Origin of the sequence: Rhodococcus sp. NPDC058521, from assembly GCF_042719695.1 — a bacterium.
Lineage (GTDB): Bacteria > Actinomycetota > Actinomycetes > Mycobacteriales > Mycobacteriaceae > Rhodococcus_F.
In genome coordinates this window covers 1-57,000 of sequence record NZ_JBHXNL010000016.1, presented here as the reverse complement: position 1 = coordinate 57,000, position 57,000 = coordinate 1, and the positions used below count along the sequence as shown (strand labels likewise).

At 64.1% G+C, this 57,000-nt stretch carries 54 protein-coding genes, 2 tRNA genes and 2 pseudogenes (1 of these 58 only partly in view); 41 read left to right on the top strand and 17 right to left on the bottom strand.

From position 1 onward, the window contains the following. From ACFWO3_RS19830 to ACFWO3_RS19820, 3 genes are all read right to left on the bottom strand, one after another. On the bottom strand, positions 1 to 154 hold the beginning of the coding sequence (locus ACFWO3_RS19830; RefSeq protein WP_378580965.1) for a MarR family winged helix-turn-helix transcriptional regulator. Its footprint begins 323 nt before the window's first position; the window shows 154 of its 477 coding nt (coding positions 1-154); the start codon lies at positions 152 to 154; its stop codon lies off the left edge, out of view. A 53-nt stretch (positions 155 to 207) separates the two neighbouring features. After that, on the bottom strand, positions 208 to 927 hold the full coding sequence (locus ACFWO3_RS19825) for an HNH endonuclease family protein (RefSeq protein ID WP_378580963.1): 720 nt from the start codon (positions 925 to 927) through the stop codon (positions 208 to 210). 71 nt (positions 928 to 998) lie between these two features. Continuing rightward, on the bottom strand, positions 999 to 1,916 hold the full coding sequence (locus ACFWO3_RS19820; RefSeq protein WP_378580961.1) for an NADP-dependent oxidoreductase: 918 nt from the start codon (positions 1,914 to 1,916) through the stop codon (positions 999 to 1,001). A 71-nt stretch (positions 1,917 to 1,987) separates the two neighbouring features. Here ACFWO3_RS19820 and ACFWO3_RS19815 point away from each other — a divergent pair, with 71 nt between their 5' ends. The 7 genes from ACFWO3_RS19815 to ACFWO3_RS19785 all read left to right on the top strand — a co-directional run bounded on the left by ACFWO3_RS19815 (position 1,988) and on the right by ACFWO3_RS19785 (position 11,172). Then, positions 1,988 to 4,801, top strand: coding sequence for a DEAD/DEAH box helicase (locus ACFWO3_RS19815; protein ID WP_378580959.1), 2,814 nt, complete (start codon positions 1,988 to 1,990; stop codon positions 4,799 to 4,801). After that, complete coding sequence (locus ACFWO3_RS19810; protein ID WP_378580957.1) at positions 4,798 to 5,586, top strand: SWIM zinc finger family protein; 789 nt, start codon at positions 4,798 to 4,800, stop codon at positions 5,584 to 5,586. The genes ACFWO3_RS19815 and ACFWO3_RS19810 overlap by 4 nt, the downstream gene beginning before the upstream one ends. 136 nt (positions 5,587 to 5,722) lie before the next feature. Beyond that, positions 5,723 to 7,225, top strand: a complete 1,503-nt coding sequence (locus ACFWO3_RS19805; protein ID WP_378580955.1) for a CoA-acylating methylmalonate-semialdehyde dehydrogenase — start codon at positions 5,723 to 5,725, stop codon at positions 7,223 to 7,225. Positions 7,226 to 7,236: 11 nt separating this feature from the next. Then, the gene (locus tag ACFWO3_RS19800; protein ID WP_378580953.1) at positions 7,237 to 8,406 is read left to right on the top strand and encodes an acyl-CoA dehydrogenase family protein; all 1,170 of its coding nucleotides are present in this window, start codon (positions 7,237 to 7,239) and stop codon (positions 8,404 to 8,406) included. Then, positions 8,403 to 9,491, top strand: a complete 1,089-nt coding sequence (locus tag ACFWO3_RS19795; RefSeq protein WP_378580951.1) for an enoyl-CoA hydratase/isomerase family protein — start codon at positions 8,403 to 8,405, stop codon at positions 9,489 to 9,491. Before ACFWO3_RS19800 ends, ACFWO3_RS19795 begins: the two co-directional genes overlap by 4 nt. Then, entirely contained in the window at positions 9,488 to 10,399 is a 912-nt protein-coding gene (mmsB, locus tag ACFWO3_RS19790) for a 3-hydroxyisobutyrate dehydrogenase (protein ID WP_378580949.1), read from the top strand. The genes ACFWO3_RS19795 and mmsB overlap by 4 nt, the downstream gene beginning before the upstream one ends. Then, the gene (locus tag ACFWO3_RS19785; protein WP_378580947.1) at positions 10,396 to 11,172 is read left to right on the top strand and encodes an enoyl-CoA hydratase; all 777 of its coding nucleotides are present in this window, start codon (positions 10,396 to 10,398) and stop codon (positions 11,170 to 11,172) included. The genes mmsB and ACFWO3_RS19785 overlap by 4 nt, the downstream gene beginning before the upstream one ends. Before the next feature lie 36 nt (positions 11,173 to 11,208). Here ACFWO3_RS19785 and ACFWO3_RS19780 read toward each other — a convergent pair whose 3' ends face one another. After that, positions 11,209 to 11,739 carry a MarR family winged helix-turn-helix transcriptional regulator gene (locus tag ACFWO3_RS19780; RefSeq protein ID WP_378580945.1) on the bottom strand — a complete coding sequence of 177 codons (531 nt, stop codon included), beginning with the start codon at positions 11,737 to 11,739 and terminating at the stop codon, positions 11,209 to 11,211. Positions 11,740 to 11,892: 153 nt separating this feature from the next. On the opposite strand from ACFWO3_RS19780, the gene ACFWO3_RS19775 reads away from it, so the two are divergent. The 3 genes and pseudogenes from ACFWO3_RS19775 (at position 11,893) to ACFWO3_RS19765 (ending at position 13,089) form a co-directional block, all read left to right on the top strand. Next, positions 11,893 to 11,963, top strand: a tRNA-Cys gene (locus ACFWO3_RS19775). Positions 11,964 to 12,014: 51 nt separating this feature from the next. Continuing rightward, positions 12,015 to 12,454 (top strand): annotated as a pseudogene (locus tag ACFWO3_RS19770) (hypothetical protein). Positions 12,455 to 12,744: 290 nt separating this feature from the next. Then, entirely contained in the window at positions 12,745 to 13,089 is a 345-nt protein-coding gene (locus ACFWO3_RS19765; RefSeq protein WP_378580943.1) for a helix-turn-helix domain-containing protein, read from the top strand. A gap of 55 nt (positions 13,090 to 13,144) precedes the next feature. On the opposite strand, the gene ACFWO3_RS19760 is transcribed toward ACFWO3_RS19765, so the two are convergent. Next, complete coding sequence (locus ACFWO3_RS19760) at positions 13,145 to 13,420, bottom strand: hypothetical protein (protein ID WP_378580937.1); 276 nt, start codon at positions 13,418 to 13,420, stop codon at positions 13,145 to 13,147. Between the two features lie 28 nt (positions 13,421 to 13,448). Next, complete coding sequence (locus ACFWO3_RS19755) at positions 13,449 to 15,155, bottom strand: sodium:solute symporter family protein (protein ID WP_378580936.1); 1,707 nt, start codon at positions 15,153 to 15,155, stop codon at positions 13,449 to 13,451. A gap of 171 nt (positions 15,156 to 15,326) precedes the next feature. Here ACFWO3_RS19755 and ACFWO3_RS19750 point away from each other — a divergent pair, with 171 nt between their 5' ends. From ACFWO3_RS19750 to galK, 3 genes are read left to right on the top strand one after another with little or no spacing between them, the layout of a single operon-like run. Next, complete coding sequence (locus tag ACFWO3_RS19750) at positions 15,327 to 16,109, top strand: DeoR/GlpR family DNA-binding transcription regulator (protein WP_378581031.1); 783 nt, start codon at positions 15,327 to 15,329, stop codon at positions 16,107 to 16,109. Continuing rightward, positions 16,106 to 17,248, top strand: a complete 1,143-nt coding sequence (gene galT / locus ACFWO3_RS19745; RefSeq protein WP_378580934.1) for a galactose-1-phosphate uridylyltransferase — start codon at positions 16,106 to 16,108, stop codon at positions 17,246 to 17,248. Before ACFWO3_RS19750 ends, galT begins: the two co-directional genes overlap by 4 nt. After that, positions 17,245 to 18,351 (top strand): galactokinase, encoded by a 1,107-nt coding sequence (gene galK, locus ACFWO3_RS19740; RefSeq protein WP_378580932.1) that lies wholly within the window; start codon positions 17,245 to 17,247, stop codon positions 18,349 to 18,351. The genes galT and galK overlap by 4 nt, the downstream gene beginning before the upstream one ends. A gap of 24 nt (positions 18,352 to 18,375) precedes the next feature. Here the strand turns inward: galK and ACFWO3_RS19735 are convergent, their stop codons facing one another. From ACFWO3_RS19735 to ACFWO3_RS19710, 6 genes are all read right to left on the bottom strand, one after another. After that, entirely contained in the window at positions 18,376 to 18,969 is a 594-nt protein-coding gene (locus ACFWO3_RS19735) for an ATP-dependent Clp protease proteolytic subunit (RefSeq protein WP_378580930.1), read from the bottom strand. Between the two features lie 2 nt (positions 18,970 to 18,971). After that, complete coding sequence (locus tag ACFWO3_RS19730; RefSeq protein ID WP_378580928.1) at positions 18,972 to 19,580, bottom strand: ClpP family protease; 609 nt, start codon at positions 19,578 to 19,580, stop codon at positions 18,972 to 18,974. Between the two features lie 59 nt (positions 19,581 to 19,639). Beyond that, entirely contained in the window at positions 19,640 to 20,077 is a 438-nt protein-coding gene (locus ACFWO3_RS19725) for an HIT family protein (RefSeq protein WP_378580926.1), read from the bottom strand. A gap of 636 nt (positions 20,078 to 20,713) precedes the next feature. After that, positions 20,714 to 21,871 (bottom strand): sulfotransferase family protein, encoded by a 1,158-nt coding sequence (locus tag ACFWO3_RS19720; RefSeq protein ID WP_378580924.1) that lies wholly within the window; start codon positions 21,869 to 21,871, stop codon positions 20,714 to 20,716. A gap of 13 nt (positions 21,872 to 21,884) precedes the next feature. Next, entirely contained in the window at positions 21,885 to 22,667 is a 783-nt protein-coding gene (locus tag ACFWO3_RS19715) for an SDR family oxidoreductase (protein WP_378581029.1), read from the bottom strand. A gap of 5 nt (positions 22,668 to 22,672) precedes the next feature. After that, complete coding sequence (locus ACFWO3_RS19710; protein ID WP_378580922.1) at positions 22,673 to 23,839, bottom strand: hypothetical protein; 1,167 nt, start codon at positions 23,837 to 23,839, stop codon at positions 22,673 to 22,675. A 96-nt stretch (positions 23,840 to 23,935) separates the two neighbouring features. Between ACFWO3_RS19710 and ACFWO3_RS19705 the strand changes: the two genes are divergently transcribed. From ACFWO3_RS19705 to ACFWO3_RS19680, 6 genes and pseudogenes are all read left to right on the top strand, one after another. Next, complete coding sequence (locus ACFWO3_RS19705; RefSeq protein WP_378580921.1) at positions 23,936 to 24,850, top strand: IclR family transcriptional regulator; 915 nt, start codon at positions 23,936 to 23,938, stop codon at positions 24,848 to 24,850. An 84-nt stretch (positions 24,851 to 24,934) separates the two neighbouring features. Further along, on the top strand, positions 24,935 to 25,852 hold the full coding sequence (gene cysD / locus ACFWO3_RS19700) for a sulfate adenylyltransferase subunit CysD (protein ID WP_378580919.1): 918 nt from the start codon (positions 24,935 to 24,937) through the stop codon (positions 25,850 to 25,852). Continuing rightward, positions 25,852 to 27,696 carry an adenylyl-sulfate kinase gene (gene cysC, locus ACFWO3_RS19695; protein WP_378580918.1) on the top strand — a complete coding sequence of 615 codons (1,845 nt, stop codon included), beginning with the start codon at positions 25,852 to 25,854 and terminating at the stop codon, positions 27,694 to 27,696. Before cysD ends, cysC begins: the two co-directional genes overlap by 1 nt. Continuing rightward, the gene (locus ACFWO3_RS19690) at positions 27,693 to 28,817 is read left to right on the top strand and encodes a 3'(2'),5'-bisphosphate nucleotidase CysQ (RefSeq protein WP_378580916.1); all 1,125 of its coding nucleotides are present in this window, start codon (positions 27,693 to 27,695) and stop codon (positions 28,815 to 28,817) included. The genes cysC and ACFWO3_RS19690 overlap by 4 nt, the downstream gene beginning before the upstream one ends. Continuing rightward, complete coding sequence (locus ACFWO3_RS19685) at positions 28,814 to 29,188, top strand: nuclear transport factor 2 family protein (protein ID WP_378580914.1); 375 nt, start codon at positions 28,814 to 28,816, stop codon at positions 29,186 to 29,188. Before ACFWO3_RS19690 ends, ACFWO3_RS19685 begins: the two co-directional genes overlap by 4 nt. A 16-nt stretch (positions 29,189 to 29,204) precedes the next feature. After that, positions 29,205 to 30,194: pseudogene (locus ACFWO3_RS19680) on the top strand (phosphotriesterase). 2 nt (positions 30,195 to 30,196) lie between these two features. Here ACFWO3_RS19680 and ACFWO3_RS19675 read toward each other — a convergent pair. The 3 genes from ACFWO3_RS19675 to ACFWO3_RS19665 form a co-directional block, all read right to left on the bottom strand. Further along, positions 30,197 to 30,269 (bottom strand) — tRNA-Arg (locus tag ACFWO3_RS19675). Positions 30,270 to 30,376: 107 nt separating this feature from the next. Continuing rightward, complete coding sequence (locus ACFWO3_RS19670) at positions 30,377 to 31,117, bottom strand: DUF305 domain-containing protein (RefSeq protein WP_378580912.1); 741 nt, start codon at positions 31,115 to 31,117, stop codon at positions 30,377 to 30,379. After that, positions 31,117 to 32,079, bottom strand: a complete 963-nt coding sequence (locus tag ACFWO3_RS19665) for a DUF3105 domain-containing protein (protein WP_378580910.1) — start codon at positions 32,077 to 32,079, stop codon at positions 31,117 to 31,119. Before ACFWO3_RS19665 ends, ACFWO3_RS19670 begins: the two co-directional genes overlap by 1 nt. Before the next feature lie 203 nt (positions 32,080 to 32,282). Between ACFWO3_RS19665 and argS the strand changes: the two genes are divergently transcribed. The 8 genes from argS to prfA all read left to right on the top strand — a co-directional run bounded on the left by argS (position 32,283) and on the right by prfA (position 42,687). Beyond that, positions 32,283 to 33,935, top strand: a complete 1,653-nt coding sequence (argS, locus tag ACFWO3_RS19660) for an arginine--tRNA ligase (protein ID WP_378580908.1) — start codon at positions 32,283 to 32,285, stop codon at positions 33,933 to 33,935. Beyond that, a complete protein-coding gene (lysA, locus tag ACFWO3_RS19655) occupies positions 33,935 to 35,356 on the top strand; it encodes a diaminopimelate decarboxylase (protein WP_378580906.1) in 1,422 nt (473 codons plus the stop codon). Before argS ends, lysA begins: the two co-directional genes overlap by 1 nt. Then, a complete protein-coding gene (locus tag ACFWO3_RS19650) occupies positions 35,353 to 36,666 on the top strand; it encodes a homoserine dehydrogenase (protein ID WP_378580905.1) in 1,314 nt (437 codons plus the stop codon). The genes lysA and ACFWO3_RS19650 overlap by 4 nt, the downstream gene beginning before the upstream one ends. Further along, on the top strand, positions 36,663 to 37,760 hold the full coding sequence (gene thrC, locus ACFWO3_RS19645) for a threonine synthase (protein WP_378580903.1): 1,098 nt from the start codon (positions 36,663 to 36,665) through the stop codon (positions 37,758 to 37,760). The genes ACFWO3_RS19650 and thrC overlap by 4 nt, the downstream gene beginning before the upstream one ends. A 44-nt stretch (positions 37,761 to 37,804) precedes the next feature. Then, a complete protein-coding gene (thrB, locus tag ACFWO3_RS19640) occupies positions 37,805 to 38,737 on the top strand; it encodes a homoserine kinase (protein WP_378580901.1) in 933 nt (310 codons plus the stop codon). 338 nt (positions 38,738 to 39,075) lie between these two features. Continuing rightward, positions 39,076 to 41,118 (top strand): transcription termination factor Rho, encoded by a 2,043-nt coding sequence (rho, locus tag ACFWO3_RS19635; RefSeq protein WP_378580899.1) that lies wholly within the window; start codon positions 39,076 to 39,078, stop codon positions 41,116 to 41,118. 166 nt (positions 41,119 to 41,284) lie between these two features. Then, positions 41,285 to 41,515, top strand: a complete 231-nt coding sequence (gene rpmE, locus ACFWO3_RS19630) for a 50S ribosomal protein L31 (RefSeq protein ID WP_378580897.1) — start codon at positions 41,285 to 41,287, stop codon at positions 41,513 to 41,515. A 92-nt stretch (positions 41,516 to 41,607) separates the two neighbouring features. Then, positions 41,608 to 42,687, top strand: a complete 1,080-nt coding sequence (gene prfA, locus ACFWO3_RS19625) for a peptide chain release factor 1 (protein WP_378580896.1) — start codon at positions 41,608 to 41,610, stop codon at positions 42,685 to 42,687. Positions 42,688 to 42,694: 7 nt separating this feature from the next. Here the strand turns inward: prfA and ACFWO3_RS19620 are convergent, their stop codons facing one another. Next, positions 42,695 to 43,171, bottom strand: coding sequence for a hypothetical protein (locus ACFWO3_RS19620; RefSeq protein WP_378580895.1), 477 nt, complete (start codon positions 43,169 to 43,171; stop codon positions 42,695 to 42,697). A gap of 177 nt (positions 43,172 to 43,348) precedes the next feature. On the opposite strand from ACFWO3_RS19620, the gene prmC reads away from it, so the two are divergent. From prmC to ACFWO3_RS19555, 13 genes are all read left to right on the top strand, one after another. Then, positions 43,349 to 44,293: a peptide chain release factor N(5)-glutamine methyltransferase gene (gene prmC, locus ACFWO3_RS19615; protein ID WP_378580893.1), complete on the top strand. Its 945-nt coding sequence runs from the start codon at positions 43,349 to 43,351 to the stop codon at positions 44,291 to 44,293. After that, the gene (locus ACFWO3_RS19610) at positions 44,290 to 44,958 is read left to right on the top strand and encodes an L-threonylcarbamoyladenylate synthase (protein WP_378580891.1); all 669 of its coding nucleotides are present in this window, start codon (positions 44,290 to 44,292) and stop codon (positions 44,956 to 44,958) included. Before prmC ends, ACFWO3_RS19610 begins: the two co-directional genes overlap by 4 nt. 63 nt (positions 44,959 to 45,021) lie before the next feature. Beyond that, the gene (locus ACFWO3_RS19605) at positions 45,022 to 46,194 is read left to right on the top strand and encodes a glycosyltransferase family 4 protein (RefSeq protein WP_378580890.1); all 1,173 of its coding nucleotides are present in this window, start codon (positions 45,022 to 45,024) and stop codon (positions 46,192 to 46,194) included. Positions 46,195 to 46,250: 56 nt separating this feature from the next. After that, the gene (locus ACFWO3_RS19600; protein ID WP_378580889.1) at positions 46,251 to 46,706 is read left to right on the top strand and encodes a hypothetical protein; all 456 of its coding nucleotides are present in this window, start codon (positions 46,251 to 46,253) and stop codon (positions 46,704 to 46,706) included. A gap of 275 nt (positions 46,707 to 46,981) precedes the next feature. Continuing rightward, the gene (gene atpB, locus ACFWO3_RS19595) at positions 46,982 to 47,806 is read left to right on the top strand and encodes a F0F1 ATP synthase subunit A (RefSeq protein WP_378580888.1); all 825 of its coding nucleotides are present in this window, start codon (positions 46,982 to 46,984) and stop codon (positions 47,804 to 47,806) included. A 79-nt stretch (positions 47,807 to 47,885) separates the two neighbouring features. Further along, positions 47,886 to 48,128, top strand: a complete 243-nt coding sequence (locus ACFWO3_RS19590) for an ATP synthase F0 subunit C (protein WP_378580886.1) — start codon at positions 47,886 to 47,888, stop codon at positions 48,126 to 48,128. A 9-nt stretch (positions 48,129 to 48,137) separates the two neighbouring features. Continuing rightward, entirely contained in the window at positions 48,138 to 48,695 is a 558-nt protein-coding gene (locus tag ACFWO3_RS19585) for a F0F1 ATP synthase subunit B (RefSeq protein ID WP_378580885.1), read from the top strand. A gap of 5 nt (positions 48,696 to 48,700) precedes the next feature. Continuing rightward, a complete protein-coding gene (locus tag ACFWO3_RS19580; RefSeq protein WP_378581027.1) occupies positions 48,701 to 49,519 on the top strand; it encodes a F0F1 ATP synthase subunit delta in 819 nt (272 codons plus the stop codon). A gap of 60 nt (positions 49,520 to 49,579) precedes the next feature. Beyond that, positions 49,580 to 51,223, top strand: coding sequence for a F0F1 ATP synthase subunit alpha (gene atpA, locus ACFWO3_RS19575; protein ID WP_378580884.1), 1,644 nt, complete (start codon positions 49,580 to 49,582; stop codon positions 51,221 to 51,223). A gap of 48 nt (positions 51,224 to 51,271) precedes the next feature. Further along, complete coding sequence (locus ACFWO3_RS19570) at positions 51,272 to 52,252, top strand: F0F1 ATP synthase subunit gamma (protein WP_378580883.1); 981 nt, start codon at positions 51,272 to 51,274, stop codon at positions 52,250 to 52,252. A gap of 3 nt (positions 52,253 to 52,255) precedes the next feature. Further along, positions 52,256 to 53,707, top strand: a complete 1,452-nt coding sequence (gene atpD / locus ACFWO3_RS19565) for a F0F1 ATP synthase subunit beta (RefSeq protein ID WP_378580882.1) — start codon at positions 52,256 to 52,258, stop codon at positions 53,705 to 53,707. A 6-nt stretch (positions 53,708 to 53,713) separates the two neighbouring features. After that, entirely contained in the window at positions 53,714 to 54,082 is a 369-nt protein-coding gene (locus tag ACFWO3_RS19560) for a F0F1 ATP synthase subunit epsilon (RefSeq protein ID WP_378580881.1), read from the top strand. A 46-nt stretch (positions 54,083 to 54,128) separates the two neighbouring features. Beyond that, positions 54,129 to 54,551, top strand: coding sequence for a DUF2550 domain-containing protein (locus ACFWO3_RS19555; protein WP_378581025.1), 423 nt, complete (start codon positions 54,129 to 54,131; stop codon positions 54,549 to 54,551). 3 nt (positions 54,552 to 54,554) lie between these two features. On the opposite strand, the gene ACFWO3_RS19550 is transcribed toward ACFWO3_RS19555, so the two are convergent. Continuing rightward, positions 54,555 to 55,130, bottom strand: coding sequence for a cob(I)yrinic acid a,c-diamide adenosyltransferase (locus ACFWO3_RS19550; protein WP_378580879.1), 576 nt, complete (start codon positions 55,128 to 55,130; stop codon positions 54,555 to 54,557). A 54-nt stretch (positions 55,131 to 55,184) separates the two neighbouring features. On the opposite strand from ACFWO3_RS19550, the gene murA reads away from it, so the two are divergent. After that, positions 55,185 to 56,450, top strand: a complete 1,266-nt coding sequence (murA, locus tag ACFWO3_RS19545) for a UDP-N-acetylglucosamine 1-carboxyvinyltransferase (RefSeq protein ID WP_378580877.1) — start codon at positions 55,185 to 55,187, stop codon at positions 56,448 to 56,450. Positions 56,451 to 57,000: the final 550 nt, after the last annotated feature.

The following is a 57,000-nucleotide window of genomic DNA, read 5'->3' as shown; positions in this document are numbered from 1 at the left end:
ACAGGGCGAGCATCACCAGGTATTGCGGATGAGTGAGACCCATCGGTTCGAGGATCGGCCGATAGACACCGAGTACCGCTCTGTTCGCGACCGCGAGCGCGAAGCACACCTGTCGATCGAGCGCGAGGGGATCGACGTCGTGGGAATCCGGCATGCCACCGACGGTAGCAGATTCTTAATGCACAAACTATTCGTGCACTAATCGGATTACCGACAGGTTCGGGAGACCGTGGTGAATGCGTCCGCATCGGCACGAGTGATCGGCAGGCCGTAGTGCACGGCCACGGTCAGGTACTTGCCCGCATAGAAGCAGTGATACGCGGGGTTCGGTGGCAACCACTGGGAAGGAGTGCCGTCACTCTTTCGGAGGTTGTCGGGTCCGTTGACCGCAAGAAGGTTGAACTCGATGTCGTTGGCGAAACGCGTTCGCGCTTCGCGTGACCACTGGTGTGCTCCCATGTCCCAGGCCGCGGCAAGGGGATACACGTGATCGATCTGGACGGCCTTCGCGTCCGACCGGTCGAACGCGAGGGACGCGCCGGAATACGGGTCGGGAAGGATTCCGGTGAGCACGACGCACTCTCCGGTGCCTTCCCGGAACGTCGTGGCATGGAGGCTGAGTGCCAGCATGTTGTTTCGGGTGTCGCATCCGTCTCTGCCGCCCTGGGCATCCTGATCGTCCGACCACGCAGGGCCGTAGACGCAGCCTTTGCCGGAAGTGCAGGCCCGCTCGTAACCCACCGCGTGAGGTCGACTGTCCACGATGTGTACGGACGCGAGAAGTGTCTCGATATCCGCGCGAGACGGGCTTCCTGGTGCGGGTGCGACCGTGGTGAACTCGCCGAACACCGTGCCGCAACCGCCCAGCACCGCAGTGGACACCATCGCCGTGGCTACCCCCGCCACGATCAGACGACGAACATTCATGCGTCCCCCCGGGCGCCGAAAGATCGACCGAACATCGGTCGACGAGAACCCTAGCCCGAAGGCCCGACAGCTCAGGTGACTTCGACGACCACCTTGCCAGTCGAATGCCCCGATTCGACGCGAGCCAGCGCGTCACCCGCCTCCGCCAACGGCACCGCCATCCGCACGTGGGGGTCGACGGCGCCCGACGCGACGAGGGACGCGACCTCTGTGAACACCTCGGTCGTCCGACGGCGAACCACGCCCGAGCCGCCGAGTTCCTGCGCGGACAGGCTGTTGCCGATGCTGATCAATCGTGACGGGTCGGCGACCAGACCCGACAACTCGACGAGATCGGCACCGATCACGTCGAACACCGCGTCGATGTCGAGTGGTCCGGTGTCGCGCATCCGCGATGCCAGGCCGGGCCCGGATGCGATCCAGGTTGCACCGAGCGACGTCACCAGATCCTTCTTGGCGTCCCCGGCCGCGGCGATCACGCGCACACCGCTGCGCCGTGCCAGTTGGAGTGCTGCGAGCCCGACACCACCACCTGCGCCCACGACCAGCAGGGTTGCACCCTCGGCGAGGATCAGTTGCGCGAGCGCGTCGTATGCGGTTCCGACGGCGACGGGGATCACGGCCGCAGCGGTGAACGGCAACGTCTCGGGTTTGTGCGCGGTCGATGCCGCATTCGTGACCGTGTACTCGGCATACCCACCGAAACCCGTAGCCGTCGAACCGAACACGTGATCGCCCACGGCGAAACCTTCCACACGCTCGCCGACCGCCGTCACCACGCCTGCCACCTCGCGTCCCAGCACAGCGGGCAGCGTCACCGGGACCGAGTCCTTCCGAGTACCTTCGCGAACCTTCCAGTCGGCCGGGTTGACACCGGCCGCGTGCACAGCGACCTGGAGTTGACCGGGACCGGCTTCGGGCATCGGGACCTCGAGCAGCTGTTGCGTCTCCGGCCCGCCGTATTCGGTGAAGCAGTATGCGAGGGGCATGGCACCTACTGTGCCACCGGTCCGAAGTTCGCCCGATCGGGATGGTCGGAACCACCTGATTGGATGGACGGATGCTGCACGGTCTGTGGACGCCCGGTTCGGGGCTACTGCTGTGGGCGGACGGGCTCGCGACGCAGGGACCGGGCGCCGCCGACGACGAAGAGCCGGGCAACGCGGTGGACCGCATTCTGCGCCGCAAGTTCAGGCATCGGGCGACGGTCCCCATGCCGGCTCCACACACGGTCGACATGGTCGAATGGCCGGCAGTAGCGCTGGCCCCGCTCGATGCCGCGGACTTTCTCCTCGAGATGCCCCCGCGCGATCCTCGTGTTTCCGGTGATTTGAAGTACCTCGCGCATGTTGCCCGAGGGATCGACAGATGGGCGATGGCCGGTCGCGTGGTTCCGGGACTGCGTCGCGCCGACGGCGACTGGTGGCCCCGGTGGGAACTGGTCGGTGGCGAGCAGCAACGCGCGTGGCGGACCGAACTTGCGTTGGCCATGCCGACGGTGCAGCGGTACGGCGGCGACGTGCGGACGATCCTCGACGACATGCTCGCCGAACTGACCGATCCGATCGTGCGTCGGCACCTCGACGTGTCGGAACCGGGCGATCGGATGTTGGCCGCCCTGGTTCGGGGAGACACGTTCGACGAGGGAACGGCGAAGCTGTCGGGTGATCTCGACCGGTGGCGGGCCAGCCTGAAGGTCGACGAGCCCGAACTGGTCCTGCGGCTGCTCGAGCCGGAAGGAGACGAGGTGCCGGACGAGGCGTTGTGGCGCCTGCAGGTGTGCCTGAGGCTCGAGGGCGAGGCTCCGGAGCCGGTCCCGCTGCACCGGACGGATCGGGCTCGTCTGCAGTTGGGGGTCGCGAAGCTGACCGAGGCAGTCGCCGCGTATCCGCGCCTCGAGGACGTACCGAGTGCGCCGGACAGTCTCGACCTGATGTTGCCGACCGCCGTCGTGATCGATCTGATCACGCACGGGGCAACCGCCTTGCAGGAGAAGGGGATACATCTCCTGCTGCCGCGGGCATGGAAGACGGCGTCGCCGTCGATGCGGCTGAAGGTCACCGCTCCCGCGTCCCCGATATCGGCCGAGGATCGGTCGGTCGGAAAGGACCAGCTGCTCGAATACGAGTGGGAACTCGCGATCGGCGACGAGGTGCTGACCGCGGACGAGATGGCCCGACTGGTGAACGCCAAGAGTGGCCTCGTCCGCGTGCGCGGTGAGTGGGTGCGTGCCGACCCGGACGTGCTGTCCCGGGCGGCACGCTATGTGGCCGAGCGGAGCGGCGGTGGTGAACGGGGAATCCTCGACCTGCTGCAGGAGCTGATCGACGACGACCTGCGGGATCTGCCTGTCGAGGACATCGACGCATCCGGTTGGGTGCGTGCCCTGCTCGACGAGAACGCCCGGCCCGAGAGCGTCGGCGTTCCAGCGGGACTGAATGCCACGCTGCGGCCGTACCAGCAACGAGGGCTCGATTGGCTGGCGTTCATGAGCGATGCGGGCCTGGGTGCGGTTCTGGCCGACGACATGGGGTTGGGCAAGACAGTTCAACTTCTTGCCCTGCTGGCGCACGAACGATCGGATACTCCGACCTTGCTCGTCTGCCCGATGTCGGTCGTCGGTAACTGGCAGCGGGAGGCGGCGCGTTTCGTCCCGTCGTTGCGCGTTCTGGTGCACCACGGTTCGGGCCGTTCGTCCGGTGCGGAGTTCGCGGCGGCAGTCGCCGGGAGTGACCTGGTCATCACGACGTACGCGTTACTCGCCCGCGATTTGGGGCATCTGAAGGAACAGCCGTGGCGTCGGATCGTTCTCGACGAGGCGCAACATGTCAAGAACCCCAAGACCTCTCAGGCGAGGGCTGCTCGCAGCATCGTCGCCGATCATCGGGTGGCCCTGACCGGTACGCCGGTCGAGAATCGTCTCGACGAGTTGCGGGCCGTTCTCGATTTCGTGAACCGCGGCATCCTCGGATCCGAGTCGATGTTCCGTAAACGATTCGTCGTTCCCATCGAGCGGGACAAGGACGAGAACGCGGTCGCGCGCCTGCGTGCCATCACCTCGCCGTTCGTGCTTCGACGGGTGAAGACCGACCCCACCGTGATCGGTGACCTGCCCGACAAGGTCGAGATGACGATGCGCGCCAACCTCACTGCCGAGCAGGCTGCTCTGTACCGGGCGGTGGTCGACGACATGCTCGAGCAGATCAAGGACAAGGAGGGCATCAAGCGCAAGGGTGCCGTGCTGGCAGCCCTCACGAAACTCAAGCAGGTGTGCAATCACCCGGCCCATTTTCTGCACGACGGGTCCACGGTGCTCAAACGTGGTAGACATCGGTCGGGCAAGCTCGGGTTGATCGAGGACATCGTCGACTCGGTTATTGCCGAGGGCGAGAAAGTGTTGCTGTTCACGCAGTTCCGGGAGTTCGGCGACCTCGTCGTGCCGTACCTCGCGGAGCGTTTCGACACCCGGGTTCCCTTTCTGCACGGGGGAGTGTCGAAGAGCGGGCGGGACGCGATGGTCGCGGACTTCCAGTCGGTCGAAGGTCCGCCGGTGATGGTGCTGTCCCTCAAGGCGGGCGGTACGGGCCTGAATCTGACGGCAGCGAATCACGTTGTGCACATGGACCGTTGGTGGAATCCGGCCGTCGAGAACCAGGCAACTGATCGCGCATTTCGGATCGGGCAACGCCGCGACGTCCAGGTGCGCAAGCTCGTGTGTGTCGGCACTCTGGAGGAGAAGATCGACCTGATGATCGCCACCAAACAGGAGTTGGCGGACCTGGCCGTGGGTAACGGGGAGAACTGGGTGACCGAGATGAGCACGGAGCAGTTGAGCGATCTGCTGCGCCTCGGTGACGAGGCGGTGGGAGAGTGAGCCCGGCGGGGAAGCCGTATTTCGGGGATTTCGGGAAACGTCGGCCGGTGAAGGGCGGCCTCGAAGCGGTCTCTCGACGCGGTGGGTTCGGTCGCAGTTGGTGGGGACGCGAATTCGTCAGAACCGTCGACCTGATCGCCGACAAGGGGAGGATGGCTCGCGGACGCAGCTATGCGAGGTCCGGGCAGGTGCTGTCGCTCGACATTTCTGCGGGTTTCGTGACGGGTGAGGTGCAGGGCAGTCAGATCCACCCCTTCACGGCCAGGGTGGCGATTCCTGTTCTCGACGAGGAACACATCGTTGCGTTGACCGATCAGGTGCGCGAAGCGCCCGGGAGCGTGTCGACCCTGGCAGGCGGAAAGGTGCCGCAGATCCTCGGGCCGGCTCTGCTGCCATCTGGGCCGTCGGAGTTGCAGTTCGACTGCACGTGCCCCGACGTGGGCTGGCCGTGCAAACACGCCGCCGCCATCGCCTATCTGACGGCCGAACGGATCGACGAGGACCCGTTGCAGATCTTGCGGCTCCGCGGCGTCGAGTTCGAGACGTTGATGGACGGGATTGCCGATCCGGGCCGGGGCTCGGACGGGCCGGAGGAATGGGACTCGAGCGACTGGTTCGGGGACCGGGGACGCTTGCCGGCACTGCCACGGCCGGAACCGCGGCCGGCGGTGGACGATCTGGATCCTGGGCTCTTGCGCAGGGCGTTTCGGGCGCTGTGTGAGGACGAACGTGAGCTCGAAGGCAAGGTGGCCGAGTTGCGGAGGCTGTACGGCCGCCTCGGCTGACCTGCAGGTAAGTGCGAACTATAGACATACATGGACATCCAACTATAGGATGAGCACATAAAAGGGTGGGGCGATTCTGTGCCCTGCTGTACGCACATTCCGAGCAGGTATCCCTGAGCAAGGACGGGTCGCAATCATGGTTCGAGAGCTCTCCCACTTCATCGGCGGCAAGCAGGTCCCCGGCGCATCCGACCGTTTCGCCGACGTGTTCGACCCCAACACCGGCCAGGTCCAGGCTCGGGTGCCGTTGGCGAACCGGGAGGAAACCGAGGCTGTCATCGCCAACGCCGTGGAAGGGCAGCGGGAGTGGGCTGCGTTCAACCCGCAGAAGCGCGCCCGGGTGCTCATGAAGTTCCTGCAACTGGTCCAGGACGAGACCGAATCGCTCGCCCGACTGCTGTCCTCGGAACACGGAAAGACCATTCCCGACGCCAAGGGTGACATCCAGCGTGGCCTCGAAGTCATCGAGTTCGCCGTCGGAGCCCCACATCTCCTCAAGGGTGAGTACACCGAGTCCGCGGGCACCGGAATCGACGTCTACTCGATGCGCCAGCCGCTCGGAGTGGTCGCCGGCATCACGCCCTTCAACTTCCCGGCCATGATTCCGCTGTGGAAGGCCGGCCCCGCCCTCGCCGCCGGAAATGCGTTCGTCCTCAAGCCTTCCGAGCGTGACCCTTCGGTGCCGCTGCGTCTCGCCGAGCTGTTCCTGGAGGCCGGTCTTCCGGCCGGCGTGTTCAACGTCGTCAACGGCGACAAGGAAGTCGTCGATGTGCTGCTCACGGACGAGCGTGTCAAGGCAATCGGATTCGTGGGTTCGACCCCGATCGCGCAGTACATCTACGAGACCGCCGCGGCGCACGGCAAGCGGGCTCAGTGCTTCGGAGGCGCGAAGAACCACGCCATCGTGATGCCGGACGCCGATCTGGACGAGGTGGCGGACGCACTCATCGGAGCGGGCTACGGATCTGCCGGTGAGCGTTGCATGGCCATCTCCGTCGCAGTACCGGTAGGTGCGGAGACCGCCGACGCTCTGGTCGCCAAGTTGAAGGAGCGGGTCGCGGAGCTGAAGATCGGGCGCAGTGACGACGAAGGCGCCGATTTCGGGCCGTTGGTATGCAAGGACGCCCTCGACCGCGTGAACAACTACGTTCAGATCGGAATCGACGAAGGCGCCGAGGCTGTCGTCGACGGGCGAGGCTTCGTGTTCGAGGGTCACGAGGACGGCTTCTTCGCCGGTGCAACCCTCTTCGACAAGGTCACCCCGGACATGCGGATCTACAAGGAGGAAATCTTCGGACCGGTTCTCCTGGTGGCTCGCGCAGCCGATTACGAACAGGCCCTGCGGTTGCCGTCCGACCACGAATACGGCAACGGTGTCGCGATCTTCACCCGCGACGGTGACACCGCCCGCGACTTCACCAACCGAGTCAACGTCGGAATGGTCGGCGTCAACGTGCCGATTCCGGTGCCGATCGCGTACCACACCTTCGGTGGATGGAAGCGCTCCGGATTCGGCGACCTCAACCAGCACGGTCCCGACTCGTTCCGCTTCTACACCAAGACCAAGACGGTGACGCAGCGGTGGCCCTCCGGCACCAAGGAACAGGCCGACCACTTCGTCATCCCGACGATGAACTGATCGGACCCCACATGTTCACCTTGACCGATGACGAGCGGGCGATCCGTGACACCGCCCGCGACTTCGCGGCCGAGCACCTGGCACCCAATGCCGTGGAATGGGATCGGAGCAAGCACTTTCCGGTTGACGTACTCCGTAAGGCGGCGTCGCTGGGAATGGGCGGAATCTACATCCGCGAGGATGTGGGTGGCTCCGAACTGACCCGCGTGGACGCGGCACGAATCTTCGAGGAACTTGCGAAGGGTGATCCGTCCATCGCCGCCTACATCTCCATTCACAACATGGTGGCGTGGATGATCGACCGATTCGGCAACGACGAACAACGCCGAACCTGGGTGCCAGGTCTCTGCTCGATGGAGCGACTGGGCAGCTACTGCCTGACCGAGCCCGGTGCGGGCAGCGATGCCGCGGGTCTGAGTACCAAAGCTGTTGCCGACGGGGACGATTACGTTCTCGACGGCGTCAAACAGTTCATTTCCGGGGCCGGAACCTCGGACGTGTACGTTGTGATGGCCCGAACAGGAGAGTCCGGTCCGAAGGGCATCTCCGCGTTCATCGTTCCCAAGGGCTCACCCGGCCTGTCCTTCGGTCCCAACGAAGTGAAAATGGGATGGAACGCCCAGCCGACCCGCCAGGTGATCTTCGAGAACGTGCGAGTACCGGCAGCCAACCTTCTCGGGGACCTCGGTGGTGGCTTCCGGATCGCGATGTCCGGGCTCAACGGCGGCCGCCTCAACATCGCTGCGTGTTCGGTGGGCGGTGCGCAAGCGGCGCTCGACAAGGCTGCCGCATACCTGGTCGACCGCAAGGCGTTCGGTTCTTCCCTCATCGATTCCCAGGCTCTGCAATTTCAGCTGGCGGACATGCGAACGGAGCTCGAAGCGGCACGGACGCTGTTGTGGCGCGCGGCGGATGCGTTGCAGGTCGGCGCACCGGACGTTGTCGAACTCTGTGCGATGGCGAAACGATTCGGAACCGACACGGGCTTCGAGGTCGCCAACAAGGCGCTGCAGATGCACGGCGGATACGGCTATCTTGCGGAGTACGGGATCGAAAAGATCGTCCGGGATCTGCGTGTGCACCAGATCCTCGAAGGCACCAACGAGATCATGCGGGTGGTCGTCGCCCGCAGTGTGGTCTCGGCAGCGAAGAGCGCCATTGGAAAGCAAGGAGCGGCATGACTGGCATCGAGCCCGAGGTTCTCATCGAAAAGGGTGACGGCCTCGGCCGAATCACCCTCAATCGCCCGAAATCGATCAATGCACTGAATCATTCGATGGTGCAGAAGACCGCCGCGGCACTGCTCGAGTGGTCGAACGACGACGAGGTTCGCGCGGTGGTCGTCAGTGGTGCAGGCGACCGCGGACTGTGTGCGGGCGGCGACATCGTGTCGATCTATCACGATGCGAAGGACGGGGGCACGGGCTCTCTCGACTTCTGGCGCGACGAATACATCCTGAACGCTGCGATCGCGAACTACGCCAAGCCGTACGTCGCATTGATGGACGGAATCGTGATGGGTGGCGGTGTCGGAGTCTCCGCGCACGGCAGCGTCCGTGTCGTCACGGAGCGTTCCATGGTCGGAATGCCGGAGACCGGAATCGGTTTCGTCCCGGACGTGGGCGGTACATATCTGCTCTCGCGTGCCCCTGGGGAACTGGGCACGCACATCGCGCTGACCACTGCACGCCTGAGTGCCGGCGACGCCATCGCCTGCGGCTTCGCCGATCACTTCGTGCCCTCGGACAAGTTGGACGAGTTCGTCGCGGCGGTAGCGAACACGTCCGTGGACGATGCGCTGTCGGCCTTCGCGCAGCCTGCGCCCCCCTCCGATCTGCTCGCGCAGCAGAGTTGGATCGACGCAGCATATTCGGCCCCGACCGTTCAGCAGATCGTGTCGCGGCTGCAGAGCAGTGGAATTGCGGAGGCGGAGAAGGCGGCCGAGCAGATCCTCGCCAAGTCTCCCACCTCGCTCACGGTCACGCTTCGTGCACTACGCCAGGCCCGCGAGTTGGGCAGCCTCGAAGAAGTCCTCGACCAGGAGTTCCGGGTCTCGACCGCGGCCCTCGGTTCGCATGATCTCGTCGAGGGAATTCGCGCGCAGGTCGTCGAAAAGGATCGCAATCCGAAGTGGTCCCCGGCGAAGTTGGCGGACGTGTCGACCGCACAGGTGGACTCGTACTTCGCGCCGCTCGGCGATCGTGAACTCGGATTGTCACACACGTATGCGGCGCAGGTCGGCGACGCTCGGGAAGGAATATCATGACCACGAAAGTTGCGTTCCTCGGTCTGGGTCACATGGGTGGCCCCATGGCCGCGAATCTTGTCGCTGCAGGGCTCGACGTGACCGGGTTCGATCTCGTGCCTGCCGCGCTCGAACAGGCCAGGACCGACGGCCTTTCGATTGCAGATTCGGCGGTGTCCGCGGTCGACGGCGCAGACGTGGTGATCACGATGCTGCCCAACGGCAAGCTCGTTCTCGGCGTGTACGACGAGATACTCCCGGCCGCACAGCCGGGGACGCTGTTCATCGACAGCTCGACCATCGACGTCGCGGATGCGCAGGAAGCTCACCGCCGTGCCGTCGAGGCCGGACACCGCGTTGTGGACGCACCGGTGTCGGGCGGAGTTGTCGGCGCAACGGCCGGCACGCTGGCGTTCATGGTCGGTGGCACGACCGAGGACTTCGACGCGGCGAAGCCACTGCTGGACGTGATGGGCCGCAAGGTGGTTCATTGCGGTGACTCCGGTGTCGGTCAGGCCGCGAAGCTGTGCAACAACATGATTCTCGGCGTATCGATGATCGCGGTCAGTGAGGCGTTCGTGCTGGGGGAGAAGCTGGGTCTGAGCAATCAGGCACTGTTCGACGTCGCGTCCAATGCGTCCGGTCAGTGCTGGGCCCTCACCACCAATTGCCCGGTTCCCGGACCGGTGCCGACGAGCCCGGCGAACAACGACTACCAGCCGGGCTTCGCGGTGGCCCTCATGGACAAGGACCTGGGGTTGGCCACCAATGCGTTGCGGGCCAACGGCGTCGATGCCGAGTTGGGGTTGCGTGCGGCCGAGCTCTACGGCAGGTTCAACGAGGCCGGCTCCGGTGGCCGCGACTTCTCGGCGATCATCGAAGATGTGCGTGAACGATCAGCAAAGAACTCCAGCGAGGTGGACCAGTGACCGATTTCGAGACGATTCTGCTCGAGCGCAAGGGGCGAGTAGGGGTCATCACCCTGAATCGGCCGAAGGCGCTGAACGCGTTGAACTCGGAGTTGATGCGTGAGGTGGTCGCCGCCACCGACGAACTGGAGGCGGACGAGGGTATCGGCGCGATTCTCCTCACGGGATCGGATCGAGCTTTCGCAGCGGGTGCCGACATCAAGGAGATGCAGCCCAAAACTTACATGGAGATGTACCTGGGCGACTTCTTCGCGGGCTGGGACAGGTTGGCGAAGGCGCGCAAACCCACCATTGCTGCGGTCGCCGGTTACGCGCTCGGCGGTGGCTGTGAACTCGCCATGCTGTGTGACGTTCTGCTGGCAGCCGACACGGCGAAGTTCGGTCAGCCCGAGATCAAGCTGGGAGTCATTCCGGGCATCGGCGGCTCGCAGCGGCTCACTCGGGCAGTGGGCAAGGCCAAGGCCATGGAGATGTGCCTCACGGGCCGCAACATGGATGCCGAAGAAGCCGAGCGGGCCGGGCTGGTGTCGCGCATAGTTCCCGCCGCGGACCTGCTCGACGAGGCGTTGAGGACGGCAACCACCATCGCGGAAATGTCCTTGCCGATTGCGATGATGGCGAAAGAGGCGGTCAATCGGTCTTTCGAGACCACCCTAGACGAGGGAATCCGGTTCGAGCGCCGCGTCTTTCACTCGGCGTTCGCCACGGAGGACCAGACCGAGGGAATGGCTGCATTCGTGGACAAGCGTTCGCCGGAGTTCAAGCACCGCTGACAGACCGGACGGTCACCACGCTGACAGAGCGGACGGTCACCACTTGGTCGGAGCATCGCCGGTGTCGAAATCACCGGCGGTGCGCCGCAGCTGTGCCAGGGTCCGAATCAACTGATCGAGCGTGTCGTTCTCGAGGCCGGGCCGCGCGAAGACCTGAGCATTGAGACGTTCGGTGGACTCCACCGCGAGCGCGCGGCCGGCATCGGTGATCTCGACGAGAGTGGTTCTCCGGTCGCTGGGGTGGGGAACTCGCTTGACCAGTTCGGCGGCCTCGAGACGATCCACTGCATTGGTCACACTCGTCGGGTGAACCTGTAGACGCGCACTCGCTTTGGCCATCGGGAGGGCTCCCGTGCGCGTGAACGTGAGCAGGGTCAGCAACTCGTACCGGGCGAAGGTCAGTCCGGCAGGCTTCAGGACTTCCTCGACCCGTGCCATATAGATCTGCTGTGCCCGCATCACCGAGGTGACGGCAGCCATGCCATCGGCAACATCGCCCCAGCCGTGCACGGTCCACTGCCGGTGGGCCTCTTCGATCGGGTCCAGGGGAAGGGGTGACGGAGCCATGCACCGATCCTCCCACGACACCCGGGCACAGGCTGCCACGGTGGCGAAATCGTGCCTCACCAAGGTCCTGCACGCGGATGAAATCAGCTCGAGCAGAACCCTGGCCCCTGCGCCGCGGAATCGGCATATTGGTGGTCGACACGAGTTGTCGATGCGGGTGTGGCTGAGAGGCAAGGCACCGGCCTGCAAAGCCGTTCACACGGGTTCGAATCCCGTCACTCGCTCAACTGTCGCAGCGTATTGTGCCCGGCCCCTGCGTCCGACAACATCGATGCATGAGCACAGTGAGTTTGACCACGCACCTGCCGGTGTCTGCGGAGACTGCGCGAGCGCTGGCGCAGAAACCCGAGTTGTTCGCGTTCGTCGTCAGCGCGGTCATTCGAATGCCCCGGCTGACGGTGACCGGTCCGGTCGAAGAGGGAACCGAGGTGTCCGCGCGAATCTGGTGGTTCGGCATCGTGCCCGCGTGGAAGCACCATCTGAAGGTGATCCGGCTCGAACCGACCGAGATCTACACGAACGAGTGGGGTGGTCCCGTCCATACGTGGAACCACCGCCTCACGTTCACACCCATCGACCGGCACAGCTGCACGTATCGCGACGAGATCGAGACCGACGACGGTGTCGTCGGTCTCGTCACGCGTGCCTTCGTGCACGTGATGTTCCGTTTTCGGCACGCAGCTGGCGCAGTCTCACGCGCGTACTTGCCGATTAGGAGTCAGCCGAGGTCGACGGTCGGCCGGTAGAGGTCGAACCACGCCTCGAAGTTGAGCGCCTGCTCGATGTATCGACTCCATCCCGACGTAGTCGTATTTCGCAAAGGTAACTACTGTCTGCTTGCCGGTAGGGTGAGTCGTCAACAGAGTGGATTGCCTTGCAGGATCAGGCAATTGACACTTCTTTACTTGCGAATGACCAGTACCCGGTACTGCGTTCAGCTCTGTCGAATCCGCCCTGCGTGAACACGGACGTGCGGGCCTTCGCCAGGTGCGAGAATCCGAAGGTATGGATGCTCAACGCAGACTCACCCTGGTGGTCGGCGGTGGTAATGCGACGTCACCGTCCGCCGAACCCGCACCGCTCGTACGGGAGGTGTACGGACGAGTTCTGCGCGAGGAGCGCCTCGACCAGGATCGCAGTCTCGACGACGTGGCCCGCACCGTGGGGATGTCGAAGCAATATCTGTCCGAGGTCGAGCGGGGACGGAAGGAACCCTCGTCGGAGATGTTGCGGTCCGTGTGCGGCGCTCTCGGCCTGCCTGTCGACCAACTTCTCCATCGATCGATACGACGCATGAACCACAGACAGGGCCGCCCCGTCGTCAACGGGCCGAACCTCCTCGCCGCCTAACCCCTGTGAGTGGTTGGCGAGTCCCTGGACTCGTCAACCACTCACAGAGGGGGTGTCAGTCGCCGATGATCTGCGGGCGCAGCAGCACCCACACCGCGAACGTCGCCGAGAATCCGAGCATGATCAGACCTACCCACAGGTTCGCGTTCGTGCCCACGCTCATGTCGACGACATTGTTCGACGGATTCGACTGGGTACGTTCACCGAATGCGGACGGGAACAGTCCGGCCAGTGTCAGGAGCACGCCGTAGATGCCGAGCAGTGCGGCGATGATGCTCCGGATGTCGAGCAGGCGAGCCATCGCACCGGGCTTCTTTTCGGGAGTTGTCATTTCGCTGGTCCCTTCGAATCGGAGCGGGTCAGTGGAAGATCACGTTGAGGACGACGACGAGGCCGAGTGTGAACCCTGCCAACGGAACCGGGCGCTTGTACCACGGGTTGGTGGCGTCCTCCAGATCCTCGAACAGCTCCTGTGGCGTTTCGGAGTACACGAATCCGACCAGTTCCTCCGCCGGCTTCGGCCTGGTCACGAGACTGACTGCGACGCTCACCGCGATGTCGACGACGAATGCCGCAGACGCGGCGACGAAAGGCATGCCTTGTCCGGGAAGGTTCAGGACGCCGACTTCCTGGAGGAGGAAGACGGACACCGCCGACGCGGTTCCCGCTACCAGTCCGATCCAACCGGCCGCGGCGGTCATGCGCTTCCAGAACATACCCAGGATGAACGTCGCGAACAGTGGTGCGTTGAAGAACCCGAACAACGTCTGTAGGTAGTCCATAAGATTCGAGTAGCCCGACGCGATGAGCGCGGTGAAGATCGCGAGCACGGTCGCAGCGACCGTCGCGACACGGCCCACAGTGATGTAGTAGCCGTCCTCGCGATCCTTGACGATGTACTGCTGCCACAGGTCGTAGCTGAAAACCGTATTGAATGCCGAAATGTTCGCGGCCATGCCTGCCATGAAGGCCGCCATCAGTCCGGCCACGGCGACGCCCAACAACCCGTTGGGCAGGATGTCGCGCATCATCAGCAGCATGGCGTCGTTGTAGGTGATATCGCCGGTGCCGTTCTGCTTGAGATTGATCATGTCGCCGATTGCGGCTGCGGCGATCATGCCCGGGACGACAACGACGAAGGGCACCAGCATCTTCGGGATCGCGCCGATGATCGGTGCGCGCCTCGCTGCCGACATCGAACTCGACGCCATCGCACGCTGGACCTCGACGAAGTTCGTCGTCCAGTAACCGAACGAGAGAACGAAACCGAGGCCGAACACGATGCCGACGATCGACAGGATCGGCGAGTCGAAACCGCTCAGAGCCTGGCCGGGCCAGGAGGACAGCTGTTCGGACGTCGAGGCGGTCACGGTGCCGTCGGTTGTGGTCGGCACGACCTTGTCGCGTAGTCCGGACCAGCCGCCGACCTTGATCATGCCGATGACGGTCAGCGGTACGAGTGCCGCGAGGATAACGAAGAACTGCAGTACTTCGTTGTAGATCGCTGCCGATAGGCCACCGAGAACCGTGTAGGTCAGGACGATCGCGGCCGCGACGACGAGTGACACCCAGAGTGACCACCCCAGAAGAACTTTGACGACGGTCGCGAGTAGGAAGAGATTGACGCCTGCGATGAGGATCTGGGCCACTGCGAAACTGATCGCATTGACCAGATGCGCCTTCGAGTCGAAGCGTTTGCGCATGAACTCGGGAACGCTGCGAACCTTCGAGCCGTAATAGAAGGGCATCATGACAATCCCCAGGAAGATCATCGCGGGGATGGCGCCGATCCAGTAGTAGTGCATCGTCGCGAGGCCGAGTTGGGCGCCGTTGGCGGACATGCCCATGATCTCCACTGCGCCGAGATTCGCCGATACGAACGCGATACCGGTGACCCACGCGGGGAGGCGGCGTCCGGACAGGAAGAAGTCGAGGCTCGTCGAGAGTTGCCGTCGGGCGACGTACCCGATGCCGAGAACGAAGATGAAGTACACGGCGATGAGTACGTAGTCGAGGGCGTTCGTGTTGAAGGACAACACGCCCTGCGCCGCAAGGTTCGACGTCACGCGTCAACCTCCCTGGTCGAGTGAGCTGGGGCCGAGTGAGCTGAGTCACCGATGGCATTGATGCGAACGTAAAGTAACAGAGACGAACAAATAGCGACACCTTGCGGGTCGTGTGTGTTTGAGGATGTTTGGTAATGTTCGGAATATCGAGTGAATCGGAAGTGGGTGAGCATGCTCGCAGCAGAGCGGCACGAGCGGATCATGACTGCGCTCCGGAGCGACGGAGCGGTCCGAGTGGTCGAACTCGCCGAGAAGCTCGGCGTGTCCGAGATGACCATCCGACGTGATCTGGACGTTCTGGACGAGCGTGAGGCCCTGAGGAAGGTTCACGGCGGTGCCATCGCCCGTGGGAATCGGGGAGTGGAACCGTCGTCCACTGCCAAAGCCGCGCGCCAGCACGCCGAGAAGGTCGCGATCGCCCGCGCCGCAGTGGCTTTGGTCGAAGACGGTATGACCATCGCGATCAGCGCGGGTACCACCACGCTGGAGTTCGCCCGTCTGCTGCTCGGACGTCCGAGCCTCACCGTCGTCACCAACTCGATCTCCATCTTCTCGGAACTCACCGCCCATACGGACGGGTCGGATCCGACCGTCTATCTGACAGGTGGTTCGAGGACGCCGTCCGATGCACTCGTAGGGCCGATCGCCAACGCCACGCTCGACACTTTTCGAGTCGATGCGGTGTTCCTCGGCGTTCACGGATTCGACATCGATTCCGGCCTCACGTCGCCGAACATCGCAGAGGCCGAGACGAATCGCCGACTCATCGCTACCGGCCGCCGATTGTTCGTCCTGGCCGACAACACCAAGTACCGCGAGGTCGGCACGGCAGTGTTCGCGCAGATCGCGGCGGTGGACACGTTGGTGGTCGACGACGGGCTGGACGAGCCCTCGCGCGCAGAACTCACCCGACACGTCTCCCGGATCGTCGTGGCAAATGCGGTGTCGCCATGACGAACAGTTCCGAGGACCTGTCGAGCACGCTCGCGGACGGCCGGGAAATCACCTTCTATTCCCTGCCCGGCAACACCGTTCGACCGGTCGAGGACGTCCGGCCGCTGCCTCCGCGCCCCCATACGACGCCATCGGAGGTCCGATACGACCGGGCAACCGGGGACTGGGTGGCAATTGCAGCTCTCCGTCAGGACCGCACCTACAAGCCGCCCGCCGACCTGTGTCCGTTGTGCCCCTCGCCGGGCGGTGACTCCAGCGAGGTGCCTGCAGCTGACTACGACGTCGTCGTGTTCGAGAACCGGTTTCCGAGCCTGTCCGGGGCCGGGTCGTCAGCCCCGGAATTGCCGACTCCTTCGTCGGCCGAACCCACCTCGGCTCCGGGTATCGGCCGGTGTGAGGTGATCTGCTTCTCGAGTGACCACACCACGTCGTTCGCGGAGTTGCCGGTGGCTCACGCGCGGCTCGTCGTGGGTGTGTGGCGCACGCGCACCGAGGCGCTGCTCGCCACGGACGGCATCGAGCAGGTGTTCTGCTTCGAGAACCGCGGAGAGGAAATCGGAGTGACACTCTCGCACCCGCACGGTCAGATCTACGGTTACCCGTATCTCACGCCGCGCACCACGTCGATGCTCGGCAGAGCCGAGGCATACGAGCAGCGGCACCCCGGTGAGAATCTGTTCGCACGAATACTCGCCGGCGAGGTGTCCGACGGTGTTCGAGTCGTCGCCTCGAACGAGCACTTCACCGCCTTCGTTCCCTTCGCGGCCAGGTGGCCGGTGGAGGTGCACATCTACCCGAATCGGCACGTGCACAACCTCACCCAGCTCACCGATTCGGAGCTCGATGACCTCACGTCGATCTATCTCGACACTCTGCAACGGTTCGACCAGCTGTACTCGACACCCCTGCCGTACATCTCGGCGCTGCACCAGTACCGCCCCGATTCGGTTCAGCGTCACGGCCATTTCCACATCGAACTAATGTCGGTGCGACGCTCGGCCACCAAGTTGAAGTATCTCGCCGGGTCCGAATCCGCGATGGACGCCTTCATCACCGATGTCACTCCCGAAGCGATGGCGGCGTCGTTGCGGTCGGCAGCGCAGCCGACCGCGGATGGGAATGCGAGGTCGGGCCTGTGAAGCGAGTAGTGGCGCGGGCACCTGGCCGAATCAATGTGATCGGGGAACACACGGATTACAACCAGGGATACGCGATGCCGATCGCGCTGGCGCAGGCCACCACGGTCGAGTTCGCCCCTGATGATTCGACGAGCATTCGACTTCGAAGTAGCGAAGAGGGGGCGGGGGTCACGTTCGACATCCATGCGGTGCCGGGCGAAGTCGACGGCTGGTCGGCGTACCCGGCAGGTGCCGTGTGGGCTCTAGCGGAGGCGGGCCATCCTGTCGTCGGCGGGTCGATGACGGTGACCAGCGAAGTGCCGATCGGTGCGGGACTGTCGTCATCGGCTGCCCTCGAGTGTGCAGTCCTGCTCGCGATGAATGCGGCAACGGGGGTGTCACTCGACCGCCTGGAACTGGCACGCATCGCGCAGCGTGGTGAGAACGACTTCGTCGGCGCACCGACCGGCCTCATGGACCAACTTGCGTCCATCTACGGGGAGGAAGACCGTGCGCTTCTGATCGATTTCGACACGTCGGCTGTCACGCCGGTCAGTTTCGACCCCGCTGCGCACGGATGCTCGCTCGTGGTGATCAACTCCAACGCCGCGCATCACCATTCGACGGGTGAGTACGCCGCCCGCCGAGCTTCGTGTGCTCGCGCCGCGAGAGCCCTCGGAGTCGACTCGCTTCGCGAAGTGCAGGGCGAGGATCTCGAACGAACACTCGCGCGCGTCGACGGTGATACCGACCGCCGACGCGTCCGGCACATTCTGACCGAGAACGAACGGGTTCTCGACTGCGCCCACGCCATGGCCGAGGGTGACCTGAACCGAGTCGGCGAACTGATGACCCGATCACACGTGTCGATGCGGGACGACTTCGAGATCACCACCGCCCACATCGATCTCATCGCCGAATCCGCCGTGCGTCACGGCGCTCTCGGTGCACGGTTGACCGGTGGCGGCTTCGGAGGATGTGTGATCGCCCTGGTGCCCGCCGGCGACGTCGACGCGCTCGTGGACGCAGTTCGCGGTGACCTTCGCGGCGCCGAGTACCCCGCACCGGACGTATTCCTCGCCCGAGCCGGCGACGGCGCCCGCCCCACCCCTGTGAGTGGTTGACGAGTCTCTGGACTCGTCAACCACTCACAGGGGGGTGTTGGGGATCAGGTGATCGGCTAGTCCGTAGTCGATGGCGGCCTGCGCAGTGAAGATCCGGTCGCGGTCGGTGTCCTTGCGGAGATCAGCCGTACTCTGTCCGGTGTGCTTCGCCAGAATCTCTTCCGTCTGAGCACGTACCCGAAGGATCTCGGCGGCCTGGAGGGCGAGATCGGAGATCGTGCCCTGTCCCTGGGACGAAGGCTGATGCAACAGGACCCGAGAATGCGGGAGGACGTATCGATACCCTGGTGTCCCCGCGGCGAGCAGCACCGCGGCCGCGGACGCCGCCTGCCCCATGCAGTACGTGGCAACGGTCGGACGGAGGAACTGAATGGTGTCGTATACGGCGAGCATCGCCGTGGTCGATCCGCCGGGTGAGTTGATGTAGATACCGATCTCTCGGTCCGGACTCTCGGCCTGAAGATGCAACAGCTGAGCCATGACCACATTGGCCACGCCGTCGTCGATCTCGGTACCGAGAAATACGATGCGCTCGTTCAGAAGTCGCGAGAATACGTCGAACGACCGTTCACCGGCAGGGGTGCGTTCGATGACGTTGGGGATTGTGTACTGGGACATGATCACAGTCCGATCCGAGGTGCTGTGGTGTGGGGTGCGATGTCGGCGAGGGACATGACCACCCGGTCGACGATCCCGTACTCCTTCGCCTGCTCGGGGGTGAACCACCTGTCGCGATCACTGTCTGCGGCGATCTCTTCGACCGTCCGCCCGGTCTCGTCCGCTAGGATCTGGTTGGCCTGCTTCTTCATCGCGTCGAGGCTTTCAGCCTGAATGGCGATGTCTACGGCGGTGCCACCGATGCCGGCCGACGGTTGATGCATCATGATCCGGCTGTGAGCGAGGCTGATGCGTTTGCCGTGAGTACCCGAGCACAGCAGCACCTGCCCCATGCTCGCGGCGAAGCCCATGGCGACGGTCACCACATCGTTCGGTATCAGTTTCATGGTGTCGTAGATCGCCAGGCCGGCCGAGACGGATCCGCCGGGCGAGTTGATGTAGACGACGACGTCTCGCTTCTCGTCTTCGGATGCGAGGAGTACGAGTTCCGAGCAGGCGCGTTCGGCCGTGGGATCGTTCACCTCGCCGGTCAGAAGTACGATCCGTCGACGAAACAGTCTGTCTGCCAATATGTCACGGTAGTTTTTGTCGGCCAGTTCGGTTGAGGTCATGCCTCCTTCGTACCGCCGTGAGTCGCCCTCGAGCCCGAATGTCTGCTGAGGGCAGACGATCAGGATTCGGAGTTGTCGAGCCGCGCGAGACCCTCCCGGATCACGGCCGCCGTTGCTTCGGGATCGGAGTTTCGACGTAGCACGAAGCCCCTCACGAAGCGCAACACGTCACCCTTGTGGCGCGGGACCACGTGCAGGTGCGTATGGCCGACCGTCTGAAACGCGGCTCGACCGTCGTTGATCACGAGGTTCGCGCCGTCCGCGCGAAGGTCGGCCACCCGTACGGCGCGGGCCAAGGAATGCCCCACCTGGAACACACGGGACGCGGAATCGGGGGAGAGGTCGGTCAGGTCGTCGGCGTGAAGTTTGGGGATGACGAGGGTGTGCCCGCGCATGACGGGACGGATGTCGAGGAAGGCAAGCACGTGCTCGTCCTCGTACACCCGCGTCGCAGGGTCCTGTCGGGACACGATTCGGCAGAATATGCAGTTCGTCATCAGCTCGTTCTGGTCCTTCTCGGTGTCGGGAAACTGCCTGAACCACTGCTCTTCCTACCAGAGGTGACCTATATCGCGTAGGTGCCGAGCGTCACCGGGCCGAACCACGCGAACTGGGGCTTTCCGGCAATCGGTGTCGACGCGTAGTCGCTGCGGCGAACAACGAAGTACACCGTCGTGAACGCACGGTGACGAGGAGGTGCTCACTCGATCGTGGGGACGAAACCGGCGAGTTCGGACGCTGACGTACGGCGGGTGCACGTCCTGTTCCTCTGTAGCGGCAACGTTTGTCGCTCACCGATCGCGGAGCGGCTGATGCGCGCATTCGCGGACGAACACGACTTGCCGAATCTGACCGCCGAAAGTGCCGGGACGCGATCACGCCTCGTAGCTCGTCCCGGATGCTGCAGCTCGGGCTTTCACCCTCGGGGAAGCACTGCGATTGCGAAACGTACCCGCGCGAGTACGGTCGGGGAACTCGCCGGTGCCAGACGTGGGTACATTGCGCACAAGGACCTCAACATCAGTGATCCCGTCGGGTTGAAGCGCGGCAGCGTACGAGAGAGTGGGGGAGCAGATCGCTGCGACACTGCTGTCGCTTCTGCAATCGCTCGGCCCCGGACCCCGATCTCCGGCCTATTCGGCCGCCTGGAAGCGGTAGTCGGAGAAGCGTTCGTTCACCTGGTCCGCGGTCAGCCCGAACTCCTCGAGCGTGTACTTGTGGGCGGGTTTGCGGGCACCGGTGCGGCTCTCGTCGTGCATGCTTCCCATCGCGATCCGTGCCGATGCGGAAAGGTCGAGCCCGAACGACGAATAGATTCCCTCGACGGTGCCCAGGGGATCCGCCACGAAGTCGTGATAGTCGACATCCACGAACTGTCGCGGGTCGTATTTCGCGCGTGCCTGCGTGAACTGCTCGAGGCCTCGGGCCCAGAGGTCCAGTTGGCTGCGGCCGATGACGTCGCCGCGGAACGTTTCGGACCACCCACTGGTCGCCTGCTCGGCGAGGCTGCACACCGAAGGGATGATCGTGCTCGGCGGCCGGTGGGTCTGCACGATCAGCGCATCCGGATAGACCGCCATCAGTTCGTCCAGTGCGAACAGGTGACTCGGATTCTTCAGCACCCACCGCTTGTCACGGTCGGGCAGCCCGATCAGCTGTAGGTTCTTCTTGTGGCGCGCATAGGCATTCGTCCAGTCCTGCCCTTCGAGCCAGCGAGAGTAGGTCGGTAGGCGCGCCAGGCATTCGTACGACACCGACTTGAAAGTCTGCCGCAACAGTTGCCAGCATTCTTCGACTTCGCCGGCGGACATGTAGTGCACACCCATGAACTCGGGATGCTCGACGTGATGGCGACCGAACCCTTCTTCGATCTTCTGGAACACCGGGTTCGATTCCCACGTGTCCCGTGGCGGCCGTGGTTGCGGCATCTCCGTCAGCCACATTTCGAGACCTTGATGACCGGGATCTGCGGTGAGTAGACGGTGCAAAGCGGTCGTGCCCGTCCTGGGAAGCCCGGTCACGAAGATCGGACGGTCCAGTTTCACGTCCGCGTGCTCGGGGTGCTGCTTCCAAGCCGCTTCGCTGAGCAGACGCGCCACGAGTGCGCCGCGCAGGAACACTCGGGACACCTTGCTGCCCAGTGAGGTCAGCGTCTCGTCCGTGCGATACGAATCCAGCAGGACTCCGAGTGCTTCCGTGTAGTCGTCGACACCGAAGTCGTCCAAGCCCGTGATTCGAGTGGCGGAGGCATGCAGATCCTCGATCGTTCCTACAGTCGTTCTCTCGCTCATCGTCGTCCGTTCTTCAGTGATGGAATTCGCCGCAGTTGACGTCGAGGCACTGGCCTGTGATCGCATTCGCCATCGGTGAGGCCAGGAAGATCGCGGCATCGGCGACCTCGTCGGTGTCCGGTAGTCGTTTGAGGTCGGTCCCGGCGGCAGTATGTTCGTAGATCCGATCGACGGTGGTCCCGTACTTGTCCGCCTGGTGTGCGAAGTACTGCTTCAGTGTTTCGCCCCAGATATAGCCGGGAGCAACGGAATTGACCCGGATGCCTTGCGGGCCGAGTTCCGTCGCCAACGACTGAGATGCAGCCAACAGTGCCGACTTGGCGATCTTGTACGAGCCGTAGCGTTCCTGGGAATGTCTGATCACCATCGAGTTGATGTTGACGACCGCCCCTTTCGACTCCGCGAGGGCCGGAGTGAAGAGTTGAGTGAGCCGCAACGCCCCGAGAACCGTCAGTTCGATGCCGGCACGAATGTGATCGAAGTCCGTCCGTGCGAGTGGTTTCATCGCCGGAATCGAGAAGGCGTTGTTGACGAGGGCGTCCACCCGTCCGAACGCGGCCAGTGATTCGGTGACCAGATTCTCTGCCGAAGCGTGATCCGTGATGTCCGCTGCGACGGTGACGGCGCGGCCTCCGGCATCGGCAACATCCTTCGCCACCTCGTCCAGACGCGACGCCGTGCGAGCTGCGAGCACCACCGAAGCGCCGTGCCGAGCGCACCGCACGGCTAGGGTTCTTCCGAGTCCCGGACCCACCCCCGAAATGACGATCACCTTGTCCTGCAGCAGATTTCCCATGGCACTCATCCCAGCATCCTGTCGGCGACGGCAGCCTGACGTGCGGCTATGCGTTCCGCGTAGTCTTCGGCCGTGATCTTGCTCGATTCGTAGTGCGGCAACTTGTCGGCGAGATCGTCGAAACGCACGACCTCCACACTCGGTCCGTCCTCGGGGGTGAACTCGCGGGAGACGCGCTGCCAACGAAACTGCAGGTATCCGCGATCGTGGCCCAAGGTCTCCACCCAGTTCGCGACTCCCGGATCACGATCCGACACCACGATCCGAATCATGCCGTCCGGGTCGGTGCGAGCCTGCGTGTTGTTCAGTGACGTTTGATGATTGATGTAGTCGAGCGAGATGTACCACATGCTGCCCAGCTGAAACCCCTGATATGGGGCATCGGATTCGGGGACCGTCACGATCATTGCCTCGTCGGGACCGAGGTCGTAGTGTCCGACCGAGGAGTACTGAGTAGCAAGGCCGCCGGGGGTGAGTCTCGGTTCGGTCATCGTGTTCACCGGCAGTTTCAGATAGAACCATTCGGGAAACTGGAGCCAGGTCCTGACTCGGGACACGAGAGCTTTTCCTGCCCGTGCATAGCGTTTCTCGACGGTTTCACGGCTCAGGGGTTCGGGTGCGGTCCCGGTGGTGTCCGCACGCGCGATCCTGATGGTCCCGCGCTTCTGCGACCAGTCGTTGTACACCTCACGGACCACCAGTTGTGAGGAACCGGGGGCGAGGGTGAAGTAGTTCGGTATCCCGTTCGCAGGCTTCGGTCCGAACCGAATCTCGTACGAGCCGTCGGCATCGATGTCGATGTCCCGGTCGTCGAATGCACTCACGCTGCCCGGAACGTTCGCGGACGTGTAGTTGCCACTGAGGACTTGGAAGCTGAGATCGGTGGTGGTCCCGCGCGTTCCGGTGACCACGTACTCGACGTCGTCGCTGATCCGTGCGCCGAAGTAGAGGGTGTCCGGGTTGTCCAGTCCCATTTTGGTGAACGGGCCTGTCCCGGAAACGAAGAAGGGATGGGTCTTTTCGGTGGCCCACGCCGCGTGAGTCGTCGCGAGAATTCCGCCGGCGAGGTACTGGTAGCCCTCGAGAAGATCTTTCTCGTCGCGGATGTGTGGCGCGCTCTCGATCAACTTCTCGGCCTCGGCCAGGGCTTCCGCGAACGGATCGGTCAGCACACCGTGCTCCTCACGACTGAATCTCAGGACTGGTACAAATATGTACCCAACTGGTAGAACTGATACGACAATAGAACGTGTTCTAAGGAGAGGTCAATGGTCGCTGCTGGATCTGCGCGCCGCTCGCCACCGACCGAACGTGTGGTCCAGGTGCTGGATTTTCTGGTCGCTCGCAAGGGTCGGCAGTTCGGTCTGTCGGAGCTCGCGCGACAACTCGACATCAGCAAGCCGACCTGCCTGGGCATCGCGTCGGCACTCGTGGACGGCGGCTATCTGATTCGAGACCCCGTGTCCAAGAGCTACGGCCTCGGGCCTGCGCTCATCGCGGCAGGGCGTGCGGCGCAGCAGGGATTCGCGGCGGGGCCGATCGCGCGCGAGCATCTGGCGAAGCTCCGCGAGCGATTCGAGACCACGTGTACGGCGTCGGCTGTCGTCGGGGACCGGATAGCTGTTCTCGAGTTGACCAGCCCACCGGGAGTGCGACCGACCGTGAAGGTGGGTGAGGTGTACCCGTTCGCACCGCCGGTGGGGTTGATGTATGTCCTGTGGGACGGAGACGAGCGTCTGGAGGCCTGGCTCCGTCGTGAGCCGACCTTGCCGGTTCAACTTGATCGTGAACGGCTGCAGCGCGTGGCGACCGAGTGTCGTCGGGACGGCTACCTGGTCGAAACGCTCACCCCGGTCGGGCGGCAATTGCACGCGTTGATGGCGGGTGTTGCCGCGCATGCGCTTCCGACGGATCTGCGGGACGTACTCGGGGAAATGGTGTCGAGTCTCGGGGAGCGGGTGTACCTCCGTGACTCGGATGTGGAGTCGGCGGACGGGCACCCGGTCAGCCTCATTGCGGCGCCGACGTTCGATGCGGAGGGGCATCAGGCGATGGTGCTGACGCTGTATGTGGGCGCGACCATCTCGGACGAGGAGATCCGGGTGCGGGGTCAGGCGCTCGCGGCTGCTGCGGATGCGGTGACGGCCGAAGTGGGCGGACGGCGTCCATTGACCAACTTCTGAAACGCGTTCTATTCTCGATGTGTCATTTCGACCGACTCGGTTCAAATATGGACCGACACTTCGGGAGTTCAGGAGTCGCTACGCATGACGTCCCCGCCGCTCTACGAGCTGTCTCACCTCGATGCACTCGAGGCAGAGGCCGTACACATCTTTCGCGAGGTGGCCGCCACGTTCGAACATCCCGTCCTGTTGTTCTCGGGCGGCAAGGACTCGGTCGTGATGTTGCACATCGCGTCCCGCGCGTTCTGGCCCGCGCCGATCCCATTCCCCGTGATGCACGTCGACACCGGGCACAACTTCGACGAGGTGATCGAGTTCCGGGATCGGACGGTGGACCGCTACCGGCTCCGCATGGTGATTGCGAGCGTGCAGGACGACATCGACGCCGGTAGATCGGTCGAGGAGTCGGGCATACGAGCCAGCCGCAATCGCCTGCAGACGGCCACGTTGCTTCGCGGAATCCGTGAAGGGGGATTCGACGCGGTGTTCGGCGGGGCACGGCGCGACGAGGAGAAGGCGCGGGCGAAAGAGCGCGTGTTCAGTTTTCGGGACGAATTCGGCCAATGGGACCCCCGTGCCCAGCGCCCCGAACTGTGGAACCTGTACAACGGTCGCCATCGCAGGGGCGAGCACATTCGGGTGTTCCCGCTGTCGAACTGGACCGAACTCGACATCTGGCAGTACGTCCGGGATCGGCACGTGGAACTGCCGTCACTCTACTACGCGCACCGCAGGCAGGTGGTGCCGCGCGATGGAATGTTGCTGGCGCACACACGGTTTCTGCAGCTGGGTAGCGGCGAGGAGTCACACGAAGCGCTTGTGCGATTTCGGACGGTCGGTGACGCGACGTGCACGGGGTGTGTCGAGTCGAATGCCACGACACCGGACGAGGTGGTCGTGGAGGTGGCGGCCAGCCGAGTGACCGAGCGTGGCGCGACTCGCGCAGACGACCGGATCTCCGAAGCGGGTATGGAAGATCGTAAGAAGGAAGGGTACTTCTGATGCCGCGACTGTTGCGGATCGCCACGGCGGGCAGTGTGGACGACGGAAAGTCCACCCTCATCGGGCGCCTTCTGTACGACTCCAAAGCGATTTTCGAGGACCAACTCGAGGCCGTCGAACGCACGTCCCGGGCGCGCGGAGACGATCACGCCGACCTTGCACTGCTCACGGACGGGCTACGAGCCGAGCGCGAGCAGGGCATCACCATCGACGTCGCCTACCGGTATTTCGCCACGCCGCAACGCAAATTCATCATCGCCGATACTCCCGGGCACGAGCAGTACACCCGAAACATGGTGACGGGTGCTTCCACCGCCGACCTTGCGTTGATTCTGGTCGACGCGCGCAAAGGGATCCTCGAGCAGACGCGTCGGCACGCTTTCGTTTCGAGCCTTCTCGGCATTCCGCACCTCGTGGTCTGTGTCAACAAGATGGACCTGGTCGATTGGTCCCAGGAACGCTTCGAGGAGATCAAGGAAGACTTCCGGCGCTTCGCAGCGAAACTGGACGTCCACGACCTCACCTTCGTTCCCGTGTCGGCGTTGCATGGTGACAACGTGGCGCAGCGGACTGTGAACATGGACTGGTACGAAGGCGGTTCGCTGCTGCACGACCTCGAACAGGTACATGTGGCATCCGACCGCAACCTCATCGACGCTCGCCTGCCGGTGCAGTACGTGATCAGACCGGGTGCTCGAACGGCGCCGGAGTTCCATGACTTTCGGGGGTACGCAGGAACGGTCGCCGGGGGAGTCTTCAAACCTGGCGACGACGTCGTCGTGCTGCCCTCCGGATTCACATCGACCGTGGCCGCGATCTGGGGCCCCGGCGGCACACCGGTGGAGGAGGCATTCGCGTCGTCCGCAGTCACGGTGCAGTTGGCGGACGACGTGGACGTCGCGCGCGGAGACGTGTTGTGCCGCCCGAACAATCGTACGCAGATGTCGAACGAGATCGACGCAATGGTCTGTTGGCTGACGGAACGCTCGTCGTTGTCCCCTCATAACCGATACACCCTCCTGCACACCACCAGGGCAACGAACGCCTCGGTCGAGCGCCTCGACTACCGACTGAACGTCAACACACTGCATCGAGACGAGACGGCGCAGCGCCTGTCACTCAACGAGATCGGCCGTGTGCAGCTGAAGACCAGCAATCCGCTCATGTTCGATCCCTACCGCCGTAACCACGGCACCGGAAGCTTCGTGCTGGTCGACGAGTCCACCCACGACACCGTGGCGGCCGGAATGATCACGGGGCCCACGCTGTCGGAATCGAAGGTGGTGTGGCATGCAGCCGGAGTCGTTCGCGAGGATCGGGCGACCCGGGGAGCGACGGTGTGGCTCACGGGATTGTCGGCTTCGGGGAAGTCCACGGTTGCCGTCGAGCTGGAACGCAGGCTCGTCGCGGCAGGAGTGCCCGCCTATCGTCTGGACGGAGACAATCTTCGGCACGGTCTCAACGCCGATCTGGGGTTCTCGGCGCGTGATCGGGGCGAGAACGTGCGCCGTGTCGGCGCTGTCGCGCAGTTGTTCGCGGACTCGGGGACGATCGCGATCGCATCGCTGATCAGCCCCTACCGTGACGCCAGGCGAGAGGTGCGGCGGCAACATGCCGACGCCGGGATTCCGTTCGTCGAAGTCTTCGTGGACACCCCGATCGAGCAGTGCGAGGCCCGGGACCCGAAGGGTATGTGGGCGAAGGCAAGAGCCGGCGAGATCACCGGCTTCACCGGGGTGGACGATCCGTACGAGCGGCCCGAGAATCCAGAATTGACCCTCCGTCCCGAGGACGGATCTCCCGCAGAGCTTGCCGCCAAGATCGTCGCGGAGCTCGATCTGTGAGCGCCGACGCGGATCTTGCCGCAGATCTTGCCGGGGGAGCCGGTGAACTACTGCTGCAGATACGTGCCGAGGAGAACGCAGACGGCGGAGGTGGAAGGGAACTGTCGCGACGCGGTGACTTTGCGGCCAACGAGTACCTTCTGAGGAGGCTGCGAAGCGAACGCCCGGACGATGCCGTTCTGTCGGAGGAATCAGCGGACGATCGAGCCCGTCTGGAGCGTTCGCGTGTCTGGATCATCGACCCGCTCGACGGATCGAAGGAGTTCGGAACGGCAGGTAGGGACGACTGGGCGGTCCATGTCGCCCTGTGGGAGCGGGGCGAAGGCATCACCGTCGGCGCAGTGGCGCTGCCCGGCCTGTCGGTCGTCCATTCCAGTGCAGATGCCTTACAGGAGGCGACGCCGCAGGCAGAGGTGCCGAAGATCGTGGTGAGTGGCAGTAGGCCACCGAAGTTCGTCGACGCAGTGGCAGCGGAGCTCGGAGCCGAGATCGTCACGATGGGTTCCGCAGGTGCCAAGGCGATGGCCGTTCTACGCGGAGAAGTCGACGCCTACGTTCACGCGGGAGGGCAGTGGGAATGGGACTCCGCGGCGCCGGTGGGCGTGTGCGCTGCGGCACGGCTGCACTGCTCGCGGATCGACGGCAGCGAGCTCCGCTACAACGCGGCCCAGCCGTACCTTCCCGATCTGGTGATCTGCCGTTCCGCCATCGCCGAACCACTGCTCGCCGCAATCGGAAAACACACCGAGGGGCTCACCGACAGTGCCCGAGTCGCCATGGCGCGGGAGTACATAGCGTCCCTGTCGAGTCACGACGCGACGAAAGTGCGACTTGCCCCCGATGTGTGGCGGGTCGAGAACGGACGCAGAACGGGGGAGTCGCGCGCACAGATCCTCGAGGACCTCGAGCACGGCGAACAGTACAAACCGATCCAGGGCATTCGGGCCCTGAAATTTCGGGAGTGGGGTGACAATGTGGTGGCCCGGTACGACCTCGATTTCGGGGCGCCGCCGGCACCCGGCATCACGGTTCACGTCACCGAATACTTCGATGTTCCCGGTGGCGAGATCACATCGATCATGGCGATCATCGAGCCGGAATCGACGAAAGGTGACATGTGAGCGCAGGTGACCTCGTAACAGCCTTCTGTGGTGAATGGGCGAAAGCAAACCCGGATACGATCGCCGGGTACTTCACCGAAGACGCTGTGTACCACAACATTCCGATGGAACCCGTGGTCGGCCGCGACGCGATTCGGACGTTCGTGGCCGGATTCGTCGCAGCGTTCGGCAGCATTGACTTCGACGTTCGACTGCAAGTGGTGAACGGCGACGTCGTGATGAACGAACGTGTCGACGTCTTCTCGCTCGGCGGCAAGGAGGTGCGGCTCCCGGTCGTCGGTGTGTTCGAGATTCGCGGTGACCGGATAGCGGCGTGGCGTGACTACTTCGACATGGCGCCCATCGCCGAACTTTCTGCGAGATCCGAATAGATCTCAGGAGGTAGCGATGACTCGGATCGACACCGTCGGCGGACCTGTCGACAGCGCCGCGCTCGGGCGCACCTACATGCACGAACACGTCGTCGTGCTGACGCCCGACATGCAGCAGAACTATCCCGACGAATGGGGCGACGAGGACGATCGTATCGCGGACGCCGTGCAGAAGTTGAAGGCGCTGGCGGCCCAGGGCGTGAGGACCATCGTCGACCCCACCGTGGTCGGGCTCGGTCGGTACATCCCGCGGATCCGACGGGTCGCCGAACAGGTGCCAGAATTGAACATCGTTGCCGCGACCGGCCTGTACACCTACGGCGACGTACCGTTCTTCTTCCACTACCGCGGTCCCGCACTGAACGAAATCGTCGGCGCGGAGGTGCCCGATCCGATGGTCAACTTGTTCGTGAAGGACATCGAGGAGGGGATCGCGGACACCGGGGTCGCGCAGGCCTCTTGAAGTGTGCGATCGACCAACCCGGGCCGACTCCCGGCGTAGAACGAGTGATGCGAGCGGTTGCGAAAGCTCACCGCCGCACCGGTGTTCCGATCACCGTTCACCCCCACCCTGGTTCCGAGACCGGTAAGCACGTGCAGCGAGTGATGTGTGACGAGGGGGGTTCGTCCCGATCGGATCGTGCTCGGACACAGCGGCGACAGCACCGATGTCGAGCATCTGACGGAACTGGCAGAGGCGGGATTCGTGCTCGGGATGGACCGTTTCGGAATCACCATCGAAACGACTTTCGAGGCTCGCGCCGACACGTTGATCGAACTGTGCCGTCGGGGATTCGCCGATCGAATGGTGCTGTCGCAGGACGCTTCGTGTTACATCGACTGGATCGACCCCAACCTGAAGCCTTCTCTGCCTCAGTGGCATTACCTGCACATCCACGACGACGTGCTGCCTTACATTCGTGAGCGGGGAGTCACGGAAGAGATGATCGAGGAGATGCTCGTCGAGGTTCCCAGGAGATACGTCGAGAACAACGGCACCTATTAGGGTGCCCCCGGCAGGATTCGAACCTGCGACCTTTCGCTCCGGAGGCGAACGCTCTATCCCCTGAGCTACGGGGGCGCACCGGTTTGCCGGTGTGCCGATCGGGCTGCGTAAGCGTAGCGCATCCGCGACTCCTTGGACCAAATCGGGGTGTCACGGCGTCGCGGTCACACCCCGATTCGGGTTCAGTTCATCGGAAGTGGGGATGCGCCACGTTCGGAGAGCATGTTCGTCATGAGCGTCGACTCGCTCTCCTGCGTGTTCACCATCGTCTGCGCCAACTGACGGACCACGGCTTCGGAGGCATGTTGCGCCCCGTACTCCATCATCGGAAGTCCACCCTGGTGATGGCGCAACATCAATTGCAGAAACTCGACATCGGCCGCCGACCCCGTCGCTTGCCGTAGTCGCGCCATGTCGTCGGAGGAGGCCATGCCGGGCATCTTCGTCATCGGGCCGGCCTCGTGCTCTTCCGACGACATTCCGTGATCGTGTCCGCCGCCCTGTCCGGAGTTCATCCACGCCATGTATCCGCCGGACGGCAGGAGGGGTTGACCCCACAGCGTGAGCCAGGCCTGCATCTGTCCCAGTTGGTTCTGCTGCGTGGTCAGGATGTCGTAGGCGAGCCCGCGGACGGCGGGGTCGGTGGTGTTCGTCAGCGCGATCGCGGACATCTCCACCGCCTGGCTGTGGTGGACGCTCATGTCCTGCGCGAACCCGACGTCGACGGAACCGGCCTCCGGGACGTTCTGCGACGAATCCTCGAGCGGTATTCGGGCAAGGAACCCCAGAGCGAAGCCGAGCACGATGGCACCGATGACACCGACCACCAGTAGTGCCGTCCGCTGGCTACGCGCGGCGTCGCGAAGGCCGTCCGAACCCGTCGCCGAGGAATCGGACGCCTGCGAAGCGGAAGGCTCGCTCATCACTGGCCCTCGGGCGGAACTTGACCGCCGTCGGCAGGCAGCTCGGCGCCGCCGGCCGGGGCCTGCTGCAGATCGGAGGGCAGCTCCATTCCCGGCGGTAGTTCCATTCCGGGCGGCAATCCGCCCGCAGCACCGCCGCCTGCCGTCTCCGACGGGTCGGGTGCAATGCCGTGTCCGTCCATCGGGACCGCGTCGGGGCCCGGTGCCGAGGGGTCGAACGGCGGCGGGTTGTCGGGATCGAAACCGGAGCCGGGGATGCTCGAGCAGCTCGCGCCGATCTCGGGATACGTGTTCTGGTTCAGGCGCAGTGCGGTGATGAACTGGTCGATGCGCTCGTCGTCGGCACTGTCGACCTTGAGCTGATGGCCCCACGACTGCAGCGCGACGGGCGTGTCGAGGCCGGGGTACGGCGACATGAGCGTGTACGCCTCGCCATCGACCTTGTCGGAGAGTGTGCTCAGATCGTCACCGGAGACGCGGTCCGGGTCGTAGGCGATCCAGACCGCCCCATGTTCGAGAGAGTGGACTGCGCTCTCGGTACGAATCGCCTGGTCGTAGACGGTTCCCGTGCAGGTGGCCCAGATTCCGTCGTGTGGCCCACCGAACGGCGGCGCCTGGTCGTACGCGACGCGTTGCGTGGGCTGTATGTGGATGCCTGCGGGGTACTCGGTCTTGGTGACGCCTTCGATGTTGTCCGAAGGATCGGGCGTCTCCGCACTGGGCGCGTACTTCGCGGCTTCTTCTTTGGCCTGGTACTTCGGGAAGATATTGATCGCCAGCACAGCGACCAGCACGGCGACCGCCGCGACCGCCGCGACCGTCAGCCAGGGAATCTGCCGTGGCTGCTTCGCTCCGCGAGCCTTGCTTCCACCGCTTCTCTTCTGTGCGGCTTTGATCGCCTTGGCCGATTTTGCGCCCGACTTGTTGTTACCGGGACCGCCACTTTCCGTACCGCTTGGCATGTGTTGCGCTCTCTCGTTCTGTGGTTACGTGCGCCGTGCCCTGGCTCGGAGGAAGTCAGGGCCTTGCCCACTGTACTTTCCGGGGCCGGACACGGCCGGAAGGAAGGTGTGCGGATCGCTGCAAAGAGCGTTCGGAGCCCGCGAGCGCATCGAACCGAAGGCGAGTCACCGTGAAGCGCGTCCTGCCCATAGGATGAGTACCTGTGACTCCTGCTGACCTTGCCGAATTGCTGCGCGGCACCGCCGCGACCGTGCTCACCGAACGTGACCTGGACGCATCCGTGCTTCCCGAGACCCTCACGGTGGAACGTCCGCGTAATCCGGAGCACGGTGACTATGCCACCAACGTCGCGATGCAGGTGGCGAAGAAGGTCGGAACCAACCCGCGCGAACTCGCGTCGTGGCTGGCCGAGGCATTGACGGCAACCGAAGGCATCGAGAGTGCGGATGTCGCGGGACCCGGCTTCCTCAACATCCGTCTGGCCGCCGATGCGCAGGGCGCAATCGTCGCGGACGTTCTTGCCGCCGGCAGCCGGTACGGAACCGCATCGACCCTGGTGGGTACCAAGATCAACCTCGAGTTCGTGTCCGCCAATCCGACGGGACCGATCCACCTCGGCGGTACTCGATGGGCAGCCGTGGGCGACGCCCTCGGGCGGATCCTGAGTACCCAGGGCGCCGAGGTCACCCGCGAGTACTACTTCAACGATCACGGGGCCCAGATCGACCGGTTCGCTCGCTCGCTGATCGCCGCGGCAAAGGGAGAGCCTGCACCCGAGGACGGGTACGCCGGCGCCTACATCTCGGACATCGCCGAGCAGGTGCTCGCCAAGCACCCGGATGCCCTCTCCCGGCAGGCCGACGTCGCGCAGGAAACCTTCCGGGCCGAAGGCGTGGAACTGATGTTCGCGCACATCAAGCGCACGCTGCACGAGTTCGGCGTCGACTTCGACGTCTATTTCCACGAGAACTCGCTCTTCGAGTCGGGGGCGGTCGAGAAGTCCGTCGAGACCCTGCAGGAGTCGGGCAACCTCTACGAGAAGGACGGCGCGTGGTGGCTCGAGAGCACCAACTTCGGCGACGACAAGGACCGCGTCGTCATCAAGAGTGACGGAAACGCCGCGTACATCGCAGGTGATATCGCCTACTTCCAGGACAAGCGTTCGCGTGGCTTCGACCTGTGCATCTACATGCTGGGTGCGGACCACCACGGCTATATCGGCCGGTTGAAGGCCGCCGCAGCAGCGTTCGGCGACGACCCGGCCACCGTCGAGGTCCTCATCGGCCAGATGGTGAACCTCGTTCGCGACGGCGTCACCGTGAAGATGAGCAAGCGGGCCGGCACCGTCATCACCCTCGACGACCTCGTCGAGGCGATCGGGGTGGATGCTGCCCGCTACTCGCTGATCCGGTCGTCCGTCGACTCCAGCATCGACATCGACCTCGAGGTGTGGACGAGCGACGGAAACGAGAACCCCGTCTACTACGTGCAGTATGCCCACGCACGGTTGTCGTCCATTGCACGCGGAGCAGCCGAACTGGGGATCACGGCGGACAACCCCGACCTCTCGCTCCTGACGGGGGAGCAGGAGGGTGAACTCGTGCGCACGCTCGGCGAATACCCGCGCGTCGTCGCGAGTGCCGCCAACCTGCGCGAGCCGCACCGTATCGCCCGCTACCTGGAAGAATTGGCGGGTGCCTATCACCGCTTCTACGGGGCGAGCCGAGTCCTGCCGCAGGGTGACGAGGAAGCCGCACCGATTCACACGGCTCGCCTCGCCCTGTGCGACGCCAGCCGACAGGTGCTCGCCAACGGACTGAACCTGCTCGGCGTCACCGCACCGGAGAAGATGTGATGAGCGCACATCCCGCCGGACCCAAGCACGCCGACCAGATTCATGCACCCGGCCTCCCCGCGCGGCCGAGTTCGCCGGCCGAGTACGCCCAACTGCCCGCTCACGTCTGGCCACGTAACGCCGAGCGGGGAGAAGACGGCGTCGTGCGCCTCGCCGGCGTGCCCGTCACCGAACTCGCGGAGCAGTACGGCACGCCGCTGTTCGTGATCGACGAAGACGATTTCCGGTCACGCTGCCGGGACATGCGATCCGCGTTCGGCCCGGATGCCAAGGTGCACTACGCATCCAAGGCGTTTCTGTGTGGCGAGATCGCGCGATGGGTCGACGACGAAGGTCTGTCGCTCGACGTGTGTTCGGGTGGCGAACTGGCGATCGCGTTGCATGCGGGATTCCCGGCGGAGCGAATCGCCATGCACGGCAACAACAAATCCGTCGCAGAGCTCGAGGCGGGCGTGGCAGCAGGCGTCGGACACGTCGTTCTGGACTCGACCTACGAGATCGACCGACTCGACGCCGTCGCGGGTGCTGCCGGCGTCGTGCAGGACGTGTTGATTCGCGTCACCGTCGGTGTGGAGGCGCACACCCACGAGTTCATCTCCACCGCCCACGAGGATCAGAAGTTCGGGTTCTCGCTCGCGGGAGGCGCGGCCTTGGAAGCGGTGCGCCGAGTGTTCGACGCCGACAATCTTCGGCTCGTCGGCCTGCACAGCCACATCGGTTCGCAGATCTTCGAGGTCGACGGATTCGAGGCCGCAGCACACCGTGTGATCGGTCTGCTGCGCGAGGTGGTGTCGGAGTTCGGGGCGGAGAAGACAGCCCAGATCTCGGTGGTGGACCTCGGCGGCGGAATGGGGATTTCCTACGTCCCCACGGACGACCCGCCCACCGTGACCGATCTGGCCGCCAAACTGCGCGACATCGTGCGTAACGAGTGCGAACTTGCCGGACTTCCGGAGCCCACTCTCGCGGTGGAGCCGGGCCGGGCCATCGCCGGTCCCGGTACGGTCACGCTGTACGAGGTCGGCACGATCAAGGACGTCGCCGTGGACAACGCGCTCACGAGGCGATACGTCAGTGTCGACGGTGGTATGAGCGACAACATCAGGACTGCGCTCTACCAGGCGGACTACGAGGCGCGGCTCGTCTCGCGTGTCGGTGAAGGGGAGCCTGTCGTGGCCCGTATCGTGGGCAAGCATTGCGAATCCGGCGATGTGGTGATCAGAGACACGTGGATTCCGGACGACGTCGACGCCGGAGATCTCATGGCGGTAGCCGCGACCGGTGCATACTGCTATTCGATGTCGAGCCGGTACAACCTGCTGGCTCGGCCTGCCGTCGTGGCGGTGCGCGACGGACTATCCCGCGTGATCCTGCGCCGGGAAACAGTGCAAGACCTGCTCAGCTTGGAGGCACAACAGTGACGAGCGAATCGACGCAGCGTCCCATCGGTGTGGCCGTACTCGGCTACGGCAACGTGGGTAGCGAAGTCGTTCGAATCCTGCTCAACCAGGCGGACGACCTCGAGGCACGCGTGGGGGCACCGCTGGCTCTACGGGGAGTTGCCCTGCGGAGAATCAGCGCCGACCGGGGTATCCCCGAGGATCTTCAGACCACCGACGCCGAGGCACTGGTGGCCCGCGCCGACGTGGATGTGGTCGTCGAACTGATCGGGGGAATCGAGATTCCCCGCAAACTCGTCCTCGCGGCGTTGAACTCCGGCAAGTCGGTCGTGACGGCCAACAAGGCGCTTCTCGCCGAACACACCGGTGAGCTGGCCGAAGCTGCGGAAGCGCAGCGCGTCGACCTCAATTTCGAAGCCTCGGTTGCCGGCGCCATTCCCGTCATTCGGCCGCTCACCCAGTCGATGGCGGGCGATCGGATCACGAAGGTCGCCGGAATCGTCAACGGCACCACCAACTACATCCTGTCCGCCATGGACGACACGGGTGCGGACTACGACGAGACGCTCGCCGAGGCCGGACGACTCGGTTACGCGGAGGCCGACCCGACTGCGGACGTGGAGGGCTACGACGCCGCCGCGAAGGCCGCAATCCTTGCGTCGATCGCGTTCCACACTCGCGTCACGGCCGCGGACGTCTACCGCGAGGGCATCACCTCGATCACGGCGGACGACCTGGCTTCCGCCCGCGCACTCGACTGCACCATCAAGCTGTTGTCGATCTGCGAGCGCATCACCGCCAAAGACGGCAAGGAGCGCATCTCCGCACGCGTGTACCCGGCGCTCGTTCCGTCGACCCACCCCCTCGCGACCGTGAACGGCGCTTTCAACGCTGTCGTCGTGGAGGCCGAGAACTCGGGGCGGCTCATGTTCTACGGACAGGGAGCAGGTGGCGCGCCGACGGCCTCCGCCGTGATGGGCGATCTCGTGATGGCCGCGCGCAACAAGGTGCAGGGCGGCCGTGGCCCACGCGAGTCGAAGTACGCCAAGCTGAAGGTCGCTCCCATGGGCGACATCCCCACGCGCTACTACGTGAACATGCAGGTCGCAGACCGTGCGGGCGTTCTGTCTGCCGTGGCGGCTGAATTCGCGCAACACGGCGTGAGCATCTCGACAGTCCGTCAGGAGGGCGAGGGTGAAGGCGCCCGCCTGGTTGTCGTCACCCACATGGCCCTCGACTCCGCGCTCTCGGAAACCGTTGAAGCACTGAGCAAACTCGAATTCGTCATCGCTGTCACCAGCGTGCTGCGACTGGAAGGCACCGAACAATGACCGGGACCCGCAACACCCTCACTACCGCTGCGGTTCACAAGCCGTGGCCCGGACTCATCGAGGCCTATCGTGACCGCCTCGCCATCGGCCCGGACTGGAAGACCGTCACGCTCCGCGAGGGCGGCACGCCGTTGCTGCCCGCGGATCATCTGTCGGAGGTCACCGGCTGCGACGTGTACCTCAAGGTGGAGGGCCTCAATCCCACCGGCTCCTTCAAGGACCGCGGTATGACGATGGCGGTCACGGATGCGCTTGCACGTGGCCAGCGCGCCGTGCTGTGCGCCTCCACCGGAAACACGTCCGCGTCGGCCGCCGCGTACGCAGCGAAAGCGAAGATGAGCTGCGCAGTCCTCGTTCCGCAGGGCAAGATCGCGATGGGCAAGCTTGCCCAGGCTGTCATGCACGGTGCACGCATCATCCAGGTGGAAGGCAACTTCGACGACTGTCTCGAGTTGGCGCGTAAGACCACTGCCGAGTTCCCGACGATCGGTCTCGTCAACTCCGTCAATCCGGTCCGTATCGAGGGGCAGAAGACCGCAGCGTTCGAGATCTGCGACGCGCTCGGCAAGGCACCCGACGTGCACGCGTTGCCCGTCGGGAACGCCGGCAACATCACCGCATACTGGCGCGGATACTCCGAGTACTTCGCGGACGGGCTCACCGACGTCAAGCCTCGGATGCTGGGAGTCCAGGCAGCGGGGGCGGCGCCACTCGTCAACGGTGCGCCTGTCAAGGATCCCGAGACGATCGCAACGGCCATCCGCATCGGGTCACCCGCTTCGTGGAACAGTGCGGTCGCCGCGAAGGAGGAGTCGAACGGCACCTTCCGGGCCGCAACGGACGAGAAGATTCTCGAGGCGTACCGCCTGATCGCCGCAACCGAGGGCGTGTTCGTGGAGCCGGCGTCGGCCGCGAGCGTCGCCGGGCTGCTCGCTGCACGCGAAGAGGGTTGGCTCGACTCGGGGCTCACCGTGGTGTGCACCGTGACCGGCAACGGGCTCAAGGATCCGGACACCGCGTTGTCGGGAATGCCTGAGGTCAAGCCGATTCCGGTCGATCCGGTCGCGGTCGCGTCTGCGCTCGAGTTGGCGTAGTGCCCCGCCCCGCGCCCTCGGATCCGCACCATCGGACAGCTGATATGACTCGCACCCTGCCCATCGACATCACCGTGACCGCGCGTGTCCCCGCGTCGAGTGCGAACCTCGGCCCCGGCTTCGACACCCTGGGGCTGGCCCTCGGGCTGTACGACGAGATCACGGTCACCACAACGGGTTCGGGTCTCGACATCACCGTCGAAGGTGAAGGCTCGGAAGATGTCCCGTGGGGCCCTTCCCATCTTGTGGTTCGCGCCATCGAGCGTGGCCTCGAGGCGGCGGGCGTGTGGGCGGACGGCCTGAAAGTCGTGTGCCGCAACACCATTCCGCATTCGCGCGGTTTGGGTTCGTCGGCCTCGGCAGTGGTGGGTGGACTCGCTGCGGCCAATGGGCTGGCCAGCCGACTCGATCCTCGCTTAGCACTGTCGCCCGAGCAGCTCGTTCAGATGTCCGCAGAGTTCGAGGGGCATCCCGACAACGCATCTGCGAGCGTCCTCGGCGGTGCGGTTGTATCGTGGAGCTGTCCGGCAGAGGGCGCGGACGCCCCGCGCAGCTACTTCGCAGCTCGGCTCGACGTGCACCCCGACATCAGAGCTGTTGCGCTCGTACCGACCGAGCGATCGTCGACAGCACACACGCGCGGGCTGCTGCCCGAGTTGGTTCCCCATCGGGACGCGGCGTTCAACGTGAGCAGGGGGGCGCTCGCCGTTGTCGCTCTCACCGAACGTCCGGACCTTTTGATGCCGGCGACCGAGGATCTGCTACATCAACCGCAGCGGGCGCCCGCCCTGCCGTTGACCGCAAAGTGGATCGAGATCCTCCGAGCGGAGGGTTTCGCAGCGACGATCTCCGGGGCGGGCCCCACCGTTCTGGCTCTGACCACGGCTCCGCTGCCTGATCGGATTCGTGAGCAGGCCGAATCGGAGGGTCTGCGGGTGCTCGAACTGAAGATTGCGAACGGGGTCGAGGTCGGCTGACACGCCGATTGTTGACGGGATTTCTTGCCCAGGCGAAGAATGGGCGCTATTGTGAGCGTTGTCCGTACATCGTGCGCGTCAGACGCCGGTGCTTCACCAGGGCAATCTTCCAAGGCTGATCGACTTCGATCGGGTTGGCTGGTCCTGGCATGATCCTCCGCACTCACCAGTTGTGATGGATTTGCGAACACGCGCCTGTTCGAAGGTGTCGTGATGGCGGACAGCCGACAGTTCTCGACAGGTAACTACGTACGGCACATCCGAGTTCAGACCTCAACTGAATTGCGGGACGAACCCTCGGCTCAGCGCAGCGCGAGCGAGGGAAGGAAAGGACCTCCGTGACCGATACGGACCTCATCGCCACCTCCACGCCGGCACCGGCAAGTGCTGAGAGCGGCGATACTTCAACTTCCTCCGGCGCTTCGACCAAGCGCACGGAGACATCGACGAAGCGCGCGGAATCGCGTCGCGGCGCCGGGCTCTCCGGAATGGTGTTGACCGAACTGAGAGCCCTCGCTGCCGAACTGGGGATCAAGGGGACCTCGGGGCTTCGCAAGGGCGATCTGATTGCCGCCATCAAGGAACGTCAGGGTGGCGCCGGTGCCGCTCCCGCAGCTGCACCCGACAAGAGCCGCGCCCCGAGCGAGCCGCAGCAGAGCGCTCCGGCCGCTCCGAGCGAGGGGGCTGCACAGGATTCCGACGATCAGGACGGACCTCGTCGGGGACGTCGCCGTGGGGGGTCGCGGCGAGGCGGCTCCGAGCAGGGCGGTGCAGCGCAGGCCGAGCAATCCACCGGTGACGCCCCTCAGGCTGGCGAGCAGGATCGCCAGTCGGATTCCAAACAGTCGGGTGGCAACGACCAGTCCGGCAAGCAGAATCAGAACAAGCAGGGCGACAGCCAGGATTCGAACAAGCAGGGCGACAACCGTGGTCGTCGCGACCGCGGTGACAATCGCGACCGCGGTGGTAACCAGGACCGCGGTGGTAACCAGGACCGTGAAGGTCAGGACCGCAACCAGGGTGACAACCGCAACCAGGGTGACAACCGCAATCAGGGTGACAACCGTGGTCGCAACCAGGGCGGCAACAACGGTCCCCGGGACGGCCGAAACGACGACGATCAGGAAGGCGGCGGTCGCGGACGGCGCGGACGTAGGTTCCGTGAGCGTCGCCGCGGACGCGATCGCGGTGGCGACGGAGACAACCGCGACACCGAGATTCGCGAGGACGATGTGCTGCAGCCCGTCGCAGGCATCCTCGACGTCCTGGACAACTACGCGTTCGTCCGCACGTCGGGCTACCTCGCAGGTCCGAGCGACGTCTACGTGTCGATGAACCTGATCCGCAAGAACGGTCTCCGTCGCGGTGACGCGATCACCGGTGCCGTGCGTGTCGGCCGTGAAGGCGACCAGGGCGGCGGCAATCAGCGCCAGAAGTTCAACCCGTTGGTGCGCATCGACACGGTCAACGGTGGTGACATCGAGACGGCGAAGAAGCGCCCCGACTTCGGCAAGTTGACTCCGCTGTACCCGAACCAGAGACTGCGGCTCGAGACCGAACCGAACGTGCTCACGACGCGCGTCATCGACCTCGTGATGCCGATCGGTAAGGGACAACGTGCGCTGATCGTCAGCCCGCCGAAGGCCGGTAAGACCAGCGTTCTGCAGGCCATCGCGAACGCGATCGCCACCAACAATCCCGAGTGCTACCTCATGGTCGTGCTCGTCGACGAGCGCCCCGAAGAAGTCACCGACATGCAGCGTTCGGTGAAGGGCGAGGTCATCTCGTCCACCTTCGACCGTCCGCCGGGCGATCACACCTCGGTGGCCGAGTTGGCGATCGAGCGGGCCAAGCGCCTCGTGGAGGCCGGCAAGGACGTTGTCGTTCTGCTCGACTCGATCACGCGTCTGGGTCGTGCGTACAACAACTCTTCACCCGCATCCGGTCGCATCCTGTCCGGTGGTGTCGATTCGACCGCGCTGTACCCGCCGAAGCGATTCCTCGGTGCTGCGCGAAACATCGAGAACGGCGGTTCGCTCACGATCATCGCGACCGCGATGGTCGAGACCGGGTCGACCGGTGACACCGTGATCTTCGAGGAGTTCAAGGGCACCGGTAACGCGGAGCTCAAGCTCGACCGCAAGATCGCGGAGCGTCGCGTGTTCCCCGCCGTGGACGTGAATCCGTCCGGAACTCGTAAGGACGAGCTGTTGCTCAGCCCGGACGAGGCCGCGGTGCTGCACAAGCTCCGCCGGGTGCTTTCCGGACTGGATTCGCATCAGGCAATCGACCTTCTGATCGATCGCCTGAAGAAGAGCAAGAACAACCTCGAGTTCCTCATGCAGGTGTCGAAGACCGCTCCGGGCGCGATCGACGACTGACCTGCAGGGAATGATTCGACCAATAGTCGTGTTGAGCTGGCCGTGAGACGAGTTGCCGATTGGGATCGCACAGGTCCTCTCTGGCATACTTGTCGGCCATAGTCCGGTTCCGGTTCACGGCTTCGATCGGCGAAGTCGACCCGGCGACCATTGAAAGGGACACACCATGAAGCAAGGCATCCACCCCGACTACGTGGCGACCACCGTCGTCTGCGGTTGCGGAAACACTTTCGAGACTCGTAGCACCAAGGAGACCGGACGTATCAACGTCGAGGTCTGCTCGCAGTGCCACCCGTTCTACACCGGTAAGCAGAAGATTCTCGACACCGGTGGACGCGTTGCTCGCTTCGAGGCTCGCTACGGCAAGCGCGCACCCAAGGGTGCAGCCAAGTCCTAGCTGTTCAGCCGACGCCCGACCTGCGATGATTGCAGGTCGGGCGTCGGCTTTTTCGTGTCCGTAACCGAAAGACGCGCAGAGCGGAGCTAACCATGGCAGGGATGTCCCAGCCTTCGGCCATCGACGACATCCTGGCGGAGCATGCCGGTCTCGAGCAGCAGTTGGCCGATCCGGCACTGCACAACGACGCTTCTGCCGCACGCAAGGCCGGTAAACGATTCGCCGAGCTCGCACCGATCATGTCGACCTACCAGAAGCTGAAGGCCGCGCAGGAAGACCTCGCCGCGGCGCGCGAACTGGCGGACGACGATTCGAGTTTCGCTGCCGAGATTCCCGAACTGGAAGTGCAGGTCGAAGAGCTCGACAAGACACTCACCGACCTGCTGGCGCCGCGGGATCCGCACGACTCGGACGATGTGGTTCTCGAAGTGAAGTCGGGGGAGGGAGGCGAGGAGTCCGCACTCTTCGCATCCGACCTGGCGCGTATGTACGTGCGTTACGCGGAACGGCACGGCTGGCGGGTCGAGATTCTCGACGCCACGGTGTCGGATCTCGGTGGTTACAAAGACGCCACGCTGTCGATCAAGTCGAAGGGCGACGTTCGGGACGGGGTGTGGTCACGCCTCAAGTTCGAGGGTGGCGTGCACAGGGTGCAGCGCGTCCCGGTGACGGAATCGCAGGGACGTGTGCACACATCGGCGGCCGGTGTGCTGATCTACCCGGAACCCGAGGAAGTCGAAGAAGTGCAGATCGACGAATCGGATCTCCGGATCGACGTCTACCGCTCGTCGGGCAAGGGCGGACAGGGAGTCAACACGACCGACTCGGCCGTTCGAATCACGCACCTTCCGACCGGAATAGTGGTGACGTGCCAGAACGAACGTTCGCAGCTGCAGAACAAGGCCCGGGCAATGCAGGTGCTCGCGGCCCGGCTGCAGGCCGCGGCGGAAGAAGAAGCCGAGGCAGAAGCGTCGGCGGGGCGCCAGAGTCAGGTTCGCACCGTCGATCGCTCGGAGCGCATTCGCACCTACAACTTTCCGGAGAACCGCATCACGGATCACCGGATCGGGTTCAAGGCGCACAACCTCGACTCGGTGCTCGACGGCGAGCTGGACGCCCTGCTCGATGCGCTGGGTAGATCGGATCGAGAGGCGCGGCTCGCCGCCGAGTGAGCGCGGGTTATTCAGCGGGTGTTTCGGCCTCAGGGGGTGCCGGAGGGACGTCCGCGAAGTCCCAGCCCGGGAACAGGAAGCAGGTCTGGCCCTTCGAGTTCGTGTAGGCGCCGTGGACAACACTGACCACCTGACCGGGTCCGGTGACACCCATCGCCTGCGGCGCGGTCGATTCGCCGATGAACGGCGCCGGAACCAGCGGCGCTCCGCCGCCCTGGAAGGTATTCAGGTTGAGCCAATTGACGTTGGCGCCGGCTCCGCCGCCATTCTCACCGATGATGTAATACTGCTTCTCGGGTGGGACATCCTTGGCGTTCTCGGTGTGTGTAACCCCGTGTACCTGTCCCATTCCGTCCGCGCAACCTATCGGCATTGGCTGGTTCTCGAACGGAACTGCCGACGCGATGGCGGGCAGCCCCAGGGTGCCGGTAGCGGCTATGGCGGCTACAGCCCCCACTCTACGGATCATTCGGATTCTCGACATCGGACGAACCTCCTCAAATCAGGTCGGGCATGTGAACTCGTACGAGCCGCACGTTAGCGACTATTCGAGTACGTTGTTGCAGTTTCATCCACTCTGTCGTCGAGTCGATGCAGCCTGTTACCTCCGAGGTGCCGATGGGTCGCATGCTGGGTCGGATGGCCATGGCAGGCTGTACACGTGAGTCGCCAACCTCTTCGCCTTGCCCTCATCGAGGCCGCCGAGCAGCTCGATGCCGCCGGCGTTCGGAATGCTCGCGTCGACGCCGAACTTCTCGCCGCACACCTGCTCGGTATAGAGCGCACCCGGCTGGGTCTGACCCCGCTGGTCGACGAGTCGGTGATCGACGCCTATCGGGTCATGGTGGCCAAGCGAGCCGAGCGGATTCCGCTTCAGTACATCCTCGGAACCGCGGCGATGGGCAACATCGACGTGGAGGTCGGTCCGGGAGTCTTCGTACCGCGCCCCGAGACCGAGTTGCTGTTGGCCTGGGCACTGGCCTTTCTGGGCACGTGTGACCAGCGTCCGCCCGTCGTCCTCGATTTGTGCACCGGCACGGGCGCGCTTGCGCTCGCGATTGCGCAGGCACGGCCGGACGCCGTGGTTCACGCGGTGGAGAAGGAGCCGCACGCTCTGGCATGGGCGCGTCGTAACGCGGGGGCGCGGCAGGACGCGGGCGACACGCCCATTCATCTTCATCAGGGTGACGTCACCGATCGCACGTTGCTGTCCAGCCTCGAAGGCGGCGTGGATCTCGTCGTGGCCAACCCGCCATACATTCCGGAAGGCGCCGAGCTCGAGCCCGAGGTCGCCGAGCACGATCCGCACACCGCGCTGTTCGGTGGCGTCGACGGTCTCTCCGTCATCAAACCGATGATCGGGAATGTTGCCCGATGGTTGCGAATCGGCGGCGCGGTCGGCGTGGAGCACGACGACACGAACGGCTCCGACGTCGCTGCCCTCTTCTCTGCGCGACGAGTGTTCGGTGATGTGGCGGAGCATCCGGATCTGGCGGGCAAGCCCCGATTCGTCGTTGCGAAACGCATCGCCACCGACGTCGAAGCCAGTCGGGGAGGGGCACACGCCGACAGCTCTTCGGCGGGGAGTGAAAGGATGGAGTCGTGAGCACCGTTTACGACTGTGGCAGTCCCGATTCCCGAGCGGCAGGTTTGTCCGCGGCCAAGAACTCGCTGGAAGCGGGACGGCTGGTGGTGATGCCTACGGACACCCTCTACGGTATCGGCGCCGGAGCCTTCGACGGTGATGCGGTCTCGAGCTTGTTGCGCGCCAAGGGTCGCGGTCGGGATATGCCGGTGCCGGTCCTGGTCGGATCGTGGCACACGATCGACGGACTCGTGTACAGCGTCCGTCCCCAGGCTCGCGACCTGATCCGGGCTTTCTGGCCGGGTGGGCTCAGTCTGGTCGTGGAGCAGGCCCCATCACTCGCCTGGGACCTCGGTGACACCCGTGGCACCGTGATGCTGCGGATGCCGCTGCATCCGGTCGCTCTGGAATTGCTGCGCGACGTGGGGCCCATGGCGGTTTCCAGCGCAAACGTCTCGGGACGGTCGCCTGCCACCACTGTCGACGAAGCTCGCGAGCAGTTGGGCGGGTCGGTCAGTGTGTACCTCGACGGCGGTCCGGCCGAGAAGGCGACGGCGTCCACGATCGTCGACCTCACCGGCTACAGCCCGCGAATCCTGCGGGTCGGTGCGGTCTCGACGGAGGACGTCGCCGATGTGCTCGGTGTGCCGTCCGAGAGCCTCGTGGACGGTGATGTTCGCGCATGAGCTGTAGATCGGAAGCGGTGTCGCACGGACCCACCCTTCGCACGCACCGGTAGCGTCTTCGAGGTGACCGGAGCGCAATCGGCGAGCCTCGTGCTGGCTCAATCGAACGGGGGAGCGGGTGTTCCCCTCCGTGAACTCCTGCTCGTGCTCTTCACGGCAGCGGTGGTCACATACTTGGCGACGGGTGCCGTTCGCACGTTCGCGCTGAAGTTCGGTGCAGTGGCGGTCCCGCGAGATCGCGACGTCCACGTGACACCCACACCGCGACTCGGTGGCATCGGTATGTATCTGGGGATGCTGGCCGCGTTGTTGTTCGCGCAGCAGCTTCCCGCGTTGGCCAGGGGATTCGAGTTCACCCAGGACATTCCGGCCGCGCTCGTCGCCGGTCTGGTGATCGTGCTGGTCGGCATCGTCGACGACCGATGGGGGCTCGATGCCCTCACCAAGTTCGTCGGGCAGGTGACGGCGGCCGGCATCCTGGTCGTGATGGGCGTCAGTTGGTTCATCATCTACGTTCCACTCGGCGACACGACCGTGATTCTCGATCAGCTGCAGGCCGGGCTGATGACCGTCGGCGTCGCCGTGGTCACGATCAACGCCATGAACTTCGTGGACGGATTGGACGGACTCGCAGCGGGCCTCGGATTGATCTCGTCGGTGGCGATCTGCGCGTTCTCCGTCGGCCTTCTGTACGACCAGGGCGGCGACGTCAGTGCCTATCCACCGGCCTTGATCGCGGCGGCGCTCGCCGGCGCCTGCCTCGGCTTCCTTCCGCACAATTTCCAGCCCGCTCGCATCTTCATGGGGGATTCGGGTTCGATGCTGATCGGGCTGATGCTGGCGACGATCTCGACCAGTGCGTCCGGTCGTATTCCGTTGACCGCCTACGGCACCCGGGACCTTCTCGGTCTGTTGTCGCCCTTGTTGCTGGTGGGCGCCGTGATGTTCATTCCCATCCTCGACCTACTGCTGGCCGTCGTTCGCCGCACGCGTGCCGGCGTGAGTCCGTTCAGCCCGGACAAGATGCACCTCCACCACCGGCTGTTGCAGATCGGTCACTCACATCGCCGGGTGGTCCTCCTCATCTACTTGTGGGTCGGCGTGCTCGCTTTCGGTGCCGTCGGTTCGGCGCTGTTCGACAGGCGAGTGGTGGTTCTGCTCGCTGCCGCAGGGTTGGTCTTCGCTCTCGTCGTGACAGCGGTTCCTTCGCTCCGTCAGCAGCAGCACGAGCGATGACCCATGAGTAATGACGTCGACGGCGCTTGTCGTCCGCCGTTACTCATCCATTACCCTTGGAGGTCGTGACCTCCACTCCGCAGCCCGTGCCCGACTCGACTGCCGCTTTGCGGTCGGGAGTGCGTTACGGCGTACTCGGAATGGTGGCGTTGGCTGTCGTCGGTGCGATCGTCGCAACACTCCTGGCCGGCACTCCCGGTCTGTACGGTGCTCTGCTCGGCGCTGCCGTGGGTGGCGGCTTCATTCTCTGCACCGCCCTCGGCGTTCTCTTCACTGCGAAGATGCCCGCAACGACGGCAGGCGCGGTCATACTCGGCACCTGGCTGCTCAAGATGATTCTTGCGATAGTGGTGCTTGCGATACTCAAGCCGCTCGACTTCTACGACAAGACGTCGCTGGTTTTGGTGATGGTCTTCTCTCTGATCATCGTTCTGGGCGCCGAGACATACGGTGTGTTGGGCACGAAGGTGCCCTACGTCGAGCCGCAGGGTGAGCAAGAAGCGGGTTCGTAGTAGTACTACGAGTTGTAGTAAAATTGAAGTCCGACCGGACCCCCATCTACACAACGTCGTAGACGTATTGATAAGGTTCCGGTCAAGCGAGAGCAATGTGGCAGTTCAGTCACTCGCTACTCGTAGGTAGTGTCTACACGGCGCTGCCGAGTCGACGAGGGTCGCCGACACCGACAGACGCGGGAACTTATCCGGTTCGCAGCTGCTGACGAATACGCGAGTCGAATCTTGTCGACTTGATTGATCGTCAATGTCCGATCGAACCGCAGTCAACGATGGCTGGGGACCGACTACGGGAGAGACCGCTGAGCGTCACCTTCATGGCCGCGGAGGAATTCCATCCGCCGTCACTAGACGATTTTTTCCCGCCCGCCGTGCTGTTCGAAGGTACCCCGTTCGAACTCGATCGGCTGATGCTGATTCGCATCCTGCTGTCGGTGGTGGTGGCCGCATTCTTCGCGATCGCGCTGCGCAGCCCCAAGATCGTTCCGCGCGGGCTGCAGAACGTCGGTGAGCTCGCTCTCGACTTCGTTCGCATCAACATCGCAGAAGAGATTCTCGGTAAAGAGCAGGGCAAGCGCTTCCTGCCCGTCATCACCACGATCTTCTTCCTGGTGCTCGCGAGCAACTTCGGCAGTGTCATCCCCTTCTTGAACATCTCGCCCAACGCCCGCATCGGTATGCCACTCGTGCTCGCCGCGCTCGCGTACATCGTGTTCAATTACGTGGGCATCAAGAAGTACGGCTTCTTCAAGTACGTGAAGAGCAGCATCGTGGTTCCCGGCGTTCCCTTGCCGCTGCACTTCCTGCTCATCCCGATCGAGTTCATCTCGACCTTCATCCTGCGGCCGTTCACGCTCATGGTTCGTCTCATGGCCAACATGCTGGCCGGCCACATTCTGCTGGTGCTGTTCTTCAGTGCCACTCAGTACTTCTTCTTCATCTCCGGCGGCTTCCAGGCCGTTTTCGGAGTGGCGTCGCTCGCAGCCGGTATCGCCTTCACGTTCTTCGAACTCCTGGTGATCTTCCTGCAGGCATACGTCTTCGCGCTGCTGACCTCGGTCTACATCGACCTTGCGCTGCACGCGGACGAGCACTGACCAACACACGACCAGCTAGACCAAGAACTGAGCCTCACGTCGAATCCGGCGGAGGTCAACAGAAAGGGAACGGAACACCATGAGCCTCGCTTACCTTGCGCAGGAAGCCACCGAGACCACCTCCAAGGGTTTCGGCGCCATCGGCTACGGCCTCGCCGCGATCGGCCCCGGCATCGGCGTGGGCATCGTCGTCGGTAAGGCGATCGAAGGAATGGTTCGCCAGCCCGAGATGGCCGGACAGGTCCGCACCACGATGTTCCTCGGTATTGCATTCACCGAGGCCCTCGCGCTGATCGGCCTCGTCGCCGGTTTCATTTTCTAAGACACCGACATGGCAGCCAACATCGCACTTCTCGCGGCCGAAGAGGAGCACAATCCTCTCGTCCCCGCGACGTACGACATCACCTGGTCGATCGTCTGCCTGCTCGTCGTCGGTTTCGTCTTCTGGAAGTTCGTTCTTCCGATGTTCCAGAAGGTCCTCGCCGAGCGCACCGAGCAGATCGACGGCGGCATCAAGCGAGCCGAAGAGGCTCAGGCCGAGGCGAAGGAAGCTCTCGAGCAGTACCGGGCACAGCTCGCCGAGGCTCGCACCGAGGCTGCGCAGATCCGTGAGGACGCGCGCACCCAGGGCCAGCAGATCATCGACGAGATGAAGGCACAGGCTCAGGAAGAGAGCGACCGGATCGTGGCGTCGGGCAGCACTCAGCTCGCGGCACAGCGTCAGCAGATCGTCACGGAACTCCGTGGCGACATGGGACGCACTTCGGTGGACCTCGCAGAGCGCATCGTCGGGGAGTCCCTCGGCGACGATGTGAAGCGGGCCGGCACGATCGATCGCTTCCTCAACGAACTCGACTCCATCGGCGCAAAATCCGCAGCAGGGAAGTGAGCACCATGTACGCAGCGAGCCGTGAAGCACTGGCGCAGACACGTTCTGCGTTGTCTGCGGCCCTGGGATCCGTTCCTGCCGCCGCGGCCTTCGCCCAGACCGGGGCCGACCTGTTCTCGGTCGTCGAGACGCTCGACGTTCAGCGCAATCTGCGGAGTGCGTTGTCGGACAGCTCGACGTCCGGAACCGCTCGCCAGGGTCTGGCCGAGCAGGTTTTCAGTGGAAAGGTGTCCGACGCGGCACTCTCCGCAGTCAAGGCCGCGGTCGCCGAGGACTGGTCGACCACGTCCGATCTGCTCAACTCGCTGGTACGTCTCGGCCGGGAGTCGCTGTTGAAGGCGGCTGCCGACCAGGGGCAGCTCGATACGGTGGAGGACGAGCTCTTTCGTCTCGGCCGCATCGTGGCTGGTAACTCGAGCCTCGAGCAGGCCCTGTCCGACCGTTCGGTACCGGCGAAGGGGAAGCGCGAGCTTCTCGCCAAGCTGCTTTACGGCAAGGTCACCGCAGTCACCGAAGCCCTGGCAGTGCAGGCAGTCGGCCGTCTGAAGAAGTCCGCACCCGCGGATGCTTTCGACGAGCTGTCGACGCTTGCCGCCGAGCAGCGTGACGCAGTGGTCGCGAAGGTGCGCAGCGCCTCCGCATTGACTGCCGAGCAGGCGGATCGGCTGGCCGCCACCCTCACCCGTACGTACGGGAAGCAGGTGACGGTCCACGTGGAGGTCGATCCCGAACTCCTCAGCGGCATGGTCGTCCGAGTGGGCGACGAAGTGATCGACGGAAGTGCAGCGGGTCGACTCGCGGCGCTCCGGAAGTCCTTCAAGTAGTCCACGCCGAACAATTACTCCAGATCTTTCCGAAGACCAGACACCGAGAGCAGGAAAAACATGGCGGAGCTGACGATCTCCTCCGACGAGATCCGTAGCGCGATCGACAACTACACCGCGAGCTACTCCCCGGAGGCCTCCCGCGAAGAGGTCGGCGTGGTAACCGACACCAGTGACGGCATCGCGCACGTCAGTGGCCTGCCTTCGGCTATGGCCAACGAGTTGCTGGAGTTCCCCGGCGGCGTGCTCGGAGTTGCCCTGAACCTCGACGCCACCGAGATCGGTGCCGTCATCCTGGGTGACTACCAGGACATCCAGGAAGGCCAGGAAGTCAAGCGCACGGGCGACGTGCTCTCGGTTCCGGTCGGCGACAACTTCCTGGGCCGCGTGGTCAACCCGCTCGGCCAGGCCATCGACGGCCTCGGCGACATCGAGAGCAGCGAGAACCGTGTTCTCGAGCTCCAGGCGGCCACCGTCCTCGAGCGCCAGCCGGTCGAGGAGTCGCTCGCAACGGGCATCAAGGCCATCGACGCGATGACGGCCATCGGCCGTGGACAGCGTCAGCTGGTCATCGGTGACCGCAAGACCGGTAAGACTGCGGTGTGTATCGACGCGATCCTGAACCAGAAGGCGAACTGGGAGACCGGTGACCCGTCGCAGCAGGTTCGCTGCATCTACGTCGCGATCGGCCAGAAGGGCTCCACGATCGCAGGCGTCAAGGCTGCGCTCGAGGAGCAGGGCGCAATGGAGTACACCACCATTGTCGCAGCACCGGCCTCCGACTCGGCCGGCTTCAAGTGGCTCGCACCGTACACGGGCTCGGCCATCGGCCAGCACTGGATGTACGAGGGCAAGCACGTCCTGATCGTGTTCGACGACCTGACCAAGCAGGCCGAGGCCTACCGCACGATCTCGCTGCTGCTGCGTCGTCCGCCGGGACGTGAGGCTTACCCCGGTGACGTCTTCTACCTGCACTCCCGTCTGTTGGAGCGTTGCGCGAAGCTGTCCGACGAGCTCGGAGGCGGTTCGATGACCGGTCTCCCGATCATCGAGACCAAGGCCAACGACGTGTCGGCCTTCATCCCGACCAACGTGATCTCCATCACCGACGGCCAGGTGTTCCTCGAGTCAGACCTCTTCAACAAGGGTGTTCGTCCCGCCATCAACGTCGGTATCTCGGTCTCTCGTGTCGGTGGTGCCGCACAGACCAAGGGTCTGAAGAAGGTTGCCGGATCCCTGCGTCTCGAGCTCGCGCAGTTCCGTGAGCTGGAGGCCTTCTCGGCCTTCGCTTCGGACCTGGATGCCGCCTCCAAGGCTCAGCTCGAGCGTGGCGCCCGTTGGGTCGAGCTGCTCAAGCAGGGCCAGTACTCCCCGGTGGCCGTCGAGGACCAGATCGTGTCGATCTACCTCGCAGGTGAGGGCGCATTCGACAGCGTCCCCGTCGCGGACGTGCGTCGCTTCGAGGCCGAGCTTCTCGAGGATCTGCACCGCAACGCTTCCGGCGTGTACGACAGCATCAAGGGTGGCCAGGCGCTCGACGACGAGAACAAGTCCGCACTGCAGGCTGCAACGGACAAGTTCAAGGAGAGCTTCATCGCATCCGACGGAAGTCGTGTCGTGAACGAAGCGGATGCCGCCACTCTCGGTGCCGAAGAGGTCGATCGCGAGCAGGTCAGCGTCAAGCGCAAGACTGTCAGCAAGTGAGCGGTCCGGCCATGACACTCCGACACACGAAGGGAGAGTGAGTGACCGATGGCGAACATTCTCGAGCTGCGTTCTCGTATCAAGTCGATCAACTCGACCAAGAAGATCACCAAAGCGCAGGAGATGATCGCGACCTCCCGCATCACCAAGGCGCAGGCTCGCGTCGCGGCTTCCAAGCCGTACGCGGAGGAAATCACCAAGGTGCTCTCCGAGCTCGCCAGCGCCTCGTCCTCGCTCGACCACCCGCTGCTCAACGAGCGGGCGAACCCGACGCGTGCTGCGGTTCTCGTCGTGACCAGCGACCGCGGTATGTGTGGCGGTTACAACTCCAACGTCCTCAAGCAGGCGGAGGAGCTCCTTCAGCTTCTTCGTAGCGAGGGCAAGGACCCGGTCGTGTACGTGCTCGGCTCCAAGGGACTTTCGTACTACACGTTCCGCGAGCGCGCCCTCGGTGGTTCGTGGACCGGATTCTCGCAGGAGCCGGGCTACGCGGACGCCGCGAAGGCCAGCCGGCATCTGGTCGAGTTGTTCATGGCCGGGTCGGGCACCGACGTGGAGGCTGCGAACGGCGAAGGCACGATCGAGGGGGTGGACGAGCTTCACATCGTCTACACCAAGTTCGTGTCGATGCTGACGCAGACGCCCGAGGTTCGCCGGATGGCGCCTCTCGAGGTGTCGGTGTCCGAAGAGCACGTCGAGCTCGGTGACGACATGCTGTCGAACGGACACAACGAGGGCGGCAGCGATCCGGTTGCGGGTTACAACTTCGAGCCGGAGCCGGACAAACTGCTCGGCGAACTTCTGCCGAAGTACGTGAGCACCCGCATCTACTCCTCGCTGCTCGATGCTGCTGCGTCGGAGTCCGCTGCTCGTCGTACTGCCATGAAGGCAGCGACGGACAACGCAAACGAATTGGCGAGCACCCTGAGCCGACAGGCCAACCAGGCTCGCCAGGCCCAGATCACCCAGGAAATCAGCGAGATCGTCGGTGGCGTGGATGCGCTCGCCGCGAACGCAGGAAGTGACTAAACAATGACCGCAGCAGTAACCGACAACAACGGGGCAGGCTCGGCGTCGACCGCAGCCGGTCGCGTCGTGCGGGTCATCGGTCCCGTGGTGGACGTTGAATTCCCGCGTGGCGCTGTTCCTGAGCTGTTCAACGCCTTGCACTCCGACGTGGCGCTGTCCTCCGTGGCCAAGACGCTGACGCTGGAGGTTGCTCAGCACCTCGGCGACAACCTCGTGCGCACCGTCTCGATGCAGCCGACCGACGGCCTGGTTCGTGGCAACACCGTCACCGACACCGGAAAGCCGATCTCGGTTCCCGTCGGTGACGTCGTCAAGGGTCACGTGTTCAACGCGCTGGGCGACTGCCTCGACACCCCCGGCCTCGGCCGTGATGGCGAGCAGTGGGGCATCCACCGCAAGCCACCGGCCTTCGATCAGCTCGAGGGCAAGACCGAAATCCTCGAGACCGGTATCAAGGTCATCGACCTTCTCACCCCGTACGTCAAGGGTGGAAAGATCGGTCTGTTCGGTGGTGCCGGTGTCGGCAAGACCGTTCTGATCCAGGAGATGATCACCCGTATCGCCCGCGAGTTCTCGGGAACCTCGGTGTTCGCGGGTGTCGGTGAGCGTACCCGTGAGGGCACCGACCTCCACCTGGAGATGGAAGAGATGGGCGTTCTCCAGGACACGGCCCTTGTCTTCGGCCAGATGGACGAGCCGCCGGGAACTCGTATGCGTGTGGCTCTGTCCGCGCTGACCATGGCGGAGTACTTCCGCGATGTTCAGGGTCAGGACGTGCTGCTCTTCATCGACAACATCTTCCGTTTCACCCAGGCCGGTTCCGAGGTTTCGACCCTTCTGGGTCGTATGCCGTCGGCCGTGGGCTACCAGCCGACACTGGCAGACGAGATGGGTGAGCTGCAGGAGCGAATCACCTCGACCCGAGGCCGCTCCATCACCTCGCTGCAGGCCATCTACGTGCCCGCCGACGACTACACCGACCCCGCGCCGGCGACGACGTTCGCGCACCTCGATGCGACCACCGAGCTCTCGCGTCCGATTTCGCAGATGGGTATCTACCCGGCTGTGGATCCGCTGACGTCGACCTCGCGCATCCTGGAGCCCGGCATCGTCGGCGAGGAGCACTTCCGCGTCGCCAACGAGGTGAAGCGCATCCTGCAGAAGTACAAGGAGCTGCAGGACATCATCGCGATCCTCGGTATGGACGAGCTTCAGGAAGAGGACAAGGTCCTCGTCGGACGTGCACGTCGTCTGCAGAAGTTCCTCGGCCAGAACTTCATCGTTGCCGAGAAGTTCACCGGTGAGGTCGGCTCGGTCGTGCCGCTGCGCGACACCATCGAGGCGTTCGACCGCGTCTGCAAGGGCGAATTCGATCACCTGCCCGAGCAGGCGTTCAACAGCTGTGGTGGACTCGACGACGTCGAGGCTGCTGCCAAGAAGATCGCCGGAAAGTAGTCCACGATGGCTGAAATGACCGTAGAACTCGTCGCAGTCGAGCGGCGGTTGTGGTCGGGTTCGGCGACTCTCGTCAGTGCGCAGACGACCGAAGGCGAGATCGGTGTCATGCCCGGGCATGAGCCGGTCCTCGGCCAGCTCGTCGAGGGTGGCGTGGTTTCGATCACGTCGACCGACGGCGAGCGCGTCGTCGCTGCAGTGCACGGCGGGTTCCTCTCCGTGACCGCAACGACAGTCACGGTCCTTGCCGAGTCTGCGGACTTGGTGGAGGACATCGATGTAGAGGCGGCCAAGGCCGTTCTTGCGGATTCGTCGGAGGATCCGGAGGCGGTCGAAGCCGCCAAGGGTCGCCTCCGCGCCGTAGAACGCGCATAGGTCTCCGAGGGAAGCCGCGACGGAGCCACGAGCTGTGACAATCGGAATGATTTTGTTGATCATTCTGCTTGTGCTGCTCGCGGGCCTCGTCGCGGCTTTTCTGTATCGGCTGGTCGTTCTCCGAGAGGGCGGAACGGCCGCGATTCTGCGTGAGAATCCCGCTGAGGCCGACAGTGGTTGGCGTCATGGATTGATCAGGTACGGCGAGTCGACGCTGGTTTTCTTCAAGCTGTCGAGCCTGCGGCTGGGACCGGACTCGCGGATTTCCCGTCAGGGGATCGAGGTCGAGTCGCGGCGTACCCCAGTTGGTTCCGAGTTCGACATCATGACCGAGGAGATCGTGATCTTGTCGGTGCGGGATGGTCGTCGGCGTTACGAAATCGCTCTGGACAGTGGCGCTCTCACTGCGTTTCTCTCGTGGATCGAGTCTCGCCCTTCTGGCCGCTCGGTGCGCGGTCGCCCTTCGTAGGACTCAGGCCCCACCCCGACCGGGCGTCCACAGAACGTCACCATCCGGGTTTGCGAGACGCCCCATGATGAAGAGTAGATCGGACAACCGATTCAGGTACTTCGCCGGTAGCACGTTCGTGTGATCGGGGTTGGCTTCGACAGCCGCCCATGCGGATCTTTCGGCGCGGCGAGCAACGGTGCGTGCCACGTGCAGCAGCGCTGCGAGGGGAGTTCCGCCGGGGAGGATGAACGAGTTCAGGGGTTCCAGGCGCCCGTTCAGTTCGTCGCACCACTGCTCGAGCCGATCGATGTAGGGCTGCGTCACCCGTAGCGGCGGATACTTCGGCTCGTCCACAACGGGAGTGGAGAGGTCTGCGCCGGCATCGAACAGATCGTTCTGCAGTTGCAGCAGGATGTCGCGCAATTCGGTGGGAGGGTTCCCGAGGGCAATCGCTGTGCCGATTGCTGCATTCGTCTCGTCGCAGTCTGCGTATGCCCCGAGCCGGGGGTCGTTTTTCGACACACGCGAGAAGTCGCTGAGCCCTGTGCTCCCGTCGTCGCCGGTACGGGTGTAGATCTTGGTGAGGTGGACGGCCATACCGTTACGGTACCGGCGCGCCGTACCGGCTCGGGTGGCTCTAGGCTGTGCGATGTGAGTGAGCGCTTTCTCGTTACCGGTGGTAACCGGCTCGTAGGTGAAGTGTCTGTTGGCGGCGCCAAGAACAGTGTTCTGAAGCTGATGGCAGCCGCGTTGCTCGCCGAGGGCACAACTGTGGTCACCAATTGCCCGGACATCCTGGATGTGCCGTTGATGGCGGATGTGTTGCGCGGACTCGGATGCGAAGTCGAGTTGGAAGACTCGATGGTGCGGATCACGACGCCGCCGAATCCCAAGTATCACGCGGATTTCGCTGCGGTCCGCCAGTTCAGAGCTTCCGTGTGTGTTCTGGGTCCTCTGGTGGCGCGGTGTCGTCGTGCTGTCGTTGCGCTCCCGGGCGGAGACGCGATCGGGTCCAGGCCCTTGGACATGCACCAGTCCGGTCTGCGGTTGCTGGGAGCGCGTAGCGAGATCGAGCACGGATGTGTGGTTGCGGAGGCCGACGACCTTCGTGGCGCGAACATTCGCCTGGCCTTTCCCTCGGTCGGTGCGACGGAGAACATTCTGATGGCCGCAGTGCTCGCGCAAGGTGAGACGGTTATCGACAATGCGGCGCGGGAGCCGGAGATCGTCGATCTGTGCGCGATGCTGATTCAGATGGGCGCCAAGATCTCCGGTGCGGGAACATCGACGTTGACGATTCAGGGCGTCGAGAAGTTGTCGCCGATCACCCATCGAGTCATCGGTGATCGGATCGTCGCAGCGACGTGGGGAATTGCCGCGTCGATGACGTGCGGAGACATCCGGGTCCGTGACGTGAACCACAAACATCTCGCCCTCGTACTGGACAAGTTGCGCAGTGCCGGAGCAGAGGTGACACCGGAGTCCGACGGCTTCCGCGTCGTCCAGAACTCCCGCCCGTCCGCGGTCAACTTCGCGACGTTGCCGTATCCCGGGTTCCCGACAGACCTCCAGCCGATGGCGATCGGACTTGCCGCGGTCGCGGATGGAACGTCGATGATCACCGAGAACGTCTTCGAGGCCCGTTTCCGATTCGTCGAGGAGATGATCCGGTTGGGCGCTGATGCGCGAACCGACGGTCACCACGCTGTCATTCGAGGCGTGACGCAGCTGTCGAGTGCTCCTGTGTGGTCCTCGGACATTCGTGCCGGTGCCGGCCTGGTTCTCGCGGGCCTCGTCGCCGAAGGGGTGACGGAAGTGCACGACGTCTACCACATCGATCGCGGCTACCCGAAGTTCGTGGAGATTCTTCAGGATCTGGGCGGAACCATCGAACGAGTTGGCGCGCCCGACGGCTAGAACGAGTGTGCTCGTTTGCCGCACCAACGCTCCCTGTCTGTCCGCGTCGCACTTCTTGCGACGCGGACAGACGCGTATCTGCAGGTAGAAGGTGCTGCGGGTGTCCGCACAGCCCACGTTCCAACCAACCGTGTTCGGCGTCACACACGCTTGAAGTCGGCGAAGAAGCAGCTTTCGCTCAAATCTGGCGGAGCTGACCTGCGGATATGGACAGTCGAAAGGTTGTGACCTGGCGATTTGGTGTGGAGTTCTCCGTCGCGTAACTTATTTCAGGTCAGAGCGACACGGACGCCGACCAGGTCTTACGGACTTGGACACGAGGTCGTACGGAGTGCCTGATGAACTTCTGGTTAGAAGGTCTACCCACCAAGCGTCGGATCTTGCATCCGAGACCAAGCTGGGTTAGGCTGGAACGGTTGCCCCAACACACTGAAGCCAAGATTTCGCTTTCGTGTTTGGTGTGTGCGTGTTCTTTGAGAACTCAACAGTGTGTCGATGAATGTCAGTGCCAAATTGTTTTTGGCGCCTGCCTTTTTGGTGGGTGTGACTG

Coding starts and splice junctions, on each gene's coding strand:
- ACFWO3_RS19670 (WP_378580912.1), bottom strand. CDS start 31,117: ATGAGCGAGCCTTCCGCTTCGCAGGCGTCCGATTCCTCGGCGACGGGT.
- ACFWO3_RS19820 (WP_378580961.1), bottom strand. CDS start 1,916: ATGCCCCTCGCATACTGCTTCACCGAATACGGCGGGCCGGAGACGCAA.
- ACFWO3_RS19705 (WP_378580921.1), top strand. CDS start 23,936: ATGGTCGCTGCTGGATCTGCGCGCCGCTCGCCACCGACCGAACGTGTG.
- galT (WP_378580934.1), top strand. CDS start 16,106: ATGACGAACAGTTCCGAGGACCTGTCGAGCACGCTCGCGGACGGCCGG.
- ACFWO3_RS19825 (WP_378580963.1), bottom strand. CDS start 927: ATGAATGTTCGTCGTCTGATCGTGGCGGGGGTAGCCACGGCGATGGTG.
- ACFWO3_RS19585 (WP_378580885.1), top strand. CDS start 48,138: ATGGCAGCCAACATCGCACTTCTCGCGGCCGAAGAGGAGCACAATCCT.
- ACFWO3_RS19620 (WP_378580895.1), bottom strand. CDS start 43,171: ATGTCGAGAATCCGAATGATCCGTAGAGTGGGGGCTGTAGCCGCCATA.
- atpD (WP_378580882.1), top strand. CDS start 52,256: ATGACCGCAGCAGTAACCGACAACAACGGGGCAGGCTCGGCGTCGACC.
- rpmE (WP_378580897.1), top strand. CDS start 41,285: ATGAAGCAAGGCATCCACCCCGACTACGTGGCGACCACCGTCGTCTGC.
- thrB (WP_378580901.1), top strand. CDS start 37,805: ATGACTCGCACCCTGCCCATCGACATCACCGTGACCGCGCGTGTCCCC.
- ACFWO3_RS19720 (WP_378580924.1), bottom strand. CDS start 21,871: ATGAGCGAGAGAACGACTGTAGGAACGATCGAGGATCTGCATGCCTCC.
- ACFWO3_RS19560 (WP_378580881.1), top strand. CDS start 53,714: ATGGCTGAAATGACCGTAGAACTCGTCGCAGTCGAGCGGCGGTTGTGG.
- ACFWO3_RS19760 (WP_378580937.1), bottom strand. CDS start 13,420: ATGACAACTCCCGAAAAGAAGCCCGGTGCGATGGCTCGCCTGCTCGAC.
- atpB (WP_378580888.1), top strand. CDS start 46,982: ATGGCTGGGGACCGACTACGGGAGAGACCGCTGAGCGTCACCTTCATG.
- ACFWO3_RS19715 (WP_378581029.1), bottom strand. CDS start 22,667: ATGGGAAATCTGCTGCAGGACAAGGTGATCGTCATTTCGGGGGTGGGT.
- prfA (WP_378580896.1), top strand. CDS start 41,608: ATGGCAGGGATGTCCCAGCCTTCGGCCATCGACGACATCCTGGCGGAG.
- cysC (WP_378580918.1), top strand. CDS start 25,852: ATGCCGCGACTGTTGCGGATCGCCACGGCGGGCAGTGTGGACGACGGA.
- ACFWO3_RS19805 (WP_378580955.1), top strand. CDS start 5,723: ATGGTTCGAGAGCTCTCCCACTTCATCGGCGGCAAGCAGGTCCCCGGC.
- ACFWO3_RS19815 (WP_378580959.1), top strand. CDS start 1,988: ATGCTGCACGGTCTGTGGACGCCCGGTTCGGGGCTACTGCTGTGGGCG.
- ACFWO3_RS19795 (WP_378580951.1), top strand. CDS start 8,403: ATGACTGGCATCGAGCCCGAGGTTCTCATCGAAAAGGGTGACGGCCTC.
- ACFWO3_RS19735 (WP_378580930.1), bottom strand. CDS start 18,969: ATGTCCCAGTACACAATCCCCAACGTCATCGAACGCACCCCTGCCGGT.
- mmsB (WP_378580949.1), top strand. CDS start 9,488: ATGACCACGAAAGTTGCGTTCCTCGGTCTGGGTCACATGGGTGGCCCC.
- ACFWO3_RS19590 (WP_378580886.1), top strand. CDS start 47,886: ATGAGCCTCGCTTACCTTGCGCAGGAAGCCACCGAGACCACCTCCAAG.
- ACFWO3_RS19550 (WP_378580879.1), bottom strand. CDS start 55,130: ATGGCCGTCCACCTCACCAAGATCTACACCCGTACCGGCGACGACGGG.
- ACFWO3_RS19780 (WP_378580945.1), bottom strand. CDS start 11,739: ATGGCTCCGTCACCCCTTCCCCTGGACCCGATCGAAGAGGCCCACCGG.
- ACFWO3_RS19800 (WP_378580953.1), top strand. CDS start 7,237: ATGTTCACCTTGACCGATGACGAGCGGGCGATCCGTGACACCGCCCGC.
- ACFWO3_RS19725 (WP_378580926.1), bottom strand. CDS start 20,077: ATGACGAACTGCATATTCTGCCGAATCGTGTCCCGACAGGACCCTGCG.
- cysD (WP_378580919.1), top strand. CDS start 24,935: ATGACGTCCCCGCCGCTCTACGAGCTGTCTCACCTCGATGCACTCGAG.
- thrC (WP_378580903.1), top strand. CDS start 36,663: ATGACCGGGACCCGCAACACCCTCACTACCGCTGCGGTTCACAAGCCG.
- atpA (WP_378580884.1), top strand. CDS start 49,580: ATGGCGGAGCTGACGATCTCCTCCGACGAGATCCGTAGCGCGATCGAC.
- ACFWO3_RS19765 (WP_378580943.1), top strand. CDS start 12,745: ATGGATGCTCAACGCAGACTCACCCTGGTGGTCGGCGGTGGTAATGCG.
- ACFWO3_RS19730 (WP_378580928.1), bottom strand. CDS start 19,580: ATGACCTCAACCGAACTGGCCGACAAAAACTACCGTGACATATTGGCA.
- ACFWO3_RS19555 (WP_378581025.1), top strand. CDS start 54,129: ATGATTTTGTTGATCATTCTGCTTGTGCTGCTCGCGGGCCTCGTCGCG.
- ACFWO3_RS19665 (WP_378580910.1), bottom strand. CDS start 32,079: ATGCCAAGCGGTACGGAAAGTGGCGGTCCCGGTAACAACAAGTCGGGC.
- ACFWO3_RS19580 (WP_378581027.1), top strand. CDS start 48,701: ATGTACGCAGCGAGCCGTGAAGCACTGGCGCAGACACGTTCTGCGTTG.
- ACFWO3_RS19750 (WP_378581031.1), top strand. CDS start 15,327: ATGCTCGCAGCAGAGCGGCACGAGCGGATCATGACTGCGCTCCGGAGC.
- ACFWO3_RS19570 (WP_378580883.1), top strand. CDS start 51,272: ATGGCGAACATTCTCGAGCTGCGTTCTCGTATCAAGTCGATCAACTCG.
- lysA (WP_378580906.1), top strand. CDS start 33,935: ATGAGCGCACATCCCGCCGGACCCAAGCACGCCGACCAGATTCATGCA.